The sequence below is a fragment of the Roseateles flavus genome (assembly GCF_039872765.1).
Classification (GTDB): domain Bacteria; phylum Pseudomonadota; class Gammaproteobacteria; order Burkholderiales; family Burkholderiaceae_C; genus Roseateles_B; species Roseateles_B flavus.
In genome coordinates, this window is record NZ_JBDPZC010000004.1 from 168,854 (window position 1) to 226,524 (window position 57,671).

At 71.8% G+C, this 57,671-nt stretch carries 40 protein-coding genes (2 of these 40 running past the window's edge); 10 read left to right on the plus strand and 30 right to left on the minus strand.

Features of this window, described 5'->3' with window-relative positions; all coding sequences use genetic code 11:
* The 6 genes from ABDJ40_RS10620 to ABDJ40_RS10645 form a co-directional block, all read right to left on the minus strand.
* Positions 1-265: the start of a condensation domain-containing protein gene (locus tag ABDJ40_RS10620; RefSeq protein WP_347609448.1), read on the minus strand. It extends 4,316 nt beyond the left edge of the window; 265 of the gene's 4,581 nt are visible here — the first part of the coding sequence; the start codon lies at positions 263-265; its stop codon lies beyond the left edge, outside the window.
* Positions 262-666: an acyl carrier protein gene (locus ABDJ40_RS10625; protein ID WP_347609818.1), complete on the minus strand. Its 405-nt coding sequence runs from the start codon at positions 664-666 to the stop codon at positions 262-264. Before ABDJ40_RS10625 ends, ABDJ40_RS10620 begins: the two co-directional genes overlap by 4 nt.
* The gene (locus ABDJ40_RS10630; RefSeq protein WP_347609450.1) at positions 584-5,812 is read right to left on the minus strand and encodes a type I polyketide synthase; all 5,229 of its coding nucleotides are present in this window, start codon (positions 5,810-5,812) and stop codon (positions 584-586) included. Before ABDJ40_RS10630 ends, ABDJ40_RS10625 begins: the two co-directional genes overlap by 83 nt.
* A gap of 13 nt (positions 5,813-5,825) precedes the next feature.
* Complete coding sequence (locus ABDJ40_RS10635; RefSeq protein WP_347609452.1) at positions 5,826-8,069, minus strand: AMP-binding protein; 2,244 nt, start codon at positions 8,067-8,069, stop codon at positions 5,826-5,828.
* Positions 8,070-8,175: 106 nt separating this feature from the next.
* Positions 8,176-9,681 (minus strand): AMP-binding protein, encoded by a 1,506-nt coding sequence (locus tag ABDJ40_RS10640; protein WP_347609454.1) that lies wholly within the window; start codon positions 9,679-9,681, stop codon positions 8,176-8,178.
* Between the two features lie 10 nt (positions 9,682-9,691).
* Positions 9,692-10,450, minus strand: a complete 759-nt coding sequence (locus ABDJ40_RS10645) for an iron-containing redox enzyme family protein (protein ID WP_347609456.1) — start codon at positions 10,448-10,450, stop codon at positions 9,692-9,694.
* A gap of 220 nt (positions 10,451-10,670) precedes the next feature.
* Here ABDJ40_RS10645 and ABDJ40_RS10650 point away from each other — a divergent pair, with 220 nt between their 5' ends.
* The 6 genes from ABDJ40_RS10650 to ABDJ40_RS10675 all read left to right on the plus strand — a co-directional run bounded on the left by ABDJ40_RS10650 (position 10,671) and on the right by ABDJ40_RS10675 (position 16,911).
* Positions 10,671-10,940 carry an acyl carrier protein gene (locus ABDJ40_RS10650; RefSeq protein WP_269630148.1) on the plus strand — a complete coding sequence of 90 codons (270 nt, stop codon included), beginning with the start codon at positions 10,671-10,673 and terminating at the stop codon, positions 10,938-10,940.
* A 19-nt stretch (positions 10,941-10,959) separates the two neighbouring features.
* Positions 10,960-12,798, plus strand: coding sequence for an alpha/beta fold hydrolase (locus tag ABDJ40_RS10655; RefSeq protein ID WP_347609459.1), 1,839 nt, complete (start codon positions 10,960-10,962; stop codon positions 12,796-12,798).
* 132 nt (positions 12,799-12,930) lie between these two features.
* Positions 12,931-13,920: a PLP-dependent cysteine synthase family protein gene (locus ABDJ40_RS10660; RefSeq protein ID WP_347609461.1), complete on the plus strand. Its 990-nt coding sequence runs from the start codon at positions 12,931-12,933 to the stop codon at positions 13,918-13,920.
* Between the two features lie 20 nt (positions 13,921-13,940).
* Positions 13,941-14,597 carry a GNAT family N-acetyltransferase gene (locus tag ABDJ40_RS10665; RefSeq protein WP_347609463.1) on the plus strand — a complete coding sequence of 219 codons (657 nt, stop codon included), beginning with the start codon at positions 13,941-13,943 and terminating at the stop codon, positions 14,595-14,597.
* On the plus strand, positions 14,594-15,574 hold the full coding sequence (locus tag ABDJ40_RS10670; protein WP_347609465.1) for an amidohydrolase family protein: 981 nt from the start codon (positions 14,594-14,596) through the stop codon (positions 15,572-15,574). Before ABDJ40_RS10665 ends, ABDJ40_RS10670 begins: the two co-directional genes overlap by 4 nt.
* Positions 15,574-16,911, plus strand: a complete 1,338-nt coding sequence (locus ABDJ40_RS10675; RefSeq protein WP_347609467.1) for a cytochrome-c peroxidase — start codon at positions 15,574-15,576, stop codon at positions 16,909-16,911. Before ABDJ40_RS10670 ends, ABDJ40_RS10675 begins: the two co-directional genes overlap by 1 nt.
* Positions 16,912-16,957: 46 nt before the next feature.
* On the opposite strand, the gene ABDJ40_RS10680 is transcribed toward ABDJ40_RS10675, so the two are convergent.
* From ABDJ40_RS10680 to ABDJ40_RS10710, 7 genes are all read right to left on the minus strand, one after another.
* A complete protein-coding gene (locus ABDJ40_RS10680; protein ID WP_347609469.1) occupies positions 16,958-17,356 on the minus strand; it encodes a RidA family protein in 399 nt (132 codons plus the stop codon).
* A gap of 12 nt (positions 17,357-17,368) precedes the next feature.
* Positions 17,369-18,058: a 4'-phosphopantetheinyl transferase family protein gene (locus ABDJ40_RS10685; RefSeq protein ID WP_347609471.1), complete on the minus strand. Its 690-nt coding sequence runs from the start codon at positions 18,056-18,058 to the stop codon at positions 17,369-17,371.
* Positions 18,059-18,094: 36 nt separating this feature from the next.
* The gene (locus ABDJ40_RS10690) at positions 18,095-19,402 is read right to left on the minus strand and encodes a hypothetical protein (RefSeq protein ID WP_347609473.1); all 1,308 of its coding nucleotides are present in this window, start codon (positions 19,400-19,402) and stop codon (positions 18,095-18,097) included.
* Positions 19,402-20,178: an outer membrane lipoprotein-sorting protein gene (locus ABDJ40_RS10695; RefSeq protein ID WP_430765631.1), complete on the minus strand. Its 777-nt coding sequence runs from the start codon at positions 20,176-20,178 to the stop codon at positions 19,402-19,404. Before ABDJ40_RS10695 ends, ABDJ40_RS10690 begins: the two co-directional genes overlap by 1 nt.
* Before the next feature lie 115 nt (positions 20,179-20,293).
* The gene (locus ABDJ40_RS10700) at positions 20,294-20,812 is read right to left on the minus strand and encodes a hypothetical protein (protein ID WP_347609475.1); all 519 of its coding nucleotides are present in this window, start codon (positions 20,810-20,812) and stop codon (positions 20,294-20,296) included.
* Positions 20,793-22,052, minus strand: a complete 1,260-nt coding sequence (locus ABDJ40_RS10705; RefSeq protein WP_347609477.1) for a sialidase family protein — start codon at positions 22,050-22,052, stop codon at positions 20,793-20,795. Before ABDJ40_RS10705 ends, ABDJ40_RS10700 begins: the two co-directional genes overlap by 20 nt.
* A 22-nt stretch (positions 22,053-22,074) precedes the next feature.
* Positions 22,075-24,456, minus strand: coding sequence for a TonB-dependent receptor (locus tag ABDJ40_RS10710; protein ID WP_347609479.1), 2,382 nt, complete (start codon positions 24,454-24,456; stop codon positions 22,075-22,077).
* A 217-nt stretch (positions 24,457-24,673) separates the two neighbouring features.
* Here ABDJ40_RS10710 and ABDJ40_RS10715 point away from each other — a divergent pair, with 217 nt between their 5' ends.
* The 3 genes from ABDJ40_RS10715 to ABDJ40_RS10725 all read left to right on the plus strand — a co-directional run bounded on the left by ABDJ40_RS10715 (position 24,674) and on the right by ABDJ40_RS10725 (position 30,895).
* Positions 24,674-27,064 carry a decarboxylase gene (locus ABDJ40_RS10715; protein WP_347609481.1) on the plus strand — a complete coding sequence of 797 codons (2,391 nt, stop codon included), beginning with the start codon at positions 24,674-24,676 and terminating at the stop codon, positions 27,062-27,064.
* On the plus strand, positions 27,061-29,562 hold the full coding sequence (gene pigE, locus ABDJ40_RS10720) for a prodigiosin MAP biosynthesis aminotransferase PigE (RefSeq protein WP_347609483.1): 2,502 nt from the start codon (positions 27,061-27,063) through the stop codon (positions 29,560-29,562). The genes ABDJ40_RS10715 and pigE overlap by 4 nt, the downstream gene beginning before the upstream one ends.
* 157 nt (positions 29,563-29,719) lie before the next feature.
* Positions 29,720-30,895: a fatty acid desaturase gene (locus ABDJ40_RS10725; protein WP_347609485.1), complete on the plus strand. Its 1,176-nt coding sequence runs from the start codon at positions 29,720-29,722 to the stop codon at positions 30,893-30,895.
* Positions 30,896-30,957: 62 nt separating this feature from the next.
* On the opposite strand, the gene ABDJ40_RS10730 is transcribed toward ABDJ40_RS10725, so the two are convergent.
* The 14 genes from ABDJ40_RS10730 to ABDJ40_RS10795 form a co-directional block, all read right to left on the minus strand.
* Positions 30,958-32,121, minus strand: a complete 1,164-nt coding sequence (locus tag ABDJ40_RS10730) for a hypothetical protein (RefSeq protein WP_347609487.1) — start codon at positions 32,119-32,121, stop codon at positions 30,958-30,960.
* Positions 32,118-32,639 carry a cupredoxin domain-containing protein gene (locus ABDJ40_RS10735; protein ID WP_347609489.1) on the minus strand — a complete coding sequence of 174 codons (522 nt, stop codon included), beginning with the start codon at positions 32,637-32,639 and terminating at the stop codon, positions 32,118-32,120. Before ABDJ40_RS10735 ends, ABDJ40_RS10730 begins: the two co-directional genes overlap by 4 nt.
* A gap of 11 nt (positions 32,640-32,650) precedes the next feature.
* Positions 32,651-35,143 (minus strand): ABC transporter permease, encoded by a 2,493-nt coding sequence (locus tag ABDJ40_RS10740; protein ID WP_347609491.1) that lies wholly within the window; start codon positions 35,141-35,143, stop codon positions 32,651-32,653.
* Positions 35,115-35,831, minus strand: coding sequence for an ABC transporter ATP-binding protein (locus ABDJ40_RS10745; protein WP_347609493.1), 717 nt, complete (start codon positions 35,829-35,831; stop codon positions 35,115-35,117). Before ABDJ40_RS10745 ends, ABDJ40_RS10740 begins: the two co-directional genes overlap by 29 nt.
* 3 nt (positions 35,832-35,834) lie before the next feature.
* The gene (locus ABDJ40_RS10750) at positions 35,835-36,602 is read right to left on the minus strand and encodes an outer membrane lipoprotein-sorting protein (RefSeq protein ID WP_347609496.1); all 768 of its coding nucleotides are present in this window, start codon (positions 36,600-36,602) and stop codon (positions 35,835-35,837) included.
* A complete protein-coding gene (locus ABDJ40_RS10755) occupies positions 36,596-37,357 on the minus strand; it encodes a thioesterase II family protein (RefSeq protein WP_347609498.1) in 762 nt (253 codons plus the stop codon). Before ABDJ40_RS10755 ends, ABDJ40_RS10750 begins: the two co-directional genes overlap by 7 nt.
* On the minus strand, positions 37,351-37,809 hold the full coding sequence (locus tag ABDJ40_RS10760; protein ID WP_347609500.1) for a hypothetical protein: 459 nt from the start codon (positions 37,807-37,809) through the stop codon (positions 37,351-37,353). The genes ABDJ40_RS10755 and ABDJ40_RS10760 overlap by 7 nt, the downstream gene beginning before the upstream one ends.
* Before the next feature lie 18 nt (positions 37,810-37,827).
* Positions 37,828-45,291 carry an amino acid adenylation domain-containing protein gene (locus tag ABDJ40_RS10765; RefSeq protein WP_347609502.1) on the minus strand — a complete coding sequence of 2,488 codons (7,464 nt, stop codon included), beginning with the start codon at positions 45,289-45,291 and terminating at the stop codon, positions 37,828-37,830.
* Positions 45,288-49,154, minus strand: a complete 3,867-nt coding sequence (locus ABDJ40_RS10770; protein ID WP_347609505.1) for a beta-ketoacyl synthase N-terminal-like domain-containing protein — start codon at positions 49,152-49,154, stop codon at positions 45,288-45,290. The genes ABDJ40_RS10765 and ABDJ40_RS10770 overlap by 4 nt, the downstream gene beginning before the upstream one ends.
* Positions 49,093-50,478, minus strand: a complete 1,386-nt coding sequence (locus ABDJ40_RS10775; RefSeq protein WP_347609507.1) for an AMP-binding protein — start codon at positions 50,476-50,478, stop codon at positions 49,093-49,095. Before ABDJ40_RS10775 ends, ABDJ40_RS10770 begins: the two co-directional genes overlap by 62 nt.
* Before the next feature lie 167 nt (positions 50,479-50,645).
* Positions 50,646-51,818, minus strand: a complete 1,173-nt coding sequence (locus tag ABDJ40_RS10780; protein ID WP_347609509.1) for a DJ-1/PfpI family protein — start codon at positions 51,816-51,818, stop codon at positions 50,646-50,648.
* 33 nt (positions 51,819-51,851) lie between these two features.
* A complete protein-coding gene (locus tag ABDJ40_RS10785) occupies positions 51,852-52,319 on the minus strand; it encodes a FixH family protein (protein ID WP_269630122.1) in 468 nt (155 codons plus the stop codon).
* 43 nt (positions 52,320-52,362) lie between these two features.
* The gene (locus ABDJ40_RS10790; protein WP_347609512.1) at positions 52,363-53,775 is read right to left on the minus strand and encodes an ABC transporter permease; all 1,413 of its coding nucleotides are present in this window, start codon (positions 53,773-53,775) and stop codon (positions 52,363-52,365) included.
* Positions 53,772-54,476, minus strand: coding sequence for an ABC transporter ATP-binding protein (locus ABDJ40_RS10795; RefSeq protein ID WP_347609514.1), 705 nt, complete (start codon positions 54,474-54,476; stop codon positions 53,772-53,774). Before ABDJ40_RS10795 ends, ABDJ40_RS10790 begins: the two co-directional genes overlap by 4 nt.
* Before the next feature lie 315 nt (positions 54,477-54,791).
* Between ABDJ40_RS10795 and ABDJ40_RS10800 the strand changes: the two genes are divergently transcribed.
* Positions 54,792-55,274 carry a ParB N-terminal domain-containing protein gene (locus tag ABDJ40_RS10800; RefSeq protein ID WP_269630119.1) on the plus strand — a complete coding sequence of 161 codons (483 nt, stop codon included), beginning with the start codon at positions 54,792-54,794 and terminating at the stop codon, positions 55,272-55,274.
* Between the two features lie 199 nt (positions 55,275-55,473).
* On the opposite strand, the gene ABDJ40_RS10805 is transcribed toward ABDJ40_RS10800, so the two are convergent.
* From ABDJ40_RS10805 to ABDJ40_RS10815, 3 genes are all read right to left on the minus strand, one after another.
* A complete protein-coding gene (locus tag ABDJ40_RS10805; protein WP_347609517.1) occupies positions 55,474-55,686 on the minus strand; it encodes a hypothetical protein in 213 nt (70 codons plus the stop codon).
* A gap of 238 nt (positions 55,687-55,924) precedes the next feature.
* Complete coding sequence (locus ABDJ40_RS10810; protein WP_347609519.1) at positions 55,925-56,413, minus strand: outer membrane lipoprotein; 489 nt, start codon at positions 56,411-56,413, stop codon at positions 55,925-55,927.
* 221 nt (positions 56,414-56,634) lie between these two features.
* A protein-coding gene (locus ABDJ40_RS10815) for a hypothetical protein (RefSeq protein ID WP_347609521.1) crosses the window boundary here: on the minus strand, positions 56,635-57,671 show its 3' portion. It continues 808 nt past the right edge of the window; the window shows 1,037 of its 1,845 coding nt (coding positions 809-1,845); its start codon lies beyond the right edge, outside the window; its stop codon occupies positions 56,635-56,637.

The following is a 57,671-nucleotide window of genomic DNA, read 5'->3' on the forward strand; positions in this document are numbered from 1 at the left end:
CATAGGTGACGTTGTAGGCCGGGCTGGACGGCTGCAGCTGGTGCAGGGACCAGAGGGACTTCTGCGAGTAGGACAGCGCATAGCTGCCCGCGCTCGTGCCGAACTGCTCCAGCAGTGCGATCAGGCCCTCCTTGTGGGCCTTGAGCTCGGCCAGCAGCTGGGGCGTGATCAGCTCCTTGGGCGCCTTGTACTGCAGCTTGCCGTCCTGGGTCCAGAGCTGCACGCCGCGGGCGGCCAGGGCATTGATGTAGTCGAGCGAGCTCATAGCTGACCGCTTTCCATTTCCATGTCGAAGAAGGCCTCGGTGGAGACCTGGTCCAGGGTCTGCGCGGCCGGGGTGGCGGGCGCGTCAGACGGTGTCGTCGGGAGGCTGGCGGCCTGCTCGAGCTTGCGGGCGATGGTCTCCACCACGTCCTGCAGGCTGGCGCCTTCCAGCAGGCGGCCGAAGGGGATGTCCACGCCGAGCTCGCGGCGGATGCCGCTGCGGAACTCGGCGGCCATCAGCGAGTCCATGCCCATCTCGATCAGCGGGCGCTGGGGGCTCAGCTGGCGGGCGTCCGACTGCAGGGTGGCGGCCAGCGCGTCAACGAGGGCCTGGGTGAGGGCCTGCTGCAGGGCCTCGCCGCTCAGGCCTTGCAGCGCGGCCTTCAGCTGGCCGGCGGGCAGGCCCGGCGCTGCGGCGGCGCTGCCGCCTGCGACATCGGCCAGCAGGCGCCTCAGCCCCCGGGGCGCGGGTGCGCTGGGCCAGCAGGGCCGGGTCCACGGACCACAGCAGGCGCTGGTGCGCGCCGGGCCCGGCCGCGGTGTCTGCCAGCACGGCGTCCAGCGCCTGCAGGGCGGCCGCGGGCGGCATCTCCAGCAGGCCGAAGGCGGCGGCGCGCTGTTTCTGGGCATCGTCCAGCTGACCGGCCATGCCCTCGCCGCCCCACAGGCCCCAGTTGAGGCTCAAGGCGGCCTGGCCCTGGCTGCGGCGCAGCTGGGCCAGGCCGTCCAGCCAGGCGTTGGCGGTGGCGTAGGCGCACTGCCCGGGCGAGCCGATGCAGGACACCACCGAGGAGAAGAGCACGAAGTGCTGGAGGGTCAGGTCTTGCGTAGCTCGGTGCAGGTGGAAGGCGCCGGCCAGCTTGGGGGCCAGAACCTGCCGCACGGCGGCCTGGTCCTGTGCGGCCAGCAGCCCGTCCTGCAGCACGCCGGCGCAGTGGAAGACGCCCTTGAGCGCCGGCCCGCCGTCGCCGGCCAGGCCGTCGACCAGAGCCTGCACGGCCGGGCCGTCCGCCACGTCCAGGGCTTGCCAGCGCAGCTCGCTGCCGGCTGCGCGGGCCTGCTGCTGCCAGTGTTCCATCACGGCCGGCTCGGGCAGCTGGCGGCCCAGGGCGACCACGCGCCGGCCCGGGCCCTGCAGCAGGCGCTCGAGCAGCTGCAGGCCCAGGGCGCCGCGGGCGCCGGTCAGCAGGTAGGTCCCTGGCTCCAGGGCCAGGGCTTGCGGGGCGGGCAGGGCGGCTGGCAGCAGGCGAGGCACCCGCAGGCCCTCCTCGCGCAGCAGGAACTGGCGCTCCTCGCCGAAGTCGCTGTCGCATAGCAGGGCATGCAGCCGCTGCAGGGCCTGCGGCGTGGGCCGGGTCGGCAGGTCCAGCAGCAGCACCGGCAGCTCGGCAGCCTCATGCATGAGGCTGCGGCCCAGGCCCCAGGCGGCGGTCTGCTCGGGCTGCACGGGGCTGCCGTCATCGGACTGCGCGCCATGGGTCAGCAGCGCCAGGCTCAGCGGGTGCTCGCCCAGGTCCTGGCCTTGCAGGGCCTGCCAGAGGCCGGCCAGCGCGGCGTAGGCCTCGCTGACGGCCTGCTGGCGTTGCGGGCCGCTGGCGTCCTCGGCGCCCTTCGTCTGCCAGTCCTGCAGCAGGACCAGGGGCTGGCCGGGCGCGGCCTGGGCGGCCCAGTCGCGCAGGGCCTGCTGCCAGGGTGCGTGATCCTCACCCGCGGGCGGTGCGGCGGGCAGCAGGTCCAGGGAGAGCTGGTGATCGCGCCACAGGCTGCGCAGGTCCTCGGCCATGCAGGACCCGGCGGGCGATGCCAGCAGGGCGACCCGCGGCGCTGCGCCTCGGCGCGGAGCCGGCGTCAGGGCCTGCCATTGCACAGTGTGGGCCTGGACCGGTGCCGCGCCGGCCGGGCGCAGCTGCGAGGCGGCCACGGCATGCAGCTGCAGTCCGCGCAGGGCCAGCAGGCAGCGGCCGTCCTCGTCATGGATCCAGAGATCCGCCCGGCGCTGCTGCCCCGTGGCCTGCACGCGCGCGGCGCACCACAGGCGCTGGGCGCGGCCGCTCTGGACATGGCAGTCCAGGGCCTCGAGGCCCACGGGCAGCAAGACCTGACCCTCCATGTCCTGCTTCAGGCAGGCCGCGGCGACGACCTGCAGGCAGGCGTCCAGCAGGGCAGGATCGGCGAAGCGGCTGGCGCCGCTGGCGGCGCCCACGCGCTCGACCCGTCCCAGCGCTTCCCAGGCCTCGCCGCCGGGCGCGCACCACAGGCCGGCGAGCGCGCGGAAGGCGCCGCTGTAGTGCAGGCCGGCTTCGTCCAGCGCTGCGTAGAGCTGCTCGGGGGACAGGGCCTCGGTGCAGCGCTCGCGCCAGGCCTGGAGCACGCCGGAGGGCGCATCAGCAGGGCTCGTCACGGCCTGGCCGCTGGCATGCAGGGTCCAGGTGGGCGGCTGCGGGCCGGTGTCCGGCGCGGTGTGGATCTCGATGCGGTCGCCGCCATCGACGACCGTGACCAGGCGCAGGGCCTGCTCGGCGGACAGGGGCAGGGCCTGCTCGAAGGCGATGTCGCGCAGCTGCACAGGCGCCTCGGTCCCGTCGGGACGCAGGGCATCCAGCATCAGGGCCAGATAGCCCGCGGCCGGGAACAGGGGCTGGCCATGGACGGCATGTCCGGCCAGGAAGGCATGGCTGGCCAGAGACAGGCGCTGCTCATGCCGCCGCTCGCGGCCGCTGCCCGGCAGGTGCAGGGCGGGGCCCAGCAGGGTCGCGTCGCGGGCTCTGCCCTGGAAGGCCGAGCCCTGCAGCAGGCCGGCGCGCGCGGGCTTGCGCTCGCCCAGCCAGTAGCGGGTGTCCGCCAGCGGATAGGGCGGCAGGGGCACCGCGCGGGGCGCGCCGTGCTGGTCCAGAGAGCGGTCGACGGCGTTCCACTGCGGCTCCTGGCCGGCGGCGAAGACGGCGCCCAGCGCGGTCCACAGCGAGGCCAGGTCGGACTGCCCGTCCAGGCTGTGGTGCAGGCGCACCGCCTTGGGCGCGGCGCAGGCGCGCGCCAGCTTGCTGAGGGTCTGGCCGGGGCCGATCTCCAGGAAGTCGGTGGCGCCGGCCTCCAGCAGAGTCTGCATGCCGGGGCGGAAGAGCACGGCCTGGCGCACATGCCGGACCCAGTAGTCCGGGTCGCAGAAGGCGGCCTGCTCCAGGCGCCCGGTGACGTTGGACACCAGCGGGATGCGCGGCGGCTGGAAGCTGATCTTGCGTGCCTCCTGCGCAAAGGCCGCCAGCATGGGCTCCATCAGCGGGGAGTGGAAGGCACGGCTGACCTGCAGGGGGCGGCACTGCAGGCCGGCCTCCTGGAGCTGGGCCTGGAGGGCGTCCACGGCCTCGCCGTCCCCGGCCACGACCACGCTGCCCGGGCCATTGTCACCGGCCAGCTCGACGCGGCCCTGCCAGGGGGCGAGGAAGGGGGTCAGGTCTTGCGCCGAGGCCAGCACTGCACACATGCGGCCGGGCGGGCACAGGTCCTGCATCAGGGCGCCTCGGGCGCTGATGAGGTCCATGCCCTCCTCCAGCGTGAAGACGCCGGCCACGCAGGCCGCGGCGTACTCGCCCACGCTGTGGCCCATCAGGAATTCGGGCTCGACGCCCCAGCTCATCCACAGCCGGGCCAGGCCCAGCTCGAGGGCGAAAAGGGCGGGCTGGGTGTAGCGGGTTTCGTGGATGAGGGCGGGCTGGTCGCCCCACAGCACATCGAGCAGGCCGTGCTCGGCGCGGCCCTCGAAGCGCTCGTCGCAGGCATCGACGGTCTGGCGGAAGAGGGCGAAGTTCTGGTACAGCGCGCGGGCCATGCCGGGCGTCTGGGCGCCCTGGCCTGTGAAGAGCAGGGCCAGGCGCGAACGGCCCGTGGCGGCGGCCGGCGGCGAGGGTGCCCAGCGCCGGGCCTCGGCGTCGAGGGCAGCGGCCAGTGCCTCGCGGTCCTGGCCCACGACGCAGGCGCGCCAGGCGTGGCGGTCCCGGCGATGGCGCAGGCTCCAGGCCAGGTCGGGCACGGCGGGAGCCTCAGGCCGGCGCAGCAGGGCGGCGGTGTCCTGCAGGCTGCGGGCCAGCAGCTCGGGGCTGTGTGCGGAGAAGGCCAGCAGCTGCGGGCGCTCGTCCTGCAGCGCGGAGGCTGGAGGCTCGGCAGCGGGGGCGGCCTCGATGATCAGGTGGGCATTGGTGCCGCTCATGCCGAAGGCGCTGATGGCGGCGATGCGGCGCTGCGGGTCCTGCGCCGGCCAGGGCATGTGGCGGTCGGCCACGCGGATGCCGTTGCGGGCCCAGTCCACATGGGTGCTGGGGTTCTGGAAGTGCAAGTGGCGGGGCAGCTGGCCCTGCTCCAGCGAGCAGGCCACCTTGATCAGTGCGGCCACCGAGGCGGCGCCTTCCAGGTGGCCGATGTTGGTCTTGATGCTGCCCACATGCAGGGGCTGGCGGCGGGCGACGTCGCGGCAGTAGACCTCCTCCAGCGCGCGCAGCTCGATGGGGTCGCCCAGCTGCGTGCCGGTGCCGTGCGCCTCGACATAGTCCACCTGCTCGGGCCGCAGACCGGCGCGCTGCAGGGCCGCGCGGATCACGTCGCGCTGGGCGCGACCGTTGGGCGCGGTCATGCCGTTGCTGCGGCCGTCGTGGTTGATGGCCGAGCCGAGGATCAGCGCGCGGATGGGCCGGCCCTGGGCCTGTGCGTCCGAGAGCCGCATCAACGCGACCATGCCCGCGCCTTCACCGCGCACATAGCCGTTGGCGGCGGCGTCGAAGGTCTTGCAGCGGCCATCGGGCGACAGGGCCTGCAGCTCGCTCAGCGCGATGCTCATCTCGGGCGAGAGCATCAGGTTGGCGCCGCCGCTCAGCGCGAGGTCGCACTCGCGGTTGCGCAGGGCCTGGCAGGCCAGATGGGCGGTGACGAGGGACGAGGAGCAGGCCGTGTCCAGCTGCAGCGTCGGGCCGTGGAAGCCGAAGAGGTAGGCGATGCGGCCGGCAGAAAAGGGCCGCGCCGTGCCCAGCGAGGTCTGGGCGAAGCTCTGCTCGGCGGGCGGGACCTGGTCGCTCAGCCGGGCGTAGTCGTCCAGCGAGAGACCCACGAAGACGCCGGTCAGCTGGGACTTGAGGCTCTCGCGGCAGAAGCCCGCGTCCTCCAGCGCGCGCCAGCTGCACTCCAGCAGCAGGCGTTGCTGCGGGTCCAGGCGCCGGGCCTCGCGGCCGGAGAGGCCGAAGAAGGCCGCGTCGAAGCGGTCCACGTCCTCGATGAAGCCGCCGTGGCGGCTGTAGCTGGTGTCGGGGCGGCCGGGCTGGGGGTCGTAGAGATCGTCCGTCCAGCGGTCCGGCGGCACTTCCACGATGGCATCGCGGCCCTCGGCCAGCAGGGTCCAGAGCTGGTCGGGCGAGTCGGCCCCGCCAGGCAGGCGGCAGCCCATGCCGACGATGGCGATGGGCTCCTCCCGGCCTTGCCGCGCCTCGTCGAGCTCGCGTCGCAGCGACTCGATCTTCAGCAGGGCCTTCTTGATGGGGGAGAGATCGGGGGTCGACTCGCTCATGATGGGCAGGGGACTAGCGTTCCAGTTCCTTCAGCAGCAAGGCCTCGGCCTCGGCATCGGACAGGGAGTAGAGGGAGTTCGCCAGCGCCTCGGGCGCGGCGGCGGGGGTGGATGGCGCAGCGGCAAGGGCTGGAGCCGGCTGCGCGGTGCCGCTGCGCGAGGCCAGGGCCTCGGCGGCGCCCTTCAGGCCTGCCAGGTGCTGGGCCAGCTCGGCGATGTTGGCGCAGTCCCACAGCACCGTGGCCTCGAACTCGATGCCGGTGGCCTGGCCCACCTTGAGGGCCAGCTGCAGGGCGTTGACGGAGTCGAAGCCCATCTCCACCCAGGCGCGGTCCAGGGGCACACGGCCGGGCGGGGTCTTGAGCAGCTCGGCAACCACGCCGGCGATGATCTGCTCGACCTGGCGCGGCAGGCTCAGCGCGGTGCTGGCCACCTCGGCAGCGGGCGCGGCAGCCGTCTCGCCTGCTGCCTGGCCAGACGCCTCGCCCAGGCCCTCGGTCCAGCTGGCGACGATGCGCAGCTGCCCCTGCAGCAAGGCCTTGCGGCACAGCGCGCGGGCGATCTTGCCGCTGGAGGTCTTCTCGATGGTGGCGGGCTCCACCAGCACCACCTGGTGCGGGGTCAGGCCGAAGTCCTCGCCGATGGCCTGCACCATGGCGCGCAGGGTCTCGTCCAGCTGCAGGCTGCGGCGCTGACTGCGGCCGATCTCCTGCACCACGACCAGCTTCTCTTCCTTGTCGATCAGCACCGAGACCGCGGCGCCGGCGCCGCGCTTGAGCTCGGGCACGGCGTCCTGCACGCAGTCCTCGACGTCCTGCGGGTAGATGTTGCGGCCGCGGATGATCAGCAGGTCCTTGACCCGGCCGGTGATGTAGAGCTGGCCCCGCACCACGGCGCCCAGGTCGCCGGTGCGCAGCCAGCCGCCTTCGGCCGGCGAGGCCGCGGCGGGCCGTGCGCCAAAGGTTTGCTCGCTGAGATCAGGCAGCCCGAAGTAGCCGGCGCCCACGCTGCCGCCGCGCACCCAGACCTCGCCGACCTGGTGCTCGTCGGCCACGGGCCGGCCGTGCTCGTCGACCACCAGCAGCTCGTGGCCCAGGCGCGTGCCGCCGCAGGACACCAGACTCTTGCGGTCGGACTCCGGCGCGCCGGGCGCGCAGGCCTCGATGCGGCCGCGTGCGAGGGCGGCATTGCTGACGTCCAGGTACTGGATACCCTCGCCCTTGCTGACGCCGGTGACCTGCACCGTGGCCTCGGCCATGCCGTAGCAGGGGAAGAAGGCGCCGGGCGCGAAGCCATGCGGCGCGGAGGCCGCGAGGAAGTCCTCGACGGTGGCGCGCTGGATGGGCTCGGCGCCGCAGAAGGCCAGGTCCCAGCGGCTCAGGTCCAGGCCGTGCGCCTCCTCGGATTGCAGGGCCTGGGCCGCGAGCTGGTAGGCGAAGTTGGGGCCGCCCGAGGTGGTGGCGCGGTGCTGCGAGATGGCCTGCAGCCAGCGCAGGGGCTTCTGCACGAAGGCCACCGGGGACATCAGCACCAGGCTGGAGCCCACCGAACCCATCTGCAGCACGGCCGAGAGGCCCATGTCGTGGTACAGCGGCAGCCAGGACACCACGCGGGTGTCGCGGTGATGGCCCATCAGCTGGGCGATCACCTGCTGGTTGTTGATGATGTTGCCGTGCGTGATCATCACGCCCTTGGGCGTGCCGGTGGAGCCCGAGGTGTACTGCAGGAAGGCCAGGTCCTCGGCCCGGGGCAGCGGGAAGGCGGGGGCAGGTCTTGCGCCGGCGTCGAGCAGGCTGGCGTAGTCGCTGAGGCGGCAGCCGGTGAAGAGGCCCTGCTCGGCCTGCATCTGCTGCAGCAGGGGCAGGGACTTGTCCGGGGCGATCACGAAGCTCGCGCCGCTGCTGTCCACGATGGCCTGCAGCTTCTGCCACTGCGCCAGCTTGCGGGCCTGCTGCGGGTGGTGGGCCGGGATGGCCACCAGTCCGGCCATCAGGCAGGCATAGAAGGCGCTGACGAACTCCAGGCCGGTGGGCAGGAGCAGCAGCACGCGCGCGCCCGCGGGCAGTTGCCCGTGCAGGGCGGCGGCCACGCGGCTGACTTCGTCGAACAGCTCGCCATAGCTGGCCTGGCGCTCGACCTCCTCGCCTTCGCGCAGCACGGTGAGCGCCACGCGGTCGGGGGTCTGGTCGCGCCAGGCCTGCAGGGTCTCGATGATGGAGGCCGGCAGCTGCGGCAGGGGAAAGAGTGAGCGGTCCATGGGGCGTGTCTGGGTGAGGTGACGGGCCGGGGCCATCTCGGCGGAGGCCCCGAGGAGCGCAGGTCTGGGCCGGGATCGGGCCGGAGCGCGGCCGGCCCGGGTGTCATCAGGCAGAGTCGAGGAAGGCGGCCGCGATGGCCTTGCGCGCCAGCTTCATGTTCTTGGTGCGCAGGCCGTTCTCGATGCTGAAGTCCTGCCCGGTGAAGATCACCTGCTTGATCTGCTGCTGGGCCGGCAGCTGCTGGTTGACCTGCTGCACATGGGCGCGCAGGGCCTGCACGGCGGCCTCGTCCTCATGCAGCTTGGTGGAGATCACGGCGGCCAGACCCTGGCGCGCGCCGGCCAGCACCACGGCCACGCCGATGCGGGGATCGGCATGCAGCATCGACTCGATGGGTTCCGGGTGGAACTTCTCGCCGTTGCTGGTGATGATGGCGTCCTTCTTGCGGCCGACGATGTGCAGGAAGCCGTCGGCATCGAACTCGGCGATGTCGCCGGTGGCCACGGCGCCGGGCTCGATGAAGGTGCTGCGCGCGTCTTCCTCCGAGGATTCGAAGTAGCCCAAAGAGAGCAGGGCGTCACGGCGCACGATGACCTCGCCCTCGTCCGAGAGGCTCACGCTGCCGGCTTCAGCCGGCTTGCCCACGCTGCCCACCCGCACCTGGCCGGGCTTGTTCCAGGCCACCATGCCGGCCTCGGTGATGCCGAAGGCCTCGTACAGCGAGATGCCGTGCTGCCAGAAGAAGTCCAGCGCGGCGCGCTTGATGGGCGCCATGCCGGTGATCATGTAGCGCATGCGGCCGCCGGTCAGCTCGGCCAGCTTGCGGGTGAGCAGCTCGGGGTCCTGTGCCGCCGCCGCGCCGGCGCTGGCGCGGGTGAGCGCCTGCAGGGTTTCGTAGAGGATGGGCGGTGCAATGACGAAGGTCGGCTGGTACTTCTTGAGCCCCGCGAAGAGCAGGGGGAAGGGCACCGAGACGAATTCCACCCCGTGGTAGAGGCAGAAGTAGTAGATCATGCGCTGCTGGTAGTTGGCGAAGGGCAGGAAGGTCATGAACCGGTCCTGCGATTCCACGCCAAAGGCCTCGTGGTAGAGCTGCAGCAGGCGCTCGGTGCCGGCGGCGCTGATGATCAGGCCCTTGGTCTTGCCCGTGGTGCCCGAGCTGAAGACCAGGGAGTGCGTGCCCGGCTGGTGTGGCAGCGGGCGCGGCTCCGCGGTCTTCTGGGGCATGGGCGCGTCCAGCGCCATGCTCTGCAGCCGTTCATGCGTTGCGTCGCCGTCCAGCCAGGCCGGGTCCACGGCCATCACGCTGAGCTGGTAGGCCTCGATCAGCTCCGCCCAGGGGCGGCTCGGCCGCTCGTTGGGCAGGGCCACCGAGACGCAGCCCAGCTCCACGCAGGCCAGATCCCAGGCCATCCAGCCGTAGTTGCTGGGCGCGGCGATGCCCACGCGGCAGCCCGGGCCCAGGCCCAGCGCCCTCAGGCGCTCGACCACGTGCAGGGTGTCGCGGTGCAGGTCGTCGAAGGTCTTGTGGGTCTCTTGGCCCTTGTCGTCGACCAGGACCAGGGCGGTGGAGCGGCCCTGCAGGCGGGCGAGGATGTCGGCGATGCGCATGTCCTTGGCCTCAGGCGGGTTGGGCTTCCAGGGCGGCGTTGGGACGCTCGGCGTAGTACTTCTGGGCCGCGCTCTCGTACATGTTCCAGAAGAGCTTGCAGGTGTGGTCGATGGCGAACAGGGCCTCGGCCTGCATCTGCGGGGTGGTGCAGAGCTCGGAGACCAGCTGGATGCCCTCGGCCACGTGAGCCACGTCTTCCTTCTGGTGGACCGAGAAGAAGCGCGTGCTCTCTTCGCTGAGGCCGTAGATCTTGCCCAGGATGGCGTGGCGGGCTTCGCCGGCGCGGGTCTCCAGGCTCTGGCCCTCGCTGGCGATCATCACGGCCGCAGCGCCAATGTGGTAGGTGTGCTCACCCTTGCAGTTGTCCAGGCGGTAGGTGATCAGCTCCTTGGTGGCGTCCGAGGGCGTCCAGGCGTCACGCTCCTCGTCGCTGATGCCCTGGGCGCGGATGAAGTCCTCCATCAGCTCCACATGGTTCTTGGTCTTGGAGAAACGGCCGGTCTCTTCCTCGAACAGGTTGAACAGCAGGCGGCGCTTGTGGATGGGCAGGGGGCAGCGGAAGTACAGGTTCTCGATGTACTCGAGGAAGTACTTGGTGATCTGGTAGCCCTCCAGCGAGATGATCTTCAGCAGGTGCCAGTTCCGCTCGGGCGTGAACAGCTCCTTGAAGATGGGGTGGTTCAGCGTCAGGTGGGCATCCAGGGTGGCGCGCAGTTGGATCGCGAAGGCGTCCTTGTCCAGCGCCACGGCGGGGGTGGAAACAGTCATGGTGGGCTCCGGCGGTATGGGTTGTTCGATCGTGAAGAAGTGCTCGATCACTGTACGTAGCGGCGCGCCGGCCCGAACCTGTCCATTGGGGCAAGGACTCCCACCCGTACTTCAGGTCAGGTAGGCAAGGGGTCAGGGGCTCGGTATAAAACGGCCTGCCCGTCGGACCCCGCCTGCGCTACCTGCAGGACGGCGCGTCCGCTTCCCACCGGAGCCTTCCATGCATGCACCCTCCGCGGCACATTTCGATGCCTTCCTGAACCTCATCGCGCAGATCACCCCGGTCGAGCTGGCTGCGGACACGGTTTCGCGCGACTCCAACCTGGCCAGCGACCTGATGCTGGACTCGATCTCGCTGATCTCGCTGATGGCCCTGACCGAAGAGCACTTCGGCATCAGCTTCGCCGAGCACACCGAGTCCATCGCCAAGCTCGCCACGGTCGGTGATGCGCTGGATCTCATCGAGTCCCTGCAGGCCGCGAAAGTCTGAGGTGAGCATGCCGCAAGTCATGACAGCCGCCCGAACCGAGGACCCGGCCGCCTCGGGCTGGCAGGCCCTGCAGAAGGCCTGGGACGCCATCGCCTCGGCGGGCCAGGGGCCGGCCACGCTGTTTCTTGACGAGGCGGCGGTGCGCCAGCTCCTCGCGGGCGAGGCGGCCCCGGCGCTGCAGCTGCCCGAAGCCCTGCGAGCGCTCGCCCAGGCGCAGCGCAGCCTGCAGGTGGTGCTGCCCCACCAGGGCTTCGCTCCTTTCTGCAATCCCGGCCGGCTGAAGGCCCTGCTGGAGGCCGCGCTGGCCCCGCAGATCGGGGGGGCGGCGCTGCGCGTGCTGGTGCTGGCTCATGCGGTGAGCGAGCGGCCTGCAGCGTCCGCAGCCTTGCCCGCGGCCCTGGTCGCGCTCAGCGAAGGGCTGGTGCACTGGATGCAGGGCGTGCGCCGCCGCGCGCCGGACTACTTCAGCAAGCACCCGCTGGTCCTTCCCTTCAGCGGCGGCCAAGGGCCCAGCCTCCATCTGCTGGAGCCCGCGGCCCTGCTGGACTGCCTGCGCCATGCCACGCCCGCGCTGCCGCCGGGCTGTCATCTGATCCACGCGCCGGCCCTGGGCAGCGGCGCGCTGCTGCTGCGTGAGCTGGCCCTGGCCCTGGACATCCCGGTGGCCGAGGCCTCCTGCGCGCAGAACACCCTCAGCGAGCTGCTGGAAGACAGCCTGCAGCAGGCCCGCCAGCGCTGGCAGCTGGGCCAGGAGGCCCTGCTCGACGGGCAGTCCTTCGACAGCGCCCTGGCCTGCGGCCCCAGCGCCTCGCCCTGGGCGGCCGCGTGGCAGTCGCAGCTGGACGCGCTGCGCCGCGCGCAGCAAGACAGCGCCGCCCCCGTTGCCCGCCGCTGGACCGCGCTGCCCGGCATGCGCCTCGAATCCATCGAGGGCGCGCCGCTGCGCGTGTGGTGCCTGGGCGAGGGACCGCAGACGGTGCTGCTGCTCAATGCCTTCGGCCTGAGCCTGGACGTCTGGTGCGAGCTGGCCCTGGCGCTGAGCCCGTCTTGCCGCGTGCTGGCCCTGGAGGCCCGGGACGACGCGGCGGTGGCGGCCGAGGCCCTGTCCAGCACCTATTACGACAGCGAGGACTCCTGGCCTCAGTTCCTTCAGAGCGTGCGCCAGCTGCTGGCCACGCAGCTGACGGGGCCCCTGCACCTGCTCAGCTGGTGCGGTGGCGCCAAGTTCGCGCTGGACCTGGCCCGCGCGCTGCCGCAGGACGTGGCCTCGCTGTGCCTGGTCGCCCCCTCCTATGCGGGGGTGGACTGCGGCGCTGGCGGCGATTCCAGCTTCGAGACCAGCCTCAACACCATGTGCCGCCTGGTGCAGCGCACGCCCGCCGCGGCGGACAGCATGGCCCGCTCCATGCTGGCCCTGCTGCAGCGGGGCGACGGCGCGGCCGACGACCCCCAGCGCCTGTGGAGCCTGCCCGATGCCCACACCGCGCACTGGCTGCACGAGCCCTATGTGTCCGCCGAGCGCATGCGGCAGTACAGCCGCCAGCTGGTTCACTTCCGGGCTCATGCGATGAGCCTGCCGCCGGCCGTGGAGCCGCTGGCCCAGCCCTGCCTGCTCCTCATGGGCGACAGCGACACGGCCACCTGCGCCGAACGCGCCCGTGCCATGGGTGCGCTGACGTCACAGACCTTGCAGCTGGGCCTGCGCGCCGCGGGCCACTACCTGATCCATCAGGACGCCGGCCTGATCGCGCAGCTGCAGCGCGCCTTCATGCGCGAGGGCCTGCAGCTGGACGTGAGCGACGCGCGCCTGCGCCGCTTCACGCCGGCCGAGGAGGCGCTGGTGTCCGGCGAGCTCTGAGCCCGCTGCGCCCGGCCTCCCCCAGATGTGTGGGGAGGCCGGGCCTGTCTTACCCAAACGGACAGCTACCCGCACGGATGCGCGCTCACTACAGTCCCTGGACACCATCCAGCAGCAGGGAGTCTTCACATCATGTATGCCAACACCATCGCCGAGCTGATCGGTGACACGCCGCTGCTGAAGCTCCGAAGCCTCTCGGATGACGCGCGCGGCATCCAGGTCTTCGCCAAGCTGGAATGCCGCAATCCCGGCAACAGCGTCAAGGACCGCAGCGCCAAGGAACTGCTCGACCAGGCCCGCCGCGACCACGCGCTGGCGCCGGGCTGGTCCATCGTCGAGTCCACCTCGGGCAATATGGGCCACGCGCTGGCCATGCTCTGCGCGGTGCACGGCTACCGCTTCATCTGCGTGCTGGACCCCAAGACGCCCAAGGCCAATGTGAACCTGGTGCGAGCCTTCGGCGGCCAGGTCGAGATGGTCACCACGCCCGACGAGAGCGGCAGCTTCCAGAAGAAGCGCATCGCCGTGGCCCGCTCCATCGCTGCCACGCTGCCGCGCTGCATCAACCTCGACCAGTACAACAACCCCGCCGCCATCGATGCCCACTACTACGGTACCGGGCCCGAGATCCACCGCCAGCTCAACGGGCGGGTGGACGTGCTGATCGGTTGCGTCAGCACCGGCAGCCACCTCAGCGGCGTGGCCCGCTATCTCAAGGAGCGCAATCCCGGGCTGCGGGTGATGGGCGTGGAGCCGCACGGCTCCGTCGTCTTCGGCGGCGAGTTCAAGCCCTTCCTGCAGAACGGCATCGGCCTGAGCTTCACGCCGGGCAATGTGCGCGCCGAGCTGGTGGACGAGGTGCACAAGGTCAGCGACCACGAGGCCTTCGTGGCCGCCCGCCGCCTGGCCCTTGACGAAGGCCTGCTGCTGGGCGGCTCCTCGGGTTCGGTGAGCGCCGCGGCCCGCCACTTCCTCGCCGGCCTGCAGGGGCCCTGCAACGTCGTGCTGGTGATGCCCGACAGCGGCGTCAAGTACCTGGACACGGTCTACGACGACCAGTGGCTCAAGAGCCATGAGCTGGGCTCGGTGCTGGATGAACTCAACAAGGGCCCGCAGGCCTGAACACTGACACAAGGACGGACATGAACCGCACGCTGAACACGGCCGGAGAGGCCAGCTACCAAGTCCCCATGGGCGCCCTCGGCACGGTGGAGCTCTGCTATGGCTGGCCGCAGCAGATCGACGCGGTGCTTGAAGAGAAGATCATCGGACTGATGCGCCTCACCACGGCCTCGGCCCCCATCATCGGCTTCGCCGAGGAGATCAGCGATGCCGAGGCCCGTCAGTACCTGCAGGACCTGCGCGGCAACCTGGCTGCCGGCAAGATCCGCCTGCTGAGCATCGTGACCGGCGGCGGTGAGCTCATCGGCCTGTGCACCCTGCGGCGCAATCTCAACCCCAACAACCGCCACATCACCGACCTCGCCAAGGGCATGATCCACGAGGACTACCGCGGCGGCCTGGTGCTGCCCGTGGCCTTCCAGGAGATCGCCCTGCAGTGCGAGCAGGACGGTGTCGAGCTGCTGACCCTGGACGTGCGCGACGGCACGCCCGCCCACCACGCCTGGCAGCGCTTCGGCTTCACCACCTACGGCACGCTGCCCGACTACGCCCGCGCCCAGGGCAAGGTCCACGCCGGCCACTTCATGATGCAGAAGGTCTCCGACCTCAAGGCCCGCGCGGCCCAGATGCTGCAGGCCCGCGTGGCCCGCGCCCAGCCGGAAGGTCAGACGGCATGACAGCCGCCAGCGCTGTCGCTGCGGCGGCTCCCGGCGCGGCCGGCCCGGTCTACACCGGCCATGTGCTGGACGCGCACTGCCACATCGCCTCGACCCACTTCATTCCCGAAGGCTTCTACGAGGGGCTGTGCCGCAATGTGGCCGTGCGCCTGGCGGCGACGGGCGTGCGCAAGTCGCTGCTCGAGCTGATGGAGATGTACCTGCGCATGAGCCAGGACCACCAGGGCGACACGCTGGTGTCCGAGATGGACGAGGCCGGCATCCAGCAGGCCGTGCTGCTGCTGCCCGACTTCACCCAGGTGATGCAGAGCCAGCTGACCATCGCCGAGATGTGGGCCGAGCACCATGAGATCCTGAAGCGCCACGCCGGCCGCTTCTTCGTGTTCGGCGGCGTGGACCCGCGCTGGGGCGCGGACGGCCTGGCCTTGCTGGAACGCGGCATCACCGAATACGGCTTCAAGGGGCTCAAGCTCTACCCGCCCTGCGGCTACAGCCCCAGCGACCGCTCGCTGTACCCCTTCTACGAGCTGTGCCAGGCCCACGGCCTGCCGGTGCTGATGCACATCGGGCCCACGAGCCCGAGCCTGTCCTTCCAGTTCTCGCACCCCTATCTGGTGGACCAGGCGGCACTGGACTTCCCCGACGTCAACTTCATCCTGGCCCACGGCGCCGTGCACCACGTGCAGGACTGTGCGGCCCTGTGCGCCTACCGGCCCAATGTCTACCTGGACATCAGCGCCTTCCTGGGCTCGCAGCATCCGGGGGGCTGGCAGGCGGGGCTGGCCGAGCTGTTCAAGCTCAACCTGAACCACAAGATCCTGTTCGGCACCGACTGGCCGGTGTTCCGCTACTCGGGCGGCCACAAGAAGGTCATGGACCTCTTCCTGGCCGCGGACGGTCCGCTGGCCGGCGTCTCGCGCGGGCAGCGGTCCTGGTTGATGTCGGGCAATGCCCGTCGACTCTTGGGAGTGGATTGATGAAGCGACCCCTGGGCGTGGAACTTGTGCCCACCCTGCCTGCGCGCCGCAAGGGCTGGCGCCGCCACCTGCGCTCCGGCCTGGGCCTGAGCCTGTGCCTGCTGGCCCTGGGCGGCGGCGCGGTCCTGGGCCTGGCGCATTCCGAGGGGGCCGCGGACCGCTGGTCGCCCCAGGAGCTGGCCCTGATGGGCTCGCTGCAGATCTCCCAGCTGCGCAGCGCCGATCCCGACCCCAGCAACCGCTTCGTCGGCAACGAGGCCGCGGCGCGCCTGGGCAAGCAGGTCTTCAATGACGTGCGCTTCAGCAGCAATGGCAAGGTCTCCTGCGCCACCTGCCACAACCCACAGGGCCAGTTCGAGGACGGGCGGCCGCGCGGTCTGGGCGTGGCCGAGGGCCTGCGCCGCACCATGCCCTCCATCGGCATGGCGCACAGCGCCTGGTTCTTCTGGGACGGCCGCAAGGACAGCCTCTGGGCCCAGGCCCTGGGCCCGCTGGAGGATGCACGCGAGCATGGCGGCAACCGCCTGCAGTACGCGCGCCTGCTGAGCCAGCACTATGCCCAGCCCTACCGCGAGCTCTTCGGCGATCTGCCCCGCCTGGACGGCCTGCCCGCCCATGCCAGCCCCCAGGGCAGCGAGGCCGAGCGCGCCGCCTGGGCCGCCATCCCCGAGTCGCGCCGGCAGGACATCAACCGCATGTACGCCAACCTGGGCAAGGCCATCGCGGCCTTCGAGTCCCGGCTGCAGTACGGCGAATCGCGGGTGGACCGCTACATCGCCGCCACGCTCAAGGGCAGCGGCAACGCGGGCCTGCTCAACGAGCAGGAGAAGGCCGGCCTGCGCCTCTTCATCGGCCGCGGCCAGTGCATCACCTGCCACACCGGCCCGCTGATGACGGACCAGCACTTCCACAACACCGGCATCCCGCCCTTCAACAAGGATCAGCCCGAGCGCGGCCGCGTGGACGGCCTGCGTGCGGCGCTGGCGGACGAGTTCAACTGCCTGGGCCCCTACAGCGACGCCAAGCCCCAGCAGTGCGAGGAGCTGCGCTTTGCCAACGGCAAGGACCCGCACCTGGTGGGCGCCTTCAAGACGCCCAGCCTGCGCAATGTGGCCCTGCGCCCGCCTTACATGCATGCGGGCCAGTTCGCGACGCTGGAGCAGGTGCTGGCGCACTATGCGCGCGCGCCCGAGGCGGAACTGGGCCATTCGGAGCTGCGCGAGCTCAAGCCGCGCGACCTCGGCCCGCAGGAGCAGGCTCAGCTGCTGAGCTTCCTGCGCGCGCTCTCCGGGCCTGTGCTGGAGAAACCGGCGCTGCAGCCGGCGCCGGCGCCTTGATGAAGCGGCCGCTGCCCCGCGGGAGCCGGGCGGCGGCGATCGGCGCTCAGTCGCCGTCCGCGCTCTTGACGGCCACGCCCATTACCTTCACCTGCCCGCCAAAGGGCAGGGCCGCGGCCTCGTAGACCGTGCGGGCCGGGCGCCGGCCTTCGGGGAAGAGCTCGGCATAGACCTTGTTGACCTCGGCCAATGCGCCGATGTCGGTGAAGGCAATGTCCACGAAGACCAGGTGCTGCGGCCCGAAGTCCGCCGCCAGCAGTGCGGCGAAGAGATTGCCGAAGGCGCGGCGCGCCTCCTCGGCCGGTGTGCCCGGCACATAGCGGCCGGACTCGTCCAGCGAGAGCTGGCCGCTGAGGTAGCAGGTGCGGTCCACGACCACGGCCTGGCTGATGGGCGAGGGCCAGTCCGGCAGGCCGGGGCCGCTGCTGATGAAGTGACGCGACATGGAAGATCCCGTTCAGGGTTGAGGGAAGCAGCGCGGGCGCCCCTGCAGCTGCGCGCCCGCGCGCGACTGCAGCTCGTGCAGCGTGGCGTTGCGCAGCACCTGCGCGTCCGACATGACCACGGCGAGCGTGCTGCCCGGCAGGGCCAGGCCCAGCGCATGCCAGTGCTGGCCGGCGTGGTGGATGGCGGGCATGGCGGCGTCCAGCTCGTCCCAGCACAGGGCTTCGGGGGCCTGGGTGAAGCCCTCGCCCGTGGCTTTGAGCAGCGCCTCCTTGAGGGTCCACAGGCGGTAGAAGGCGGCGGCGAAGTCGGCCTGGGCCAGCAGCCACTGGCGCTCGCGCGGATGGAAGACGCGCTGGGCGATGGCCAGGCCGTCCTTCAGCTCGCGGTGACTTTCAATGTCCAGCCCCACCGGCTGGTCCGCCACCGCCACGGCGATGGCATCGCCGCTGTGGCTGAGGTTGAAGTGGCAGGGCGCCGGCGCCTTCAGGGCGGGTTTGCCGGCATGGCCGCTCTCGAAGCGCCAGCCCAGCGGCGCCTGCTGCGGATGGTGCTGGCTCAGCAGACAGCGCTTGAGCGTGTGCGCCTGCGCGAAGGTGCGGGCCGTGCGCTGGCACAGGAAGCGCGCATGGCGGGCCTGCTCCTCGGCATCGAGCAGTGGCGGGCCGTCGGGCGGCGCGAGGGAATACCAGACATCCAGCATGGACAGTGATGGAAAAGCAAAGGGCCGGCGGGCGGTTCAGAAGTAATGGCGCACCAGCAGGCGGATCACGCGGGCCTGCGGCAGGGCGCCAAACTCGCTGAGGCCCTGGCCGCGGTGCTGCTGCCATTGTGCCGCCCAGTCCGTGCTGTCCTGGCGATAGCGGGCCTCCAGCCACAGGAGTCGGCTGTGGTCGACCTGGCTGATGCGGGCGAAGGCGTTGAGGTCCAGCCTGGGGGCCAGCGCGTCCTGCCAGCGCAGCATCAGGAAGAGACTGTCGCGGGTGGCGGGCTCCTGCTGGGCCTGGGCGGCCTGGCGGTAGGCCCCGTAGCGCAGCGGATCGCCGGTCTGCAGGGCGGACCAGTCCGCGCGGCCGGGCGCCAGGCCGTTGTGCTGCCACTCGGCCGTCAGCGTGAGCTTGCGCGAGGTGGTGCAGCTCAGCCCGGTGGCCAGCTGGGTGTGCTGGGCCACCGGCGCCTGCAGATCGCCCAGGGCCTGGGCCAGCAGCGTGCGGCTGCGGCCGGTGCTCAGCTCCAGGTGGGCCACGCAGGCCTGGTTCAGCAGGCGGGTCAGGTTGAGGCCCAGCTGGGGCGAGTGGCCCGGCTGGCCGTCGCCGTGCAGCAGCCATTGCGGGGCGAGGTCCTCGGCCCAGGCCTGTGTCCAGGCCAGCAGCCAGCGCGGGCGGCCGTTGCTGGAACCCCAGTCCGGGCTCCAGGCGCCGCTGGAGGGGGCATCGGCCAGCTTGGGCGCAAAGACACCCGTCAGCGAGCCGCCCTCCCAGACCTTCTGCACCCGCGCCATGGCCACGCCCAGGCGGTTCTCGCGCAGGCTGGCCGGGTCGATGGCGGTGGTGTTGCGCAGGGCCTGGCGCTTGAAGTAGTCCGTGGGGTTGTAGCCGCTGGCCACGCCCAGGCGGTTGTTGATGCGGCCCAGGTCCAGCACCCATTCGGCGCTGGGCCGCTGGCTGGCGTAGAGCTCCTTGAGCGTGTTGACGGCGCGCCGCTCGCCGGGCAGGCGCTCGGGGCCGGCGAGGTCCAGGCGGTCGGCGGCCAGCAGGCGCCAGGCCGTGGGGCCTTCGCCGCCCAGGGGCAGGTCCAGGGCGAGGTCCAGCCCCAGGCCCTGGGCGGAGCGCCAGGGGCCAGTCTCGCCGCGCAGGCGCACCTGGCGCAGGGCGGGCTCGATGCTGGCCTGCCAGGCGCGGCGCGTGGGCGCGGTCTCGGTGGGGGCGGCGTCGGCCAGGGCCAGGCCGGCGAGCTCGGCATCGGGGGGCGGCGTCGTCTGGGCCTGGGCCGGCAGGAGCAAGGCCAGCAAGGCCAGGCCCAGCGGGCCACGGAGCAAGGGCGCCATCACTCGGCCTGGAAGCGCGCCATGTAGTCCCGCTGGAACCAGCTGTCGGGGATGTCGCGTGCCTGGAACTCGCCGTAGCGCATCACCGTCACCAGGGCGGGATCCAGGCCGTCGATGATGACCACCTCGGTCGGCCGCACGGCGCCCAGCTCCTCCTTGAAGCGGCGGTAGAAGGCCGTCTTCAGCAGGCGACCGCTCTCGCTGAGGAAGCGGGCCTTGATGGGGCGGTAGTTGTCACGGTCCAGCCACATCTCGATCGCGTGGTAGGTGACGTCCGGTGCCTTGGCCTCCAGCTGCAGCTTGACGGCGCGGCGGTTCTGGCGCTCGCCGTCCTGCACCTCTTCCTCCTGGGCGAGGCTGGCCTGGTAGGTCTGGGCGAAGTTGACGGTGACCACGTCACCGTTGGCGGCCTGGCCCAGCAGTCGCTGCTGCGGCGAGATGCGCACGCTGGCCTTGCTGGCCGGGTCGTAGAACCAGAGGTCGTTGCCGGTCTTGAGCATCAGCTTGTTGGCGTCCCGCGCCGGGGCCGCGAAGCGCAGCAGGGTGCGGAACTGGCCGCCGGGCTCGGCCCGCGAATAGGCCTGCAGGGTGCTGCTGTCGCTGGCCTTGCCGCCCTTGTACTCGTTGAGGCTCACCGTGGTGACGAAGGGCTTGGCCGGGTTGCGCACGGCGTCGCTGGCGGCCAGCATCTGCTGGGCATCGAGGGCGAGGGCCCGGAGGGGGGCGAGTGCGCACAGCAGCGCGAGGCCCAGGGCGGGGGCCGGATTCTTCAGCATGGGTCCATCCATCAGGTCGTTGGCCGGCCCACCGGGCGCGGGCTGGCGAGCGCAGATTAGCCAAGGCGGCGCGGGCGCCCAACTGCCCTTTCGGGCATGGTGGGCGCTCTGCGGATCAGGGCCGCGCCAGCCCCGCGGCGCTGCCGCCGGGCTCGCCCAGCCAGCGCTGCAGCATCTCGGCCGGCGGCGGCCCGGCCTGGGTCACCGCGGGCGCCGCCGGCTTCATCAGCACCACATAGGGCGTGACGCCGCGCCACCGCGGGTCCACCGCATGGCGCAGGGCCGCGGGCGGCGTGGCGGGATCGAAGACGAAGAGGCGGTCCGCGGGCAGGTAGGCCTCGTGGCGCAGCAGCTCGGGCCCGGCGCCGTCCATCACCACGACGATGAGCCGGGCATGGCTCTTCTGTGCACGGATGTGGCCGGACAGCTGGGCGATGACGCCCGGGCAGTGCGCGCAGTCCGTGGTGCTGAAGACCACGGCGCTGTGCCCCCTCTCGCTCTGCTGCAGGCGCGACCAGGCGGCGGCGTCCAGGGTCTCGACGCGGCTGGGGTGGGCCAGGGCGGCAAGGGGGAAGGCCAGCAGGCCTGCGCAGGCCAGGCGGCGCAGGCGGTGATCAAGGCGTGAGGCGTTCAATGCGGACTCCTTCGGTACTGCGCCAGTGGCCGTAGATGGCCGATCCGGCCAGGAAGAGCTTGGGGTGGTCGTTGTCCTGGGTGGTACGGCCCAGCTCGCGCAGGGTGAAGCTCTGGCCGCCGTCCGCGGAGATCCAGGCGCGCCAGTGGGTGCGCTGGCCGTCGAAGGTGCGCCAGGTGATGGCCACCTGCGGGCCGCTGCTCAGCACGTCGGCATGCTCGGCGGCCTCGTCGGGCAGCAGGCGGACGTCACCCAGCGGCCGGCCCGCATCGTCCAGCCGGCCGTAGCGCACGCCGACCAGGCCGCCGCGGTCTCCGAACCACACGGCGTGGTAGCCCTGCGCCGCATCGCGGGCCAGGCCGGGGCCGTGGTGCGGGCAGCCGTCCAGGGCCCAGCGGTCAAGGGTGGCGCGCACGGGCTCGGCTTCGGGGGCCAGGTCTTGCCCCAGGTGGGTGAAGGCGTGGTCCCGCTCGTTGGGCGCATAGACGTGGCGCCACATCGCCACCACATCCCCCTGTGGCGAGGGCGCGAGGGCGATGCGGCAGCATTCGCAGGAATGGTCCGCCACACGCGTATCCGGGCCGAACGTGAGGCCGCCGTCCTCCGAGACATTGCGGTAGATCGCCGCGCCGCGGTAGGGCGCGGCCTCGCCGGTCGGGCCGGCCTTGCTGGCCTCCAGGTCGCGCTTGTCGATCCAGACGGTGTGCAGGCGGCCCTGGGTGTCGAAGGCCAGGGACTCGAAGCGGTGCGTGATCACCTGGCGGTCCGCGTGCACGGTCACGGGCGGGGCGAAGCTGCGGCCGCCGTCGGTGGAGCGCAGCAAGCGCACCTGGGCGGTGTAGGGCTTGGCCAGGGGGCTGCTGTAGGACACCAGCATCAGGCCGCCCTTGCCGATGAGGACCTTGGGCCGGCTCTCGCCGTCCGCGGCCACGCCGTCGTCGCCGATGTCCGGCAGGCGGGGCGCGTCCCAGCTGCGGCCTTGATCCGTGCTGCGCTGCAGGGCCAGGCGGCCCTGATCGTCGAGGCCCACCATCCAGAAGCTGCCGTCCTCTGCGGCCGCGACGCTGATGGCCAGGGCGCTGCGGGCCTTGGCGGCCTTGCCGGTCTTGGACTGGCCGTGCTGCATGCCGGGCGCGTGGCCGGCGGGCTTGGCGTCCGCCGCCAGGGCGGGGGAGATGAGCGCCGAGGCCATCAGGAGGACCAGGGCGGGCAGGAGGCGTGCTGTCAGGAACGCATGCATGGGCTTCATCCTTGGGAGGTGCTCACAGGCTCGCGCGCAGCTCGGTGAACAGCGTGCGGCCGGGGTAGGGGTGGGCCTGGTAGGCGCGCTGGTTGCCGAGGTTGTCGATGCCCACGGCCAGCTCCAGGCCATGGCCCAGCTGGCGGCTCAGGCGCAGGTCCAGCAGGGTGAAGGAGGAGACGCCGCCGTAGACATCGGGGTTGACGTCGCGGTTGTAGGGATCGTTGTAGGCCCGGCCGGAGTGGCGCAGACCCAGGCTGCCCATCCACAGGGCGTCGGGGCGGTAGACCAGGCGGGCGTTGGCGCGCAGCCGGGGGATGCGGGGCCAGGTCTTGCCCTCGGACTGCGGGTCGCGCGGATTGGCCAGCACGCGGGAGCGGGCCCAGGCGGCATTGAGGTCCAGGCCGAGGCCCTTCACGAAGAGGTCGTCCACCTGCCACACGGCCTCCAGGCCGTAGGTGCGCACGCGGTCCACATTGGAGACGCGGTTGCGGGTGACGCCGCCGCTGTTGTCGGACTGGCGCAGGATGGCGTCCCGCACATCGTCCAGGAACAGCGAGATGCGCAGGCGCTGCGCGCCCCAGTCCTTCTCGCCGCTGAGTTCCCAGGCGTTGGAGCGCTCGGCGCGCAGGTTCGGGTCGCTGGTGGTCTCGCTATTGGGCGTGAGGGTGCCGTTGTAGAGCTCTTCGACATTGGGGAAGCGCACGCCGCGGCCGTAACTCAGCTTGAGCAGGGTCTCGGCGTCCCGCTGCCAGGCCAGGGAGAGCTTGGGCGAGGCGCCGGAGAGGCGTCGCGCCTCGTAGGGCATGACGCGATCCGCCATGCCCTCGGGGGCGGGCAGGCAGCGGGCCTCGGTGCCGGGCTTGCAGTCCGCGGCCTTGAGCCGCAGCAGCTGCTGCCCGTCGGTGCTGCGGAACCATTCCTGGCGCAAGCCGGCGGTGAGGCGCCAGTCGGGCTGCAGCTGCCAGCTGTCCTGGACATAGGCGGCCCGCACCTCGGTGCGACCCTGGTAACGCTGCGAAAGGGCGCCGAGGCTGCTGCGCCAGTCCGGGGCCTGGTAGCTGGGGCTGTCCAGCACATAGGCGTTGCGGTGCAGGCCGAAGACCCACTCGTGCAGGCTGGCCGCCGGGCGGTACACGGCCTGGGCCTCCAGCGTGTTCCAGCCGGTGCCATCGCGGTAGGTCCAGACGCCGGGGCCGCCCTGGCGCGCCTGGTCCTCGGCCAAGTTGGCCTGGCGGCTGAGGTCGCTGAGGATGCGGTAGTTCGAATAGACCAGAGAGCCGTTCCACTCGGCGGTGCCGCGGGTCTTGAGCGTCAGGCCCACGTGGCGGTGGCGCTCCTCCCGTTCGGAGGGGGCGAAGGCGGCGGCGGCCTTGCTGCCGTCGGGCACGTCGAAGCCGAACTGGCCATCGCTGACGCGGCCGGACCAGACGGTCGCACCCTCGCTGTCGCGCAGGAAGCTGCGGTTGCTGTTCTCGGTGCTGTTGGTCCACAGGGCCAGCATGCCGCTGGCCACCCATCGGTCGCCCAGGGGCAGTCCGGCTTTGAGCTTGAGCGTGTCCTGGCGCGTGTGGTCCACCGCACCGCTGCCGGCGCCCAGGATGGCGCGGGGCTGGCCCAGCGGGTCGGTGTCGTAGGTGATGCCGCTGACGCGCTTGTCGCCGGGCCGCGCCGGGTCGAAGCTGCCGGTCTTGCTGTTGACGCCCAGCGTGTAGTAGTTCATCGGCTGGGACTCGCTGTCCTGGCGGTTGTAGGCCGCGCTGAGCCACAGGCCGCTGTCCAGGCGGGTGCCGACGTAGCTGGAGAACTGGTAGCCGCCGTAGCGCTCGGAGAAGCCGTAGAGCTCGAAGCGCTGGCTGTGGCCGCTCAGGCGGGCCGAGGCCTCCAGGCGGCGCGGTTCGCGCTCGGTGGTGACCACGGTGGTGCCGATGGAATTCCCGGGGTAGATGGCGGAGAAGGGGCCGTACAGCAGGTCCACCCGCGCGATGGCCTCGGGCGTGATCACGTTCCAGCGCGGGGCGTCGAAGCGGCCCAGGAAGTTGGAGATCAGGTAGCCGTCCACATAGGCCAGGCCGCGGCCGGGCTGCAGGGTGCCGAAGCTGCGGCCGCCGATCAGCGCATTGCGGTCGCCGATGTAGCGCTTGCGGATGCTGGTGTTGGGCAGGTAGCGCAGCGCGTCTTCCGGGTTGATCAGGTTCTGCTCGCGCAGCTCCTCGGCCGTGACGCTGGCGCTGTTGCTGGGCAGGTGGGCGGCCAGGCCGCTGCGCACCGCCGCGCCGGTCAGTGTGACGGGGGCGAGCTGGGCGTCGGTGCCCACGCCCTGGGCGTGCAGCGCGGTGCTGCTCAGGGCCAGCAAGGTGGCGCCTAGGCCGGCCTGCGGCCGAGCGAGTGGACGGTGCTTCATGAGCGTGCGGAGGCCTGATGAGGACGAGCATCCCCGGCGTCAGCGCCGACGGGACGTGCGGGCCGCTCTGGGTCGGAGCGATGGGTCGGCATGGTAGTGAGGACCTTCCCAATGTGGATAAGCCTGCTCGCGTCTTTGTCCTTTCGGACAGGCCTTGCCGCGCGCCGCAAGGCCCTGGCCTTGTGCATAGTGCGGGCCTGCCCATCGAGGAGGTCCCATGAAGACGCTGGCGCTCTGCGTCCTGGCTGCGCAGCCCTGGCTGCGCCGGGACATTGCCGTGGTGGTCGATGCCCTGCATGGATCGCCCCTTCCCGCTGGCGAGGCGCCGCCGCCCTCGCTGTACGCCGGCCTGCTGGACCAGGCCCGGCGCTACCTCGCGCAGCAGGCGCGGCCGGTGGCCTGGCGCGCGTTCTTCTTCGATGCGCTGCAGGACTGGCAGCAGGCCCTGCAGGATCCGGCGCACGGCCTGCGCGGCTGCAGCCAGGAGCTCTTCGTGCTGCAGGCGGGGGAGGCTTCCGAGGCCCTGCAGCTGCCCGCGCGCCTGCGCACCATCGCCCAGGCGGCCGGCCAGCCCCTGCGCTGCTCGCCGCATTCCTTCCTGCTCTATCTGCAGAGGGACGATGACGATTCTTCCCAGCCGCCATCGGCCTTCTGGCCCGATGCCAGCACCGGCGGCCTGCACCTGCGCCTGCCGCACGCCGATGCCGACACGCGGCGCGCCGACCTGCTGCGCGTGCTGCTGGACCACCTGGACCATGCCCACCACAACCGCCTGCTGGCGCGCAGCGTCGATGCGGCCGAGCGCCCGCCGGCCCTGGCGCGCGCGCTCCATGCCTTCATGCAGCGGCGCTGGCCGGGGCGCTGGGACTTCCACAGCTACACCGGCTCGGTGATCGCCGCCTTCATCGAGGGCATGCGCCAGCTGGGCCAGGCGGACGGCCGGCCGCAGCTCGGCGGCGTCAACGAGCATGCCCTGGCCTGCGCCGCCATCGCGGGCTGGCAGCTCTTCGGGCGGGCCTACGTGCTGGCGGTCACCTCGGGCATGGTGGACGAGTTCAAGGGCACGCTTGCCAATCTGCAGCGCACGCGTGCACCGGGATTCATCGTCTGCGCCGACAGCGCGCGCGGCCAGTGGCACGCCTTCCAGGGCACGGTGGAGCAGGCGGGGGACGGCCGCACGCTGATGCGGGCCCGCGGCCTGGCTCAGGTCTACCTCGAGTCGCCCGAGCAGCTGGAGGCGGGGCTGCGCCAGGCCTTCGCTGCGCTGGACCAGGGCGAGGGGCCCGTGGTGATCTTCGCCAGCCCCGCGGTGCTGGAGAGCGGCCTGGGCGTGGACGAGACGGCCCTCGCCGAGCCCGCCCCGGCGCAGCCGGCCCGGCGGGCGGAGGTCGACCCGGCGCACTGGGCGGCCCTGCTGTCCCTGGTCAACACACAGCGCAAGCGCCTGCTGTGGTTCTGCGGCCGGCTCAGTGACGAGGAGCGCGCGCTGGTGCACGAGATCGCCGAAGCTGCGGGCATCGCCCTGTGCGACGGCATCGCCCACCCGGGCAGCGTGGCCGCCTACGCGGGCGGGCGCGAGCAGCCTCACTACCTGGGCACCCTGGGCCTCTACGGCTTCAGCCGCGCGGTCCACCGCTATCTGCATGAAGGCGAGGCCTTGCGCCCCGTGGGGGCCCAGAGCCTCTTCTTCCTCAAGAGCCGCGCCGACCAGATCTGTACGCCCTTCTCGGAGGGCCGCCTGGCCCGCCACCTGCACATCGTGCAGGTCACGAACCGGGGGCAAGACCTGGCCCCCTTTGCCGACCTGCCCCTGCAGATGGACCTGCTGGACTTCCTGCAGCGCCTGAAGTCCGGCCTGCAGGTGGAGGCCGATGTGCGGCGCTGGCGCCGAGATGCACTCGTCCAGGCACGGCGCTGCCCGCCGGAGCACCTGGTGGATCGCATCGAGACCCTGCCCATGACGGCCAACTACTTCTTCCATCGCCTGGGCGGCCTGCTGCGCCGGCTGATCGAGGAGGAAGGCCTGCGCTACCACGGCGTCTATGACGTCGGCCGCTGCGGGGTCTCGGCCCTGCGCAACCTGCCGCGCACCGACCCCGGCTTTTCCGGCTGGTACGGCCGCGCACTGATGGGCGATGCCCTGATGGCGCTGCCGGCCATCGCCCTGCACAGCCCACGGCAGGTGCTGGCCTTCATCGGCGACGGCGCGCGGGCCCTGGTGCCCGATGTGGAGCTGCAGCTGCTGCGACAGATGTCCAGCCGGCCCGATGCGTCGGAGCTCAACGTCAGCGTCTTCTACCTGCACAACGGCATGCTCTCCATCATCCAGAGCTACATCGACCTGCGCTTCGCCCGCGACGGCGCGGCCCAGGTGCATGTGCCCTGGCGGCCCCGGGACGACAGCCTGGAGCGGCACGGCCCGCTCGCCCTGCAGCGCCGCCGCCTGCTGCGCTTCGACGAGACCCGGCTGCGCGAGGACCTGCGGGCCCGCGGCCGGCTCAACGTCTTCGAGGTCCAGCTCACCCACAACTCCAGCGGCGACGGCATGAGCCTGGCCTCCGAAGGCACCTGGAGTCGCATCACGCCCAGCGAGGAACACGCGCCATGAAATTCGGCTTCATCGCCCATCCCACCAGCCTGGCCCTGAAGCGCCAGGTCAAGCTGTGCGACCTGCTCGGGCGCGCCGTGCAGGACGCCGAGCAGGGCTTCGATCCCGCCCTGTGGCAGGCGCAGAGCCTGGTGCCCTTCGCCCGGTTCGGCCAGATCCACAGCGGCGCCGGCGCCCGCTGCGAGGGCCTGCTGCAGTACCTGCCGCTGACGGCCGAGGAGATGCTGCGCCAGCCGCGCCAGATCGCCGAGCGCGTGCTGCGTGCCGTCGACGCGCTGGCCGGGCAGGGGGCCGAGCTGGTGGGCCTGGGCGGCTTCACCGGCATCGTGGGCAACCGAGGGCTGCAGACGCTGGAGCGCGCCCGCGTGCCCGTCACCACCGGCAATTCGCTGACGGCCTATGCCAGCTGGCGCAATCTGCTGGACGTGATGACCCTGCTGGAGCTGGAGCCGCAGCAGCAGGAGGTGGCCATCGTGGGCTACCCCGGCTCCATCGCCCTGGTGGTGGCCAAGCTGCTGGAGGATTCGGTCGGTCGGCTGCTGCTGGTGCACCGTGGCGGCGGCGATCGCCTCGCCGAGCAGCTGCAGTACCTGGGACCCGGCTTGCGCGAGCGCGTGCGGCTCACCGACCGCATCGAGGACTGCTACGACAAGCCGCGCCTGCTCCTGGCGGCCACCTCCAGCGGCGACGTGATCGAGGAGGCCCGCCTGGCGCCGGGCTCGGTGGTGGTCGACGCCGCGCTGCCCCGCGACGTGCGGCCGGCCCCGCGCCGACGCGAGGACGTACTGATCATCGACGGCGGTCTGGTCAGCGCCGACCGCGCCTTCAGCCTGGGCACCGACACCCTGGGGCTGAGCCCCACCCGCATGATGAACGGCTGCCTGGCCGAGACCATGGTGCTGGCGCTGGAGGGCCGGCGCGAGGCCTTCTCCATCGGCCGCGAGCTGGACGTGGACAAGGTCCGCGAGATCGGCCGCCTGGCCCAGCGCCACGGCATCACGCCCGAGCGCATGAGTGCGTACGGCGAGCCACTCAAGCCCGCGGACGTGCGCGCCCTGGCCCGCTTCCATGCCGTGGCGACACCCCGCGCGCGCCGCCTGCACGAGGAGGTGCTGCAGGACTTCGGCGCCCACATCAACCCGGTGATGCGCGAGTTCTTCGAGCTCAACCACATCGATCGCGTCTTCGTGAAGGCCGAGGGCTGCACCCTGCAGGACGCCGAGGGCCGCGAGTTCCTGGACTTCGTGGCCGGCTACGGCTGCCTCAACATGGGCCACAACCACCCGCGCTGCGTGGGCGCGCTGCGGCACTTCCTGGACAGCGGGGCGCCGAGCTTCGTGCAGTACGTCTCGGCCCCCGAGCTCAGCAGCCGCCTGGCCGCGCGCCTGGCGGTGCTGGTGCCGGGCGGGCTGTCGCGCGTGTTCTTCTGCAACTCCGGCACCGAGGCCGTCGAGGCCGCGCTGAAGCTGGCCATGGCGGCCGCCGCTCCCGGGCAGCGCCGCGTGCTCTATTGCGACAACGGCTACCACGGCAAGACCCTGGGCGCCCTCTCGGTGACCGGCCGCGACAAGCACCGCCAGCCCTTCATGCCCCTCATCGAGCGCTGCAGCGCGCTGCCTTTCGGGGACCTGGCGGCGCTGGAGGCCGCGCTGCAGTCGGGCGACGTGGCTGCCTTCATCCTCGAGCCCATCCAGGGCGAGGGCGGCGTGATCCTGCCGCCGCCGGGCTATCTGCGCGGCGTGCGCGAGCTCTGCGACCGCCATGGCTGTCTCATGATCCTCGACGAGATCCAGACCGGCCTGGGCCGCACCGGCCGGATGTTCGCCTGCGAATGGGAGGGCGTGGCGCCGGACCTGATGGTGCTGGCCAAGTCCCTCTCCGGCGGCCTGGTGCCCATCGGCGCCATGCTGGCCCGGCCCGATCTGTGGGACCGCGCCTATGGCAGCCGCGACCGCTTCAGCCTGCACAGCTCCACCTTCGGCGGCGGCAATCTTGCGGCAGCGGTGGCCCTGGAGGCCCTGGCCGTGCTGGAGGAGGAAGACCTGGCCGGGCGCGCGCTGCGCACGGGCGAGGCCCTGCTCGCCGCACTGCAGGAGGTGGCCGCGGGCCAGGGCCTGATCCGCGAGGTGCGGGGTCGCGGCCTGATGATCGCCATCGAGTTCGCGCCCAGCTTCGAGGGCGCGGTGCAGGCCTTCGTGCAGGAGTTCAGCGCGCGGCTGCCAGGCCAGCCGCGGGCGATGTACCGCTTCCTGTCCGACCGTGCGCGCGCGCATCTCGAGGCCGCCGTGCCCGAGCTGGAACGCAGCCTGGAGGAGATGCTGGTGCTGCGCATCGTCAGCAAGCTCTCAAAGGAGCACGGCATTCTGAGTTTCGTCACCGCCAATAACAGCAAGGTACTGCGCATCCAGCCGCCGCTGACGCTCAGCGATTCGCAGGCGCAGCACTTCGTGCGCGCCATCGCCCAGGTCTGCGGCGATCTCTCCACGGTGCCCGAGTGAGGGCCGGTCGCCTTGCCCCAAGGGTCAGGTGACAGGCCCGGGGGCGAGGGACCAAGCTCTCGCCCTGTCGGCACGCACGCCCCTGCGCGCGAACACCGCGCCCACGCCACGCACGCACCACGCATACACCACGCACACACTTCGGGAGAGAACACCCATGTCAGCCACCCTGACCCTGGACGCCAAGGCCGAGCGGCAGCGCTTCGAGGCGCACTGCATGGCCGACCGCCGCATCTGGCCCTGGCTGGGCCGTGCCCTGCTGGACTGGGGCGGTATCGCCCTCGCCATGGCCTGCAGCCTCTGGGCCTTCGGTCAGGTGCAGCACTGGGCGCTGAAGGCGCTCTGCCTGGCCCCGGGCATGTGGATGGTGGGCGTGTTCCAGCACCGCCTGGCCCTGCTGGCCCACGACGCCGGCCACCGCACCATCTGCCCCAATGCCACCGTCAATGACCTGCTGGCCACCGGCCTGATCTACGGCCCGCTGCTGGTGAGCCTGAACGCCTGGCGCATGTTCCACAACGAGGGCCACCATCCCAAGATCCACACCGGCACGCTGAAGGACCCCGAGCTGGTCTTCAAGCGCGTGGACAACAGCTGGGGCCTGCCCATCAAGCGCAGCAAGGTCGCGCTGTTCACCGGCATGGCCCTGTGCGGCGGTGCGCTGCCGGGCGCCGTCATCTTCGTCCTCTGGATGGCCTCGCCGCGCTGCTTCGCCCGCATCAACCAGCTGCTGATGCACCTGCTGAAGAAGGGCAAGGACCAGGACAGCGACATCCTCCCCCTGCGCCTGCGCCACCTGCCGCGCGGCCGCCGTGCCGTCGCGCGGGACCTGGCCCTGGGCCTGGCCCAGGTGGCCCTGCGCCTGGCGCTGCTGACGGCCCTGGCCTACGGCGTGGGCCAGGCCCTGGACTACAGCGGCTGGCCGATGCTGCTGGCCCTGTGGTTCGGCGGCTATGCCACCGGCTTCTGGGCGGTGTTCCGCCTGCGTGGCTACTGCGAGCATGTGGGCGCGCACACCCTGTCGCTGGCCGAACCTTCGCCGTTGTGGCGCTTCTTCGTGTTCCCGCACGGCGCCTGGGCCCACCAGCTGCACCACGAGATGCCGGGCCTGCCCTTCCACCGCTACCGAGACGTGCTGCGCCGCCGCGGCTCCACAGGCATCAGCCCGGCCGATGTGTTCCGCCTCTTCGAGAGTTCGCCACCCCTGGCCTCGGGCGAAGTGCCGCCGCCCGACGCCGATGCCAACCTCATGCGCCGTGCCAGCCTGCAGGGCCTGATGCGCGTGGCCGTGATCGACGAGCAGGGCGCGCCGCTGGCCGCGGCCGTCGAGTAGCGCTGCCGCGCTGAATGGCAGAAGGCCCCGTGCTCGCGCCGGGGCCTTCGTCGTTCAGGCCCTCAGAAATAGCGCTGGTAGCGCACGAAGGCCAGGCGCCCGCCCGGGCCGTACTCGCTGCGGGCGTCGCCGCTGAAGCGCTGCAGGCCGGCGCTGAGCACGCCGTTCTCGCTGGTCGACCAGCTGAAGCCCGGGGCGATCAGCTGGCTGCCGTCGCCGGCATTGCGCAGCCACAGGCCCTGCAGCTTCAGCAGGGGCGTGAGCTCGTAGCTGAGGTTCAGGCCGATGGCATGGGCGCCCTGGGGCGGTCGGGCCTGGCCGCCGACGGCCGCCTGCGGAGCGAGGGGCCGGCTGCGCCAGTACCACTCCAGGCTGGCGCTGAGCTGGGGATTGAAGGCGTAGTCCGCCCCCAGCACGCCGCTGAAGTAGGCCGGGCCCGCGGCGGATGCGGTGCGGGTGAATTCGGCGCGCAGACCGGCATCGGCCCATTGCCCGGCCATGTCGACGGCCAGCAGCCGGTCCTCGCCATAGCGCGCATGGCTGAAGCTGAGGTCCATGGTCAGGGCGTGCGTGCGCCACTGCAGCAGCCAGCGTGCAGGCCCGCCGCCGGGCATGGGGGCGAGCACGAGGCTGGCGCGCGAGAGCGGGCCCAGGGCCTGCTCCATCAGCAGGGCGTCGACGCCGATGAAGTCCTCGCGCTCGATCTGCTGCGGGTTGGGCGGGTTCAGCAGGTCCAGGCTGCTCCACAGCCGGCCCTGGCCCAGGGCGATGCGCTGGCGGCCCAGGGTGGCGCTGAAGTCGCCCGCGCGGGCCTGCACGAAGGCCCGGAAGAACTGCTGGCGGCCGAGACTGCGGCGGTCCCGCCACCAGACGCTGCGGTCGCGCAGGGCCTGGTCCTGGGGCGCCGCCAGGGCCTCGTCGAGCGCTGCGCGATAGGCCGTGTCACCGCTGAGCAGCTCGCTGTCATGGTCCAGCTGCAGGCGCAGGCCACCCTCCGGCCAGGTGGCCAGATCGCCCGCGAGGCTGAGGCGCAGGCGCTGGCCCAGGCTGCGCTGGCGCGGCAGGTCCTGCGGCTGCTGCTCCACGCCCAGGGCGCGGTAGCTGCCACTGAGCCGCCAGTGGTCCTCCGGGCTGCCGTCCGGTGACTGCGCCCGGGCGAGCTGTGCCAGCAGGCACAGGCCCAGGGCCGGCAGCAGGGGGCGGCGGGCCGTCCTGCCCCGCCTCATGGCTTGGGCTGGACGAGCACGCGAAGCGGCTGCGCCTTGGCCGCATGCGCGGGGTCCAGGCACTGGAGCAGCCAGGTGCCGGCGCGGTTGAACTCCCAGACCAGCTCGTCCTTGTCACCGGGGGCAATGGTGAAGACGTGCACGCTCTCGTCCAGGGCCTTGCCGCGCTGGCGGCGCGCGTCGGCCAGAGCCTTGAGTGTGGCCGGGCTGCCCAGGGCCAGCTCATGCGGGCGCTTGCCGTTGTTGCTGATGACCAGGCGCACGGTGCTGCCCAGGGGGATGCTGAGCTGGGCGGGTTCCAGGCGCTCGTCGTCATCCAGCTCCAGCAGCCAGGTGCGTTGCAGCTTGCGGGGATTGCCGGGGATGCCGAAGTCCAGCTGCTCGACCGGGAAGGGCCCCGCCGCATTGCGCTGGGCATGGACGTGGTCGCCATGGGCCTGCGCCTGCGGCGTCAGAAGGGCCAGGGGCAGCAGCAGGCTCATGAAGCGCGAGGGGGCGCGAACGTGGGAATGGGACATGGGAGGGAGCTTCAGGGTTGACGCAGGGCGGCGACGGGCTCGCGGCGGCCGATGCGCAGGGCCGGCACCAGCGAGGCCAGCAGCACCAGCAGACACAGCACGGCGGCTGCGCCCAGCATGGCGGGGCCGGAGAACTGGGGGTGGACGATGTCGCCCAGGCCCAGGCTTTCGGCCCCATGGGCGCGCAGGCGCAGGCCGGACCAGGCGTAGTGCGCGACCAGGGCGCCGCCCATCAGCAGGCCCGCGCCTGCGCCCAGGGCGGCCAGCACGCCGGCCTCGCCGGCCACCAGGCGCAGCAGGGTGCGCGGGCTGGCGCCCAGGCTCATCAGGGTGCCGAACTCGCGGCTGCGCTCCATCACCGACATCAGCAGGCTGTTCATCGCGATGGTGGCCACCATCAGGAAGACGATGGCCAGGATCAGCAGCACGCCGTGCTTGACCAGGTTGACGGTCTGGGCCACCTCGGGCACCAGCTCCTGCCAGCTCATCAGCTGGCGGCTGCCATCGGTGGGCAGCAGGGCCTGCAGCCCCGCACGCTGGGCGGCCAGGCTTTCGGGCTGCTGCAGGCGGACGAGGGCGGCGCTGGCGCTGCCGGCCTGGCCCAGCAGCTGGCGCGCCCGGGCGAGGTCGATGTAGACCATGCCGGTGTCGGGCCCGTGGGCGCCGGTGTCCAGGATGCCGCTGACCACGAAGGCCTCCGACACCAGGCCGCCGTCCGCCCCCTGGGCCATGGCCACCAGGCGCTCGCCTACGTGCAGGTCCAGGCGCTCGGCCAGCTTCTTGCCCAGCACGGCGTCCTGCGGCCGGGCGGGCAGGTGGCCCTGCACCACGGCCTCGTGCAGGCGCGTGACCTGGCGCTCGGCCTGGGCGTCCATGCCCACCAGCAGCACGGCCTCGGCCTTGCGGGTGCTGCTGACGGTGGCCTCGGACTGCAGGCGCAGGCTCAGGCCCGCCACCTCGGGCCGCTCGCGCAGCCGGGCCAGCCAGGGCTCCTGCGCGCTGAAGTGCCAGGCCGGCTGCATCTGGTGGCGGAACAGCGGGTGCTGGACCTGCAGATCCGCGGTGACGAAGCCGGTGGTGTTGTCGCTCATCTGCTTCATGAAGCCGGCGGCCAGGGCCTGCACGAAGATGAAGGCGGCCAGGCCCAGGCTCAGCGCGGCGCCGGCCAGGGCGGAGCGCCACGGCGAGCGGCGCACATTGCGCCAGGCCAGGGCCAGCGTGGGCCAGCGCGGGCTGCTCGAGGAGGCCACATCGCGGCGGCGGCGGCGCGGCGGCGGCCGCTCCATCCAGACGCCGCGCAGCGCCGCCAGCGGCGTGAGCCGCGCGGCGCGCCAGGCTGGCAGCAGCGTGGCCAGCAGGCTCACCAGGCCCAGGCCCAGCAGCAGCGTGGGCAGGCGGCGCGGGTCCAGGTAGGGATGGATGCGCTGGCCCAGGCCCTGCATGGTCTCCAGAGCCTCGCCGTGCTGGGGCAGGCTGATGCCCTCGCGCGCCAGCTGCGTCGCGATCAGCGCGGCCAGGGCATAGCCGATGAAGAAGCCCAGGCCGCTCAGCAGCAGGCCTTCGTAGACGATGCTGCGGCACAGCTGCCAGGGCGTGGTGCCCAGGGCCAGCTGGGTGCCGTACTCGCCCAGGCGCTCGGAGACGGACATCTGCAGGCTGGTCGCCAGCCCCGTGGCCACGACGACGAAGAGGATCAGCATCAGCAGATGGGCCAGGCCCTCGTGGAACTGCACGGACTGCGCCACCGAGGGCAGCAGGGCCGCCCAGTCGCGCAGCGCGAGGCCGCAGGGCAGGCCGGCCTGCAGCTGCTGCAGGAGGCGGGGGGCCGCGGCCAGGCTGTCCAGGCGCAGCGCGGCGCTGGTGATCTCGCCCTCGGTGCCGAAGAGTTCGGAGGCGTCGCCGAGGCCCAGGAAGGCCTGCTGCGCGTCGGTGTGCGAGTTGCCGGTGTCGAAGATGCCGCGCACCTGCAGGCGCAGCGAACCGATGGCCGCGTGGCGTCCCTCGGCCAGCACGGCCACCTCGTCACCCGGGCGCACGCCCAGGCTGGTCGCCAGGCTGCGGCCCAGCAGCATGCCGCCGCGTTCGCCGGGGCGCAGGTAGTGGCCCTGCACGATCTGGCGGTCCAGGCGGGTGACCTGGGGTTCCTGAACGGGGTCGATGCCCACCAGCAGCACGCCGCGCACCTGGGTGGCGGCGCTCAGCAGGCCGGTGCCGCTGATGCGCGAGCTCACCGCCTTCACGCCCGGCTGGCCGGCGAGGTCCGCGGCCATGTGGGCGGGGAAGCTCAGGTCCAGGCTGGGCTGGTCGAGGAAGTCGCCGCGCTGCAGCTGGGCATGGGCGCTGTAGACCTCGGTCATGTTGCGCACCATCTGCTGGTTCTGCCCGTCCAGCACGGACCAGGCCAGCACCATGGCCAGCACGCCCAGGCTGGTGACGCCGAGGATCAGCAGGGAGCGCCGCACCTGGCGGCGCGCATTACGCAGGGCAAGCTTCAGGAAGGGCATGGGCGGAGTCCTCGAGGATGGCGCCGTCCTTGAGGCGCACGAGCCGGCTGGCGCTCTGCATGACGCGGCTGTCATGGGTGGCGATCACGAAGCTGGTGCCGGTGCGCTGGTTCAGGTCGCGCATCAGGGCCAGCAGGCCGTCGCCCGTGTCGGAATCGAGATTGGCGGTGGGCTCGTCGGCCAGCACCAGGGCCGGGCGTCCGACGATGGCGCGGGCCACGGCCACGCGCTGCTGCTGGCCGCCCGAGAGCTGGTCCGGCCGGCGGTCCAGCAGGGCGCCCAGGCCCACGGAGGCCAGGGCCTCGGAGGCACGCTGGCGGCGCTCGGCCGCGGGCACGCCCTGCAGCACCAGCACGTACTCGACGTTCTCCAGCGCCGACAGCACCGGGATCAGGCTGTAGTGCTGGAAGACGAAGCCCAGCTTGCGCAGGCGCAGGCCGGCCAACTCGGTCTTGCTGAGCAGGGCGAGCTCCTGGCCGTCCAGGCGCAGTTCGCCGCTGCTGGGGCGGTCCAGCGCGCCCAGCAGGTTGAGCAGGCTGGTCTTGCCCGAACCGGACGGGCCGGCCAGGGCCACGAACTCGCCGGCCTCGATGCGCAGGTGGACGTGGCGCAGGGCGGGCACGGTCTGCTCGCCCTGCTGGTGCTCGCGGCAGAGGTCGCGGGCTTCGATGAGGGGAATGCGGGTCATGGGTCAGCGCCTCCGGCTGAGGTTCTGGAGCGAGAAGACGTCCTCCGCGATGGGCTGGTCGTAGCGCGCCTCCTGGATCACGAGGGTGGTCTTCTTGCCCGGCTGGTTCTCCGGCTGCATCTCCCAGCGCGTGGGCAGCTGGCGGCCGCCCAGCGGGCGCACGTCGGAGTAGCTGAGCGTGCGCACCAGCTGGCCGCGCTCGTTGAAGAAGCGGGTGCTGAGGGGCACGTAGTCGCCCTTGCGCACCAGGCTCAGCAGGCGGCCCCAGACCACGGCGGCCTCGGGGCGGGGCAGGGACTCGATCTCCCAGGCGTCCACGCCCTCCACCCGCGGCTCGCCGACGAAGCGATGCTGGTAGTCGTGGACGATGCTGCTTTCCTTGACCATGTCGTCGTTGCTGAAGTCCGAGCCGAGCCAGGGCTGCAGCATCATGGACGGCGGCACCTTGATGCTGCGCTCGATATTGGGCAGGTAGTTCCACATCTCCGAGCCCAGGCGCAGAGAGAGGATGCCGGCGTCCTTGGCCGGCGCCACGATGCGCACGAAGGACTTGGCGGGGCGGTGCGTCCAGAGCTTGAGCGTCAGGCTGCGCGACCACGAGGGCGTGCTGATGGTCATCTCGAACTGCCCCTGCAGGGTGCTGCCCCACAGCAGCTTGTCGAAGCGCTCGATGACTTCCTCGGCCGTGGGGCTGGCTGCCAGGGCGGGGCCGGCCAGCAGCAGGCTGAAGGGGACGCCGCACAGGCGGCGGCGGGCGGGGTTCGTCAGCATGTCATGAGCTCCTCGCCGAGCGTCTGGCGCACGTGGCTCCACAGAGCCTGCGGCGCGTAGAGCACGGAGAAATGGTCGCCGTCCAGCAGCACGCGGCGCGCACCCTGGCTGGCATGGCGCTGCCAGGCCCAGATGTCCTCGGGCGGGATGCGGTCCCGCGTGGCGGCGAAGACGGTGAAGGGGCAGTCCAGCTGCCGGCCGGCGTCCAGGCCGGCACCCTCGAAGGCCGCGAAGTCGGCGCGCAGGATGGGCAGGAAGAAGGCCATCAGCTCGGGGTTGTCGAGCACCTCGCTGGGCGTGCCGGCCAGGGCGCGCGCCTCCTCGCGCAGCTGGGCGTCGCTGTAGCGCGAGCGGGGCGGCCGGGGGATGTGGGGCGGCGCGCCGGCCGACCAGAAGGCGTGCACCGGCGCCTGCCCCAGGCGCTCGGCCAGGCGCGCGCAGACGCCGAAGCCGAAGCTCGCCCCCGCGCTGTGACCGAAGGCGGCATAGCCCAGGCCGGGGTGCTGGCGCTGCAGCGCCTCGATCTCCGGCAGCAGCTGCGCGACCAGGCTGTCGACCAGTGTTTCGTAGTCGGTCAGCAAGGCCTCGCGGATGCGCCGCCCGTGGCCGGGCAGCTCCACCGGCATCACGCGCACGCCGGCCGGCATCTGCGCCTGCCAGTTGAGGAAGCAGGCCGTGTGGCCCCCGGCATGGGCGAAGCACAGCAGGAGCAGGCGCGGGGGCTCCTGGGCCGCGCGTGAAGCGGCGCTCAGCATGCGAGCTCCTGCGGCTTCAGGGCGGCGCCCTCTTGCTGGCGCGTCTGGCGGCACCAGCGCCAGGCCTGCCAGACGCCCAGGGCGCTGAGCAGGTGATGGGCCAGGTCCACCGCGCCGGTCAGGCCGTAGCGCCAGCCCTCGGCCATGTGGCCCAGCTGGTGCGCCAGCATGTAGAGCCCGGCGAGGGTGAACAGCGCCAGGCTCAGCCAGCGGAACCAGGCCGCCTGCAGGAACAGGGCGCCGGTGCCCAGGCTCAGGTAGAGGAAGAACTGCAGGCAGAACACCTCCCAGCCGCGCGGGCCGGGGTGGTGGACGAACTCGCTGAAGTCGGTCTGGATGGCGGCCTTGACGAGGGTGGAGGCGATCACCATCAGCAGGGTCAGGCCCATGGCCAGCCAGAGGAAGGCGATGCGCAGGGGGGTCGAATTTGTGGCGGCAACAGGAGGGGTCATGTCTTGCTCCGGATCAGTTCAGAAGGGGGTCTGCAGCAGGGCGGCGACGCCGTCCAGCTGAGGGGGCTTGAAGAGGCTGTAGTGGCTGCCGGGCACGCGCAGGCTGCGCAGGCGGCCGGCGGCGTAGGCGCGCCAGCCCCAGTCGCTGCGGTGGGCATCCGGGTGGCCAGCGAACTCGGCCACCTCGCCCTCGCTGGCCTGCAGCACCAGCAGGGGTGCGTTCAGGCCGACGGGGCCGGGGCGGTAGCGCTGGCAGGCGTCGACCGTGGCGCAGAACACCGCATGCACGGCCTGCAGGGCGCGGGCGTCCAGGTGGCGGGCCAGGCCCTGGCCGTGCAGCAGCGAGAGGGCGGCCGCGAGGGTCAGGTCTTGCGTCTGGATCTGCGCCAGCATGTCGGTGGACAGCGGCGCCTCCAGGTCCTGCAGGAACCACTGCAGCAGCTGGCGCGGGCTCGGAGCCTGAGGCTCGCCGGCCAGCGGGGCCGGGGTGTCCAGCAGGGCCAGGCAGGCGACTTGCTCGCCCTCGGCCTCCAGCTGGCGGGCCATCTCGAAGGCGATGGTGCCACCCGACGACCAGCCGCCCAGGCGGTAGGGGCCCTGGGGCTGGTGCTGGCGCAGGGCCGTGAGGTAGTGGGCGGCCAGTGCCGGCACCTCGTCCAGCGGCGCACCGTCATTGGAGAGGCCCGGCGCCTGGAAGGCATGGAAGTGGCCGGGCATGCTCTGCGCCAGCTCGCGGTAGCACAGCACATGGCCGCCGGCCGGATGAACGAAGTACCAGCCCGGCTCCTGGCTGCTGCCCTGCTGCAGGCAGACCAGGGCGCGCGAGCGCCTGGCCACGGCCGGGGCGTCGGTGCGCTGGGCCCGGGCCTGTTCGATGGCCTGGGCCAGGGCGGCGATGGTGCGGCCCTCCAGCATCAGGGACAGCGGCAGACGCAGGCCCAGCTGCTGCTCGATCCGCGTCATCACCCGCACGGCGGCGAAGGACTGGCCGCCCAGGGCGAAGAAGTCGTCATGCACGCCGGGCTGCACGCCCAGCACGGCCGACCAGATCTCGGCCAGGCTCCGCTCCAGCGCATTGCGCGGCGCCACGCCGCCTTGCTCTCGGGGCTCGTTGACCGCCATGGCGGCCAGGGCGCTGCGGTCCACCTTGCCGTTGGCAGTCAGCGGCAGCTGGGCCAGGCGCTGCAGGCGGCTGGGCACCATATAGGCCGGCAGGCGGGCGCCGACATGCGCCTGCACGGCCGCCAGGTCCAGCTCCTCGTCGGCGATGAGGAAGCCCTGCAGCTGCTTGCCCGCCTGGCTGCCGACCACGATGACCGCCGCGCCGCGCACGCCGGGGTGGGCCAGCAGCACGTGCTCGATCTCGTCGATCTCGATGCGGTAGCCCTGGATCTTGACCTGGAAGTCGGCGCGGCCCAGGAACTCGATCTGGCCCTCGGGCAGCAGGCGGCCGAGGTCGCCCGTGCGGTAGAGCCGCTCGCCGCTGCGCGGGTGGCGGATGAAGGCGGCGGCGGTGCGCGCCTCGTCCCCCCAGTAGCCCAGGGCCAGCCCGGTGCCGGCGATGTGCAGCTGGCCGGTGACGCCGTCGGGCAGCTCGCGCCCGTCCTCGTCCAGCACATGCCATCGCTGGTTGGCCAGGGGGCGGCCGTAGGGGATGCTGGGCCAGTCCGCCGGCACGCTGCCGATGGGGTAGACGATGGACCAGATCGAGGCCTCCGTGGCGCCGCCCAGGCTCACCACCTGGGCATTGGGCGCGATGCGGCGGACCTGCTCGGGCAGGGTCACCGGGATCCAGTCCCCGCTGAGCATCACCAGGCGCAGCTGCGGCAGCTGCACGCCGGCCGCCAGCGCGGCATCCACCAGCAGCTGCATCAGCGCGGGTACCGAGTTCCACACGGTCACGCCCTCGTCCTGCATCTGGTGCAGCCAGGCCGAAGGGTCCACGCCGGTGGCCGCGTCCGGCAGCACCAGACGGGCGCCGGCCAGGGTGCTGCCGAAGAGGTCGTAGACCGAGAGGTCGAAGTACAGCGAGGACACGCCGAAGAGCACGTCCGCTGGCCTCACGCCGAAGCGGCGGTTGACGTCGGCGATGGTGTTGAGCGCGCCGCGGTGGTCGATCATCACGCCCTTGGGCACGCCGGTGGAGCCCGAGGTGAAGATGATGTAGGCGAGCTGCGTCTCGCTGGCGGCGGGCGGCTGCCAGGCGGGGCCAGAAGGAAGTTGGTCGACGGCGAGGTAGTGCAGGCCCGGCAGCGCGGGGGCATCGAGCCCGGCCAGGCACAGGGCCAGGCGCGCGCCGGTGCTGTCGAGCAGCTGCTGCAGGCGTTGCGTCGGCCACTGGGGGTCCATGGGCACATAGGCGCCGCCGGCTGCCAGGATGGCCTGCACGGCGATCACCTGCCAGGGGCCGCGGGGCAGCAGCACGGCCACGGGCTCGGCGCTGCGCAGGCCGCGGGCCTGCAGCTGGCCGGCCAGCGCCAGGGCCTGCGCGGCCAGCTGCGCGTAGCTGAGGCGCTGGCCCTCGGCGACCAGGGCCAGGGCATCGCCTTGCCGGCGGGCCTGCTCCAGGAGGCCGTCCTGCAGCAGACGGCCCTCGGGGCGCGGGGCGGCGCTGTCGTTGTAGTCGCGGCGCAGGGCGCGGGCGGCCTCGTCCAGCAGGTCGAAGCCCTCGCTGTCCCAGGCTGCATCGTCGTGGGCGAGCTGGTCCAGCAGGCGCGCATAGGCCTGCCACATGGCGTCCACCTGGCCGGCGGGGAATACGTCCTCGAAGACGTCCCAGGTGATCCAGATGCCACCGTCCTCCAGGCCGAAGAACTGGTTGTCCAGCAGCACCTGGGGGGTCTCCAGGCAGCCGTGCAGGGAGCGGGTGAAGGGCTTCATGGCCAGGCCGTTGCCCACCACGAAGGGGCAGGCGGCGCGGCCGGCCTGGCCGTGCACGCGGTTGTAGGCCTGCAGCACCTGCACGCCGCTGCAGTGCAGGTGCTGCGCGTCCTGCTGCATGCGCTGATCCAGGCGGCGGCAGCGCTCGGCGAAGCCTCCGCCCTCGCGCCAGTCCACCTCCAGCGGGTACAGCGCGGAGAAGTTGCCCACGATCTCGAAGATCTGCTCGTGCATCGGCAGACGGTGCGAGACCATGTTGTTGAGCAGGAAGTGCCGCGAGCCGCTCCAGAAGGACAGGATCTGGGCATAGGCGGCGAAGAGCCCGGCCTCGGGGCGCAGGCCGCGGGCCTCGCAGCGCTGGCGCAGGGCCTGCCACTGGGCGGCGCTGAGGTCCCTTTCGCGGCGCTTCATCATCGAGCGCTGGCGGCGGTTCAGGCGCGGCTTCAGCGGCAGGGCGGGCGCGGCCGGCATGCTCGGCAGGCGCTCCATCCAGTAGCGGCGCGAACGCTCGCCCTGGGGGCCCTGCTCCAGTCGCTCCAGGGCCAGCACGCAGTCGCGGAAGGTGAGGGTCAGTGGCGGCAGCACGAGCCCGGGCTCGCGGTAGCAGCGCTCCACATTGGCGAAGAACTGCTGGGTGCCGAAGCCGTCCCAGAACACGGCATTGCAGTTGATGTGCAGGCGCGCGTGGCCGCCGGGCAGCAGGGTGGCGTGCACGTCCATCCAGGGCCAGTGGTGCACGGGCAGGGGCTGGCGCTCCATGCGGGCGCGGGTGGCCAGCAGGCGGGCCTCGCAGGCCGGAGCGTCGAGCGCGCGGCAGTCGTCCAGGCTCAGCGGCAGCGGGGTCAGGTCTTGCACGGGGCGCAGGCGCAGCTCGGGCGTGGCCACCACGATGTTGGCGGCCTGGCGCTGCAGCTCGCGCTGCAGTGCCTGCTCGTAGCGCGCCGGGTCGAAGGCGGGCATCTCCACCTCGACGTAGTGGTGGGTGCGCACATGGAACTCGAGGTCCTCGCCGTCGCCCATCAGGAAGGCCAGTTGCACGTCGGCGGCGGGGAAGTCCTCGCCCGCTGGTGCCGCGGTGGGCTCGATGAGGGGCAGTTCGTCTTCGCCCTGCGCCGGCGGGTCCTGCTGCAGGTGGGTCAGCGCCGCGGCGAAGTCCGCCAGGCGGGGCTGCTGGAAGAAGCACTGCATCAGCCGGCCCTGGAGCGCGGGCGCCAGGCCCAGCTGCTCGCGCACGCGGCTGAGCAGGCGCAGGGCCAGCAGGGAATCGCCGCCGACGTCGAAGAAGCTCTGCGCAGGGGTCAGGTCTTGCCGGCCCAGCAGGGAGCGCCACAGGGGGAGGAGCTGCTCCTGCAGGGCCTGGGCGGCGGCGTCGGTCTGTGCCGCGGGCGCCGCGCCCTCGGCCTGTTGCGCCTGCAGCAGGGCCTGCAGCTGGGCGGCGTCCACCTTGCCGTTGGCGCTCAGGGGCAGGGCCTCCAGCCGCTGGAAGCGCTGGGGCAGCATGTAGTCGGGCAGCCAGGCGGCCAGGGCCTGGCGCAGGGAGCCGTCAGCCAGGCGGGCGGCGGCGGCCGCGTCGTCCGGGTCGAGCACGAGCAGGCTTACCAGCTGCTTCTGCGCGCCTTCGCGGCGCACGCCGGTCCAGGCCTGGCGGATGCCGGGCTGGCGCAGCAGGCAGGCGTTGATCTCGCCCAGCTCGATGCGCAGGCCGTTGAGCTTGACCTGGTGGTCCTGGCGGCCGAGGAACTCGATCTGGCCCTCGGCCGTGACGCGTCCCAGGTCGCCCGAGCGGTACAGGCGCTCGCCGGTGCGCGGGTGGCGCAGGAAGCGCTGGGCGGTCTGGGCCTCGTCGCCCAGGTAGCCGCGGCCCACGCAGGCGCCGCCGATGCAGATCTCGCCGGTGACGCCGACCGGGCGCTCCTCCAGCAGTTCATCCATCACCCACATGCGCTGGTTGGCCAGCGGCCGGCCGTAGGGAATGCTGGACCAGGCCGGGTCGACCTCGCCGATGGGGTACTGGGTGCACCAGATGGCCGTCTCCGTGGGGCCGCCCGAGGCCAGCAGCTGCAGGTCGGGGCAGACGCGGCGTGCGCGGTCGGGCAGGCCGACGGGGATCCAGTCCCCGCTGAGGATGGCCTGGCGCAGCCCGCCGGGCAGGGGATCGCCCTGGGCCTGCAGATGCTCCAGATGCTCGACGAAATGCTGCAGCAGCTGCGGCACCGAGTTCCACAGGCTCACGCGGTGCGCCTGCACCAGCTCGGCCCAGTGCTGGGCGTCATGCAGGCGTGCGGGGTCCGGCATCACCAGGCAGCCGCCGGCGGCGATGACGCCGAAGAGGTCATAGACGGAGAGGTCGAAATGCAGGGCCGACAGCGCCAGCACGCGGTCCCGCGGGCCCACCTGCATGCGGCGGTTGATGTCCTGCAGGGTGTTCACCGCCTGGGCGTGCTCGATCATCACGCCCTTGGGCGCGCCAGTGGAGCCGGAGGTGAAGAGCACGTAGGCCAGGTCGCCGGGGCGGGTGGCTGCCGGGGGCGGCGCGATGGCCGGCGCGGCCAGGGCCTCGTCGCCCAGGCACAGCACCCTCAGGCCCGGGGTCAGGTCTTGCCCGGGGTGGTGGGCGGCTTGCGTCAGCAGCAGGCGGGCACCGCTGGCGCTCAGCAGATGGCGGCGGCGCTCGGCCGGCAGGCGAGGATCGATGGGCAGGTAGGCGGCGCCGGCCATCAGCACGCCGTAGACGGCCAGGACCTGCTCGCAGCCCTTGTCCATCATCACGGCGACGGGCTGCTCGCGCCCGGCGCCCAGGGCCTGCAGGGCCTCCGCCAGCACCAGCGCCTCGCGGGCCAGGCGGCCGTAGGACAGCTGGCCGTCGGCCGCGATCACGGCCAGGGCCTCGGGCTGGCGGCGGGCCTGGATGATCAGGCCGTCCTGCAGCAGGCCGTGGCCGATGGCGGGGTCCTCGGTGGCGTTCAGCTGTGCCAGCAGCGGCAGATGGCGCGCGGGCAGGGTGGCGGGCAGCGGGCGCTGCGCCCAGGCCGCGGGATCGGCCGCCAGGGTGCGCAGCAGCTGGGCGTAGGCGCCGAAGCAGTCGTCCAGCAGGCCGGCGGGGAAGAGGTCCTCGATGGCGTCGAGGAAGAGCCGCAACTCGCCGTCGAACTCGGCCATCTGGTGGTCCATCCACACCTGCGGGGTCTGGCTGACGCCGTGCACGATGTCGCCGAAGAAGCTCAGGCCGCCGGTGGTGGACTGCCGGCCGTCCAGGGCCAGGGTGCTGGTGAAGACCACGGGCATGGCCGCGCCGGGCGCATGGCCCAGGTGGCGGGCGCGGTCGCGCAGCACGCGCATGCCGCTGTAGGCGCGGTGGTCCAGGTCCTCGGCCAGCTGCGCCTGCAGGCGCTGCAGGCGGTCGGCAAAGCTGTCGCCCGCCTGGGCCCGGGCCGCCAGCAGGCTGGTGGCGGTGAAGTCGCCGATCAGCTGATCGACCTCCGGGTGCACCGGGAAGCGGTGGAAGAGGGTCACGTTGAGGCTGAAGTCCGGCGTGGCGGACCAGGGCCGCAGGGCTTCGGCGAAGGCCGTCATCAGCAGCACTGTGGGCGTGGCGCCGTGCTGCGCGGCCAGGGTCTTGAGCCGGGCCCAGTCCGCGGCGGCGATGCGCTGCTCGCGGCGCTCGAAGCGCACCTCGGCCAGCTCATGCGGCTGGCGGGCCAGGGGCAGGCCCGGTGCGGGAGGCAGGCTGTCCAGGCGGGCGCTCCAGTAGTCACGGGCGCGCTGGAACTCGGGCTGCTCGTGCAGGGTCTGCTCGAAGAGGGCGTAGTCGCGGTAGCTGAAGGCCTGGGCCGGGGCCAGGCGCTGCGGGTCCTCGTAGGCCTGCTGCCATTCCTGGAAGAAGAGGAACATGCTGGAGGCGTCGATGATCAGCATGTCCAGGCTGACGAAGAGCCGCAGCTGCTCGCCTGGCAGCCGCGCGGCGCGGATGGCGAACAGTGGCCACCGGTCGACCGGGCCGCGCTTGTGCGAGAGCTGCTCGCGCTGGGCCAGCAGGGCGGATTCAGCGTCGCGGGCGTTCAGCGCGCGCAGATCCAGGCATTCGATGCGGTAGGGCGGTACCTCGGGCAGCACGCGCTGGGTGCCGTCCTCGTTGATCACGGCGCGCAGCATGTCGTGGCGCAGGATCAGGGCCTGCAGCGCCGTCTCCAGGCGCTCGATGTCCAGGCCGGCGCGCTGAAACTCGAAGTAGCAGTGGGTGGAGAAGCCGCCCAGCTCCACGAAGGGCTGGCGGCCCATCCAGTAGGCGTGCTGGACGTCGGTGAGCGGGAAGGGCTCGTGGCGCTGGGCCGGCTGCGGCTGGACCTGGGGCAGGGCGCTGCGGCGCTCCTGGCTCTGCAGCAGGCGCAGGATCTCGGACTTGCCGGCGCTCAGCGCTGCGCGCAGATCGTCGTCCAGGGCTCCCTTGGGCGCTGAGATGCGCAGCTGCGCGCCTTCAGCCTGCAGCTGGATGCCGCGCTGGCGCAGGCGCAGCAGCAGGGCTTCCATGCTGTCCGGCGGGGTGGCAGGCGCGGCGGTCTCGTCCAGGGCCGGGGGCTGGCTCAGGCTGAATTCGGTGTTCACAGAAGAATCTCCTCCAGGCCTTCATCGGCGCTGGCTGTCTCGTCGGCGGGGCGCATGTCCTGCAGCAGCAGCAGGCGGTGCAGGACGCCGGCCAGCTCGCGCGCGGTGGTGTTGACCAGCAGCTGGCGCAGCGGCAGCTCGATGCCGGTGTCGCGGGCCAGCTGCTTGCGCAGCTCCAGGGCCATCAGGGAATCAAAGCCCAGCTGGCTCAGCGCGGTGTCGGGGAAGCTGGGGGTCAGGTCTTGCCGGCGTGCGCTGCTCAGGCGCAGCACCTGGAAGGCAAGCTGGCGGAGGTGGTCCAGCAAGGCCTGGCGGGCGGCCTCGGGCGGGAGCTGCAGCAGGGTGTCCGGCAGCGCGGGCCGGGACTGCGGTTCGGCCGCGACCGCGGAGGCCGGGCCGGGCTTGCGCTGACCCAGCGAGCCGGCGGGCAGCGTGCTGCCGGCGCCGGGCTGGAACCAGTGCGACTCCGTCTGGAAGGGATAGGCGGGCAGTGGGCCGACCTGCTGCCAGGCCTGGGCCGAGTCGGCACCGCGGGCGGCGTACCAGGCCGGCCAGTCGGTCTCGCCGCCGGCCACGGTCCAGCGGGCGAGGGCCTCCAGCCAGTGCGAGGCTTCGTCGCGGCCGCGGCGCAGGCTGGCGAGCCACAGGCGGCCGGGACCGTCCAGCAAGGGGTGGCGGCGGGCCAGGCTGCTGAGCACGGGGTCGGGGCCGATCTCGATGAGGCGGCCGCAGTCCTGGGCCGCCAGCGTCTGCAGGCAGCGCTCGAACTCGACGGTCTGGCAGGCGTGGTCCAGCCAGTAGTCGGCGCAGGCCAGGGCCTCGCCGCAGAGTTGGCCGTCGAGATTGCTGACCAGGGGCAGGTGGGGTGCCTGCAGGGTGATGCCGCCCAGCACCTCGGCGAAGGCGGCGCGCATGGGCTGCATGTCGGGCGAATGGAAGGCGCGCTGCCCCGGCAGGCGGCGGGCCTCCAGGCCCAGCTGCAGGGCGCGGGCCTGCGCGCCGTCGACGGCCTCCAGGCTGCCGCCCAGGACAATGCAGTCGGCCGCATTGCGAGCGGCCAGCGCCAGCTCGCCACCGGCTTGCGTCTCCTGGTGGAAGGCCTGCAGCGCCGGCGCGGGGCCTTGCAGGACGAGCATGGCGCCGGGCGGGCAGAGGTCTCTCATCAGGCGTCCGCGCTCTGCGACCAGGCGCAGGCCGTCGGCCAGGCTGAAGACACCGGCCAGGCAGGCCGCCACGTACTCGCCCAGGCTGTGGCCCAGCAGCACGTCCGGGCGCACGCCCGCCGCGGCCCACAGCTGGGCCAGGGACCACTCCAGCGCGAAGAGCGCGGGCTGGGCATGGGCGGTGTCGTCCAGCCGCAGGGGCGTGGGGGCGCCGGCGGCCTCCGGATAGAGAGCCTCGGTCAGCGAGAAGCCCAGCCAGGGCTGCAGCAGCGCGGCGCAGTGGTCCATGCAGCGGCGGAAGACGGGCTCGCTGCGGTAGAGGCCGCGACCCATGTCGGCGTACTGGCTGCCCTGGCCGGTGAAGTGGAAGGCGGTGCGGCGCGGGGCCGCCTGGGCGTGCTCGGCGGTGAAGAGGGTCGGGTCTTGCTCGCCTTGCGCATGGGCGCGCAGCGCGGTGGCCAGGCCAGGCACATCGCCGGCCACCACGGCCAGGCGGTGCGTCAGGGCGGAGCGGCGCAGGGCCGCGGCCTGGCACAGGGCCTGCAGCGGTGGCGGCGCGTGCTCGAGCCGTTGGGCATAGGCCAGGGCCAGCTGCTGCAGCGCGCGATCGCTGCGGGCGGACAGGACCAGCAGCGCCGGCGCCTCACCGGCCGCCGCGGCGCCGGGCGCCACGCCGGGCGCCTCCTCGACGATCACATGCGCATTGGTGCCGCCGAAGCCGAAGGAGCTGATCGCCGCGCGGCGCGGCAGGTCGGAGCGCGGCCAGGGCTGGGCCTCGCGGGCGACCTGGCAGCCGCTGCCCTCCAGGCGCAGCAGCGGGTTGAGCTGCTGCACATGCAGGCTGGCGGGAATGCGCTCGTGCCGCAGGGCCAGCAGCACCTTGCACAGGCCGGCCAGGCCGGCCAGGGGCTCGGCATGGCCGATATTGCTCTTGACCGATCCCACCCACAGCGGCGCGCCTTCGCTGCGGCCGTAGACCTGCTGGATGGACTCCATCTCGATCGGGTCCCCCAGCGCCGTGCCGGTGCCGTGGGCTTCCAGGTAGCTCACCGACTGAGCCTGCAGGCCGGCGCTGGCCAGGGCCTTGCGCATCACCGCCTGCTGGGCAGGGCCGTTGGGCGCGGTGAGGCCGTTGCTGCGGCCGTCCTGGTTGACGGCGGAGCCGCGCAGCAGGCCCAGGATGCGGTCGCCGTCGCGCTGGGCCTCGGACAGGCGCTTGAGCACGACCATGGCGCAGCCCTCGGCCCGCACATAGCCGTTGGCGCGGGCGTCGAAGGCGCGGCAGTGGCCGTCCGGCGAGAGCATCTGGGCCTGGGACAGGGCCACGTAGAGCTCCGGCGCCAGCAGGGCGTTGACGCCGCCGACCAGGGCCAGGCTGCAGTCGCCGTCCAGCAGGGCGCGGCGCGCCTGGTGCAGGGCCACGAGGGAGGAGGAGCAGGCCGTCTCGACCGTCCAGCTGGGCCCCTGCAGCCCCAGCACATAGGACAGGCGGTTGGCCAGGATGCTGGCCTGGTTGCCGGTGCCGAAGTAGGCGTCCAGGGCCTGGCCATGGCGCAGCTGCAGCAGCTGGTAGTCATGCGTCATGGCGCCGATGAAGACGCCGGTGTCGCTGCCCGCCAGGCTGTCGGCGCGCAGGCCAGCGTCCTCCAGCGCATGCCAGCAGGCCTGCAGCAGCAGTCGCTGCTGCGGGTCCATGGCATCGGCCTCGCGGGCGGAGATGCCGAAGAAGGCGGCGTCGAACTGGTCGATGCCCTCGATGAAGCCGCCCCAGCGGCTGGCGCTGCGGCCGCTCCCTTCGCCGGCGAGGGCCTCAGCGTCCCAGCGGTCTGCGGGCACCTCGGTGATGGCGTCCCGGCCTTGGTCCAGCAGTTGCCAGAAGGCCTCGGCGCCGTCGGCACCCGGCAGGCGGCAGGCCATGCCGATGAGGGCGATGGCTTCGTCCTGCGGCGCTGTCGTGGCGGTGGGCGCGGTGGCCGGCGCCTCCCTGGCCAGTGCGGCCAGCAGCGCGGCCATGCAGGGCTGCGCGTAGAGCAGGGTGGGCTCGACGCGGCGGCCCAGGCGCGCGGAGAGCTCTCCGGACAGCGTGACCAGGTCCATGGAATCCAGTCCCATGCTGGCAAAACTCTGCTCGAGGCTCAGCAGCTCCTGCGGCAGGTGGCTCAGTGCGGCGCAGCGCGCCAGCAGCCAGCGGGACAGCTCGGCGCTGGCGGGCGATGCGGTCGTGCCCTGGGCCGCGGGCGTGGCGGTGTCCTGCCATTGGTAGAGCGGCTTGAGTCCGCCGTCCAGGAAGCGCTGCCGGCAGGCATGGCGCTGGATCTTGCCGCTGGAGGTCATGGGCAGGCTGGCCGGGCGCAGCAGGCAGACGGCATGCAGATGCAGGCCGTGGCTGGCCGCCATGGCCTCGCGCAGCGCCTGGGTGATGGCCTCGCCGTCGAGGCGGTGGCGTTCGGAGCGGCGCACTTCCTGCAGCAGCACCAGCCGCTCCTGGCCCGCCAGCTGGACGGCGAAGGCCGCGCCCTGCGCACCGGCCACGGCCGGGTGGGCCTGCTGGGCGCTGCGTTCCAGGTCCTGCGGATAGTGGTTCTGGCCGCGGATCACGATGACGTCCTTGATGCGGCCGGTGATGAAGAGCTGGCCCTCATGCCAGGCGCCGAGATCGCCGGTGCGCAGCCAGGGGCCGCGGCCAGGGGCCGCGGCCATCACCCAGGCGGGCGTGGAAGGCCTGCTCGCTCAGCGCCGCCTGGCGCCAGTAGCCCTGGGCGACGACCTCGCCACGCACCCAGATCTCGCCGATGCGGCCGTCGGGGCAGGCTTCAGCGCGCTGCGGATCCGCGATCACCGCCTCGGCACCCGGCCAGGCCTGGCCGCATCCGACGAGCTCGGTGAAGGCTTCGTCGGCGCTGGCCGGCTGCAGCAGGCCGCGGGCCAGCGCCACGCTGCTGGCGCGCACGACGGGCGGGGCCTGCAGGCGGGGCTGGCGGGTGACGGTCAGCGTGGCCTCGGCCAGGCCGTAGCCCGGGCTCAGGGCCTCTGCGCGCAGGCCGTGGCGGGCGAACTGGCGGTGGAAGCGGGCGAGGGTCTCGGCGCGCACCGGCTCGGCGCCGTTGCCGGCCACGGCCCAATGGCTGAGGTCCAGCGCCAGCGCGGGCTGGGACTCGGCGGCCTGGCAGCACAGCTCGTAGGCGAAGTTGGGCGCATAGCTGGCCGTGCCCCGGTAGCGACTGAGGGCCTGCAGCCAGCGAAGCGGTTGCTGCACGAAGGCCAGGGGCGGCATCAGCACGACCGTGCCGCCCTCGTGGAACATCTGCAGCAGGCCCAGGATCAGGCCCATGTCATGGAACAGGGGCAGCCAGCTGACGAAGACGTCGTCCTCGCCCAGGCCCGGCGCGCAATGCCAGCCGGCCGCGTGGGCCAGGAGGTTGCCGTGGGTGACGATCACGCCGCGGGGCTGGCTGGTGGAGCCGGAGGTGTACTGCAGATAGGCCACGCTGTCGCGGTCCAGCAGCGGCGGCTGCCAGGCCTCGGGAACGCAGGCGGCGGCGGGCTCGCCCTGCAGGCGGGCGTCGTCGTCGATGCGCAGGATGGGGCAGGCCAGGCCCTCGCAGGCCTCGCGCAGGGCCTCGCTGCCGTCCTGGGTGGCGCTGACCAGCGCGGCGCGGGCCTCACAGTCACTGGCGATGTGGGCCATGCGCTGCGCATGCATGCTGTTGCTGGGCGGATAGCCCGGCACGGGGATGGCGCCCGCGTAGAGGCAGGCGAGAAAGCCCAGCACGTAGTGCAGGCCCGAAGGCAGCATCAGCAGCACATGGCGGTCCTGCAGGCCCTGGGCCTGGAGGGCGGCGGCCAGGCCGCGCGCTCGCAGGTCCAGCTCGGCGTAGCTCAGGCGCGCGCCTTCGCGTTCTCCGTCGGGCAGGAAGACCAGGGCCGCATGATCCGGCCGGCGGGTCGCCTGCGCGCGCAGCAGCGCCACCCAGGAGTGCAGGGCGGGATCCGACGGGGCGGTGAGAGGCGTTGACTCGGACATGGGCTCAGTCAAGGACGTGGGGACGTGGCGTGGTGAGCCGGGGCGCCGCGGCGCCGCCTGCTGGGCGCGCTTGCCGGATGGCGCGGGGCTCTCAGGGAAACGCCGGACCGCCCCAGGCTTTCTGCCCCCTCGGGGGGCCCGACACCTGGTGGCGGGTCTGGGGGCTTTCAGTAACCGGGGTATTCCATCTGCAGCGCCACCCAGGCGGCGGTGCGCGGACCGTAGTCGCTGGCAATGCCCTTGAGCGCCTGGTCCAGCGCCTGCAGGGGTTCGTTGGCATCGGGGGCGGACAGCATGCGGCGCGGGGCATCGGTGCCCATCACGCGGTCGGGCACGATGCTCAGGCCGCGCCGCGACTTGACGAGGCCGGGGCGGGGCGCCACGGCCAGGGCGGTGGAGCGGTAGGTGGCGGAGTAGACCTCGGCCTTGAGCGCCAGCGCGATCTCGTCCACGCCCTGGTCCACCGGGATGCCGACGTCCTCGTGGGACCAGAAGGCGATGGCATTGCCGCCGATGGTGAGCTTGTGCTTCCAGCTCATCTGGAAGCGCTCGCTGGGGTGCTGGGCGGACCAGGCCATGCCGGCCCCGCCCAGTTCGCGGGCCAGCTGCGTGGCGCGTTCGGTGCCCGCCATGGCCTCGACCAGGGCCAGCGAGACGGGGATGGTCGCACTGACACCCGTGGTGGTGATCACGCGGCCGTCCTCGACGTAGCGCAGCTGCTGCTGCCACTGCACCTGGGGGAATTTCTTGCGGAGGTCTTCGCGCGAGTACCAGTGGCCGGTGGCGCGGCGCCCGTCCAGCAGGCCGGCGCGGGCCAGCACCCAGACGCCGTCGCACACGCCGACGATGGTCGCGCCCTTGGCCGCCTGGGACTTGACCCAGGCCAGCAGCGCGGGGTCGTCGTCCTTGTGCACGGCGGGCACGATGACGTAGTCGGCGCCCTCCGGGTGTTCCTGGTCGAAGCGGGCGGTGGTGGCCTGCGGCTCCACGTTCATCGGCGCCGGGAACATGCGGATGGGACCCGGCTGCGTGGCCAGGGCCTGCACCTCGGCGACGCCCGCGGCGCTCAGCACGCCGTAGGGCAGCACGTAGTCGGTGAGCTCGGTGTAGTAGTTCTCGGCGACGATGGCCACCAGCGGCTTGCTGCGCCCCAGGCGGGGGCGGTAGGGCGTCAGCCGGTTCTGGGAGGGGTGGACCTCGGCGGGCGCCGACACACGGGCAAGGGCGGGGCTCACGGCAGGGGCGGCAGCGCTGGCCGAGGCGCCCTGGGCCTGAACCGGGGACCCGGCCAGCAGCCCCAGGGCCAGCAACAGGAGCAGGGGAGTCTGGAAGCGGCGCATGCGGTCGTCCTGCGGGAAGGCGGGTGCGCGGCCTCAGGAGGCCGAGGGCGGCAGCACGGTGTTGAAGGTGATGCGATCGGCGCCGCGGGCGGACTGCACCTCCAGCTTGATCTCCCACCAGCCGGTCATGTTGAACTTCATGCCCTCCAGCACGTAGGCGCCGGGCGCGCCACCGGCGCTGACGCGCGGCTGCGTGGGGAAGCCATGGCCGTGCTCGGGCATGCCGCCGTCCACCGCGATGCGGGCGTCGGGCACGGGCTGGCCGTTGGCGTCCAGCAGGCGGATGTTCCAGCTGTGGATCTTGTTGACGCGCAGCGGCTCGGCGGGCGGGCTCAGCTCGACGCGGTAGGTGCCGCCGTCGGTGTTGCGCTGCAGGGCCAGGTTGAGGTCGGGGGAGGGGTGCGATGCCATCTGCCCGTGGTTCATGTCGCCATGCGGGGCGCAGGCGCCCAGCGCCAGGGCGGAGATCAGCAGGGGCAGCAGACGGTGGACGGTGGTCATGGGAAGGGCTCCGCGATGAGGGGACGAAGGCAATGGGTCAGGGTCAGACGTGGCGCAGCGCGTCCACGATGTTCTGGCGGGCGGCGCGCAGCGAGGGCAGCCAGGCCGAGAGCGAGGCGACGAGGATCAGGCCCACCGTCGTGCCGGCGATGAGGCCGGTCTCGCCCCAGACCCGGATGATCAGGGGCACCGGCGAGCGGCCGGGCGGCGTCCAGGTCAGGCCGCTGTGGTTGATGAGGCCGGCCAGGCTGGCCGCGATGCTCACGCCCAGCACGGCGCCCACGATGCCCAGCAGCAGGCCTTCCTGCATGAAGAGCCGGCGCAGCTTGGCGCGGCGCAGGCCCATGGCGCGCAGGGTGCCGATTTCCACGGTGCGCTCGATCACTGCCATGCTCATGGTGTTGCCCACGGTGAAGAGCACGATGGCGGCGATCAACAGGGCCACGAAGCCGAAGAGCGTCGCGAACATGGCCAGGGCCTGGCCGTAGAAGGGGTTGAGCGCGCTGAAGTCCAGCACCTCGACGGGCTCCTGCGGGAAGCGCTCGGCCAGCAGCTTTTCCAGGCGTGCCTTGGCGGCGGGAATCTGATCGGTGTGCTGCAGCTGCAGCACGATGGCCGTGGCCTTGGGCGCCTCCTTGCCGAAGACCAGCTGCTGGGCCTGGGCCAGGTGCAGGCCCACGTAGACGTCGTCGAACTCCTTGACGCCCTGCTCCTCGGCCTTGACCACCTGCAGGCGGGCCACATTGGGGGCGCCCTGCGCCGTGGCGGCCAGCATCTCGATGGCGGCGGCCGAGGACGGTGCGGCGGTGGCCGGGCCATTGGCCAGCGTGCCGAGGTCGGCGATGTCGGCGGGCAGGTCGGCGGGCACGTCGGTCCTGGCATTGGCGGTGGCCGCGGGCTTCACGGCGGCGCCCTGGCAGTCCTGCAGTTTCAGCGGGCCGCACAGCTGCAGCACGCGAGCCAGGCCGGTGCCCAGCACGGCGGTCTCGGGGCCGGTGCCGGTCAGGGCCATCTGGGGCACCTGCACGGGAAAGTCGTAGCCGTTCCAGGCGCGCATGCGGTTCTGGTCTTCGACGACCACGCCCAGGCCCAGGGCCGTGCGCGACACGCCGGCGCCGAAGTTGCCGGCGATGCCCTGCAGCTGCAGGGTCGGCGTGGCCACCAGCACCAGGGGCTTGAGCACCGGGTCCTGCTGGATGGCGGCGATGATCTCGCGGTACTGTGCCAGGCCGTAGGCGGCCGGGTTGCCGCTGCCGTAGCGGTAGTAGCCCTCGCGCTGGATCTGCAGGTGGCCGCCGTACTTCACGTAGTCGGTCTGCAGGCCGTAGGTGATGTTGCGGCTGTAGCCGCCGAAGAGCAGCACCGCGTTGGCGCCGACGATCATGGCCAGCAGCGTGGTGATGGAGCGGCGGCGGTTGCGCAGCAGATTGCGCCAGGCCAGGGAGAGCGTGTTCATGCGGCCACCTTCAGGGCGTCGGCGCGGCGCAGCTCGACGATGCGGCCGTCCTTGATGCGGACCGTGTCGTCGGCAGCCGCGAGGACCTGCGGATCATGGGAGGAGATGACGAAGCTGACCTGCTGCTCGCGCTGCAGCTGGCGCATCAGCTCGATGATGCTGGCGCCGGTCTGGCTGTCGAGGTTGGCCGTGGGCTCGTCGGCCAGCACCAGCTGCGGGCGCGCCGCCAGCGCACGGGCGATGGCCACGCGCTGGCGCTGCCCGCCCGAAAGCTCGCCGGGGCGGCGCCGGGCCTGCTCGGACAGGCCCACGGCGGCCAGCATCTCGGCGGCGCGCGCCTTGCGCTCGGCCTTGTCCATGCCCAGCATCACCAGCGGGTACTCGACGTTCTCCGCGGCATTGAGCACCGGCAGCAGGTTGAAGTTCTGGAAGACCACGCCCAGGTGGCGGGCGCGGAAGTCGGAAAGCTGGTCGTCGTCCATCGCGACGATGTCGTGGCCGGCCACGTGGATGCGGCCGGCATCGGGGCGGTCCAGGCCGCCGATGAGGTTGAGCAGGGTGGTCTTGCCGCTGCCGGAGGCGCCGCTGATCACGGTCAGCAGGCCGGCGCGCAGCTCCAGGTTGATGTCCTGGAGCGCGGCAACGCCCACGGCATCGAGGTGGTAGGTCTTGGCGACGGCGTGGAGGTGCACGGCGATCATGGTGGGCCTGCGAAGTTCTGGGGGCTGTCGGGCGTGGGATCCAGCACGCAGGGGCATCCCGTGCAAGGCTGGCGTCGACCGGGCCGAAGGATAGCGAAGGGTGCAAGCCGGGAAACCTGTTCGTTCGTACATCCTGCGGCCGGCTTTTGGGCGGGACATTTGCCGCGGCTTTGGTGAAAATCCAGGCGCACCGGCAGCGCGTTAGCAGCCGCCGGGCCAGGGAGCCAAGAATGAGTCCGAACCGCCCGCCGCAGGTCCTGCCGACCCGCCGCCCCTTTCACCCCGTCCCGCTTCTTTGCCGAGTGAGCTGACACCATGACGGAGACAGTCCACCGCATCTTCGCTCCCCCCGCCGAGGCTGGCGGCGACCTGGAGCAGGCCAACACCGACGCCGTGCGCAGCCAGGTGCGCTACCTCGTGGCCGTGCGCCCCATCGAGTTCTTCCGCCAGTCGGAGGTCATTGACGACGCGCATGTGCAGGAGCTGGCGAACCGCATCTCGGCCCTGGGCCTGTGGACCTCGGCCCTGCCCGTGGAGGCCGGCAGCGGCTATGTGATGGACGGCAACCACCGGCTGGCCGCCGCGCGCCTGCTGGGCCTGCGCCGCCTGCCCTGCATCCCCCTGCAGTACGGTGACAAGCGCATCGACGTGCGCTGCTGGGCCTCGGGCCGCGGCTATACCCTGGGCGAGCTGATGAGCTTTGTGGAGAGCGAGCAGCTGCTGCCCTACAAGACCACCCGGCATGCCTTCATGCCCAATCTGCCCGAGACGGAGATCTCGGTGGGCCTGCTGCGCTGAGCCGCTGGGCCGGGGCCCGCACGGCGCCCTTTGGTGTTGACTGGGCACCTTGGCGCCTGGGTGTGTTGACGGGGCGCCTCGGCGCCCGGGTGTGTTGACTGGGAACCTCGGTGCCAACGTGCGTTGAAGGGGCACCTCGGTGCCCTGCGTTGAATGCCGCCGTCCGCGGCCCGCCTGATTCCCGCTTCCGGTGCCGGGCTCAGTTGGGGGGGAGGCGGTCCAGCAGCTCGGTGTCCACCAGCTCCATCGGCGTCAGCTGGTCGAAGCCGGATCCCACCTCCAGCCATTCCGCCAGGGTGCTGTCATGCACTTCCAGCCCCTCCAGGGAGGCGGGCAGCTCATGCAGTTCCGGGTGCTGGGAGGCACGGACTTGATAGGGGGCGAAGTAGAAGTCGAGGCTGAGGCTGGGCATGTCGGGGACTCACGACGCTGGCGATGGGGCGAAGCATCGCTGCTTGCGGGCCTCACGGCAGCCCCCCCTGAAGGGCGTCCCCAGGATGCGGGGGGCCGGTCGTCACCCTCGACCGGGCCGGCCCGGAGGCAGACCGCGTGCCAGGACCCATGCAAAAGGCCCGCGGTGCGGGCTTGACGAGCCGGCACGACGGGCCTCGGGGCTTGGCAGGCTCAGTCCCTGAGCCTGGGGGCAAGGATCAGTGGGCGGGCGCGGGCTGGCTCACCACGGGAGCGCGGCTCACACGCGTCTTGCCGCCGGTCGTCACCAGGATGACCGGATCGCCCGCGACGAAGTTCTCCTGGCCCTTGGCCTGCACCACGGAGCGGCGTTCGCCATTGCGCAGCTGCACCAGGATCTCCAGGGCCTCCTCGCGGGTGGCGCTGCGCTCGATGGCATTGCCGATCACGGCACCGGCCACGGCGCCCAGCACGCCCACGACCTGGCCCTCGCGACGGCCGCCCACCGAGGAGCCGGCCACCGCGCCCACCACGCCGCCGGTCACGGCACCGGCGCCGCTCTGGCTGCCGTCCACGGTCACGGGGCGCACGCTCAGCACGGTGGCGTCGACGACTTGGGACATGCGTTGCGCTTCATTGCGCGAGACGACGTCCGGGTTGCTGGTGGAGCAGGCGCCGAGCAGGCTGAGGGCGAGGACGCTGGCGCAAAGGGTGAAGGTCTTGTTCATGTGGATGGTTCTCCGGCAGGTGTCTTGTGCCTCCAACGCGATGCCGGTGGCGTTGACGGCTGATGCAACTTTACCCAGCGAAGGCCGCCGCTGGCTGTGGCGCGCGTGGCGAGCAGGTCGGAGTATTGTGTACGTTTTGTGACGACAGGCGCGTGGCGTGCCGCCGTGCTGCGTGTGCCCTTCGATGGATGGCCAGCGCTCGCCCGGATCTGGTCAGGCTTCTATTCAAGGTGCTTGGTGCGCCACGCTTTCAGCAGGCCTTGCAGATGATAGATGTGATCCTTTGAGAGAGGCGAGGCTTCCGCCAGCGGAGAAAATTTGGCTTCCCGTGAGTCGACGTGATTTTCTTCTGAATCAAGCAATTGCCATGATATTTTTATTGAGTTGTAGGCGTGGGCGGCCTTCCCGGTTCGGTCACTGGCGCTCCATGTGACATTCAGGCGCAAATCCTTTTCTTTGAGAAATTTCCCTGCGGCGGCAATATTGGACTCGAACGGCATCATGAACGTGTTGCAGTCTCGTGTGCCGAGTACCAGGTTGCTCGCATTGGTCGGGCCACCGAGCGATGCCGCCCGAATGTGTAGCCATTCCCAACGCCGGCGCGCTGCGTCGGTGATATTGTGGTGAAGTGCATATATATTGGCGCTGACATTTTCCATTGCGGCGATTTGACCGTCCCCTCGGCCGGCAGATGCGATGGGGTTGGATTTGCTGTACTTTGCCGTGTGTTCGTCTTTGCCGCCATTTTTGTCGAGGGCTGCTATGGAGCTGCTCTTGCTTTTGAGGTTTTTTGATTTCTCGTATGGATTTGAGTCGCCCTGGTGGTTTGAGCTTGTGTAGGCAACGTGTCCCGGCTTGCCAATTGGTCCTTTTCCAATATCTGCTTTCCAAATCCATTCAGTATCATCGGAGGGATCTTCTTTCTTGAACTTGCATTCAATGGCTTCTGCCCGGCCAGCTGCAGAAAATCCTCCGCCTGACTCTGCCGACAAGGCTGTGAATACCATTTCAATTTTTCGAAGGTAGGCTCGGGCATTGTCATCCTTCTCCGGCGGGGCAGCCTCCCATTTTTTGACGGTTTCAATATCTAGAGAGTCCATTTTCCAGGCGGCCTCGTCTTGTTTTTCGATGCGCTTCATTTCAGTTGGAGAAGCTTTTTTGAGTTCATCCTTTGCGGCTTGCAGCTCACGCAGAAAATTGGGCAGCTGTTCTTGGAGGAGTTTTACTCGTGGCAGTCGGGACGGATCATCTTTGAACG

Coding starts and splice junctions, on each gene's coding strand:
- ABDJ40_RS10650 (WP_269630148.1), top strand. CDS start 10,671: ATGCATGCACCCTCCGCGGCACATTTCGATGCCTTCCTGAACCTCATC.
- ABDJ40_RS10760 (WP_347609500.1), bottom strand. CDS start 37,809: ATGACCCCTCCTGTTGCCGCCACAAATTCGACCCCCCTGCGCATCGCC.
- ABDJ40_RS10680 (WP_347609469.1), bottom strand. CDS start 17,356: ATGTCGCGTCACTTCATCAGCAGCGGCCCCGGCCTGCCGGACTGGCCC.
- ABDJ40_RS10635 (WP_347609452.1), bottom strand. CDS start 8,069: ATGGACCGCTCACTCTTTCCCCTGCCGCAGCTGCCGGCCTCCATCATC.
- ABDJ40_RS10725 (WP_347609485.1), top strand. CDS start 29,720: ATGTCAGCCACCCTGACCCTGGACGCCAAGGCCGAGCGGCAGCGCTTC.
- ABDJ40_RS10790 (WP_347609512.1), bottom strand. CDS start 53,775: ATGAACACGCTCTCCCTGGCCTGGCGCAATCTGCTGCGCAACCGCCGC.
- ABDJ40_RS10640 (WP_347609454.1), bottom strand. CDS start 9,681: ATGCGCATCGCCGACATCCTCGCCCGCCTGCAGGGCCGCTCCACCGCC.
- ABDJ40_RS10730 (WP_347609487.1), bottom strand. CDS start 32,121: ATGAGGCGGGGCAGGACGGCCCGCCGCCCCCTGCTGCCGGCCCTGGGC.
- ABDJ40_RS10655 (WP_347609459.1), top strand. CDS start 10,960: ATGACAGCCGCCCGAACCGAGGACCCGGCCGCCTCGGGCTGGCAGGCC.
- ABDJ40_RS10645 (WP_347609456.1), bottom strand. CDS start 10,450: ATGACTGTTTCCACCCCCGCCGTGGCGCTGGACAAGGACGCCTTCGCG.
- ABDJ40_RS10715 (WP_347609481.1), top strand. CDS start 24,674: ATGAAGACGCTGGCGCTCTGCGTCCTGGCTGCGCAGCCCTGGCTGCGC.
- ABDJ40_RS10755 (WP_347609498.1), bottom strand. CDS start 37,357: ATGCTGAGCGCCGCTTCACGCGCGGCCCAGGAGCCCCCGCGCCTGCTC.
- ABDJ40_RS10795 (WP_347609514.1), bottom strand. CDS start 54,476: ATGATCGCCGTGCACCTCCACGCCGTCGCCAAGACCTACCACCTCGAT.
- ABDJ40_RS10750 (WP_347609496.1), bottom strand. CDS start 36,602: ATGCTGACGAACCCCGCCCGCCGCCGCCTGTGCGGCGTCCCCTTCAGC.
- ABDJ40_RS10685 (WP_347609471.1), bottom strand. CDS start 18,058: ATGCTGGATGTCTGGTATTCCCTCGCGCCGCCCGACGGCCCGCCACTG.
- ABDJ40_RS10740 (WP_347609491.1), bottom strand. CDS start 35,143: ATGCCCTTCCTGAAGCTTGCCCTGCGTAATGCGCGCCGCCAGGTGCGG.
- ABDJ40_RS10710 (WP_347609479.1), bottom strand. CDS start 24,456: ATGAAGCACCGTCCACTCGCTCGGCCGCAGGCCGGCCTAGGCGCCACC.
- pigE (WP_347609483.1), top strand. CDS start 27,061: ATGAAATTCGGCTTCATCGCCCATCCCACCAGCCTGGCCCTGAAGCGC.
- ABDJ40_RS10670 (WP_347609465.1), top strand. CDS start 14,594: ATGACAGCCGCCAGCGCTGTCGCTGCGGCGGCTCCCGGCGCGGCCGGC.
- ABDJ40_RS10675 (WP_347609467.1), top strand. CDS start 15,574: ATGAAGCGACCCCTGGGCGTGGAACTTGTGCCCACCCTGCCTGCGCGC.
- ABDJ40_RS10805 (WP_347609517.1), bottom strand. CDS start 55,686: ATGCCCAGCCTCAGCCTCGACTTCTACTTCGCCCCCTATCAAGTCCGT.
- ABDJ40_RS10665 (WP_347609463.1), top strand. CDS start 13,941: ATGAACCGCACGCTGAACACGGCCGGAGAGGCCAGCTACCAAGTCCCC.
- ABDJ40_RS10810 (WP_347609519.1), bottom strand. CDS start 56,413: ATGAACAAGACCTTCACCCTTTGCGCCAGCGTCCTCGCCCTCAGCCTG.
- ABDJ40_RS10690 (WP_347609473.1), bottom strand. CDS start 19,402: ATGGCGCCCTTGCTCCGTGGCCCGCTGGGCCTGGCCTTGCTGGCCTTG.
- ABDJ40_RS10785 (WP_269630122.1), bottom strand. CDS start 52,319: ATGACCACCGTCCACCGTCTGCTGCCCCTGCTGATCTCCGCCCTGGCG.
- ABDJ40_RS10630 (WP_347609450.1), bottom strand. CDS start 5,812: ATGAGCGAGTCGACCCCCGATCTCTCCCCCATCAAGAAGGCCCTGCTG.
- ABDJ40_RS10735 (WP_347609489.1), bottom strand. CDS start 32,639: ATGTCCCATTCCCACGTTCGCGCCCCCTCGCGCTTCATGAGCCTGCTG.
- ABDJ40_RS10780 (WP_347609509.1), bottom strand. CDS start 51,818: ATGCGCCGCTTCCAGACTCCCCTGCTCCTGTTGCTGGCCCTGGGGCTG.
- ABDJ40_RS10745 (WP_347609493.1), bottom strand. CDS start 35,831: ATGACCCGCATTCCCCTCATCGAAGCCCGCGACCTCTGCCGCGAGCAC.
- ABDJ40_RS10695 (WP_430765631.1), bottom strand. CDS start 20,178: ATGCTGAAGAATCCGGCCCCCGCCCTGGGCCTCGCGCTGCTGTGCGCA.
- ABDJ40_RS10770 (WP_347609505.1), bottom strand. CDS start 49,154: ATGGCCGCGGCCCCTGGCCGCGGCCCCTGGCTGCGCACCGGCGATCTC.
- ABDJ40_RS10660 (WP_347609461.1), top strand. CDS start 12,931: ATGTATGCCAACACCATCGCCGAGCTGATCGGTGACACGCCGCTGCTG.
- ABDJ40_RS10705 (WP_347609477.1), bottom strand. CDS start 22,052: ATGCATGCGTTCCTGACAGCACGCCTCCTGCCCGCCCTGGTCCTCCTG.
- ABDJ40_RS10775 (WP_347609507.1), bottom strand. CDS start 50,478: ATGTCCGAGTCAACGCCTCTCACCGCCCCGTCGGATCCCGCCCTGCAC.
- ABDJ40_RS10800 (WP_269630119.1), top strand. CDS start 54,792: ATGACGGAGACAGTCCACCGCATCTTCGCTCCCCCCGCCGAGGCTGGC.